General features: G+C 63.6%; 51 protein-coding genes (1 of these 51 only partly in view). 25 read left to right on the top strand and 26 right to left on the bottom strand.

Going from position 1 to position 57,105, the window contains the following annotated elements:
* Together LB532_RS12550 and LB532_RS12555 are read left to right on the top strand one after the other, a co-directional pair.
* Window positions 1-731, top strand: a 731-nt coding sequence (locus tag LB532_RS12550) for a porin (RefSeq protein ID WP_140638800.1), incomplete at its 5' end; no start/stop codon positions are given.
* A 216-nt stretch (window positions 732-947) separates the two neighbouring features.
* The gene (locus tag LB532_RS12555; protein WP_140638799.1) at window positions 948-2,060 is read left to right on the top strand and encodes a pyridoxal phosphate-dependent aminotransferase; all 1,113 of its coding nucleotides are present in this window, start codon (window positions 948-950) and stop codon (window positions 2,058-2,060) included.
* Between the two features lie 36 nt (window positions 2,061-2,096).
* Here the strand turns inward: LB532_RS12555 and LB532_RS12560 are convergent, their stop codons facing one another.
* Complete coding sequence (locus LB532_RS12560) at window positions 2,097-3,101, bottom strand: bifunctional helix-turn-helix transcriptional regulator/GNAT family N-acetyltransferase (RefSeq protein ID WP_224556842.1); 1,005 nt, start codon at window positions 3,099-3,101, stop codon at window positions 2,097-2,099.
* A gap of 163 nt (window positions 3,102-3,264) precedes the next feature.
* Between LB532_RS12560 and LB532_RS12565 the strand changes: the two genes are divergently transcribed.
* From LB532_RS12565 to LB532_RS12590, 6 genes are all read left to right on the top strand, one after another.
* The gene (locus tag LB532_RS12565; protein WP_140638797.1) at window positions 3,265-3,549 is read left to right on the top strand and encodes an acylphosphatase; all 285 of its coding nucleotides are present in this window, start codon (window positions 3,265-3,267) and stop codon (window positions 3,547-3,549) included.
* A 69-nt stretch (window positions 3,550-3,618) separates the two neighbouring features.
* Window positions 3,619-4,269, top strand: coding sequence for a TetR/AcrR family transcriptional regulator (locus tag LB532_RS12570; protein ID WP_140638796.1), 651 nt, complete (start codon window positions 3,619-3,621; stop codon window positions 4,267-4,269).
* Between the two features lie 66 nt (window positions 4,270-4,335).
* Complete coding sequence (locus LB532_RS12575) at window positions 4,336-5,499, top strand: isovaleryl-CoA dehydrogenase (RefSeq protein ID WP_140638795.1); 1,164 nt, start codon at window positions 4,336-4,338, stop codon at window positions 5,497-5,499.
* A 1-nt stretch (window position 5,500) separates the two neighbouring features.
* On the top strand, window positions 5,501-7,108 hold the full coding sequence (locus tag LB532_RS12580) for a carboxyl transferase domain-containing protein (protein WP_140638794.1): 1,608 nt from the start codon (window positions 5,501-5,503) through the stop codon (window positions 7,106-7,108).
* Between the two features lies 1 nt (window position 7,109).
* The gene (locus LB532_RS12585) at window positions 7,110-7,673 is read left to right on the top strand and encodes an O-acetyl-ADP-ribose deacetylase (protein ID WP_140638793.1); all 564 of its coding nucleotides are present in this window, start codon (window positions 7,110-7,112) and stop codon (window positions 7,671-7,673) included.
* On the top strand, window positions 7,655-9,616 hold the full coding sequence (locus tag LB532_RS12590; RefSeq protein WP_140638792.1) for an acetyl/propionyl/methylcrotonyl-CoA carboxylase subunit alpha: 1,962 nt from the start codon (window positions 7,655-7,657) through the stop codon (window positions 9,614-9,616). The genes LB532_RS12585 and LB532_RS12590 overlap by 19 nt, the downstream gene beginning before the upstream one ends.
* A 152-nt stretch (window positions 9,617-9,768) precedes the next feature.
* Here LB532_RS12590 and LB532_RS12595 read toward each other — a convergent pair whose 3' ends face one another.
* Complete coding sequence (locus tag LB532_RS12595) at window positions 9,769-10,890, bottom strand: branched-chain amino acid ABC transporter substrate-binding protein (RefSeq protein ID WP_140553885.1); 1,122 nt, start codon at window positions 10,888-10,890, stop codon at window positions 9,769-9,771.
* 398 nt (window positions 10,891-11,288) lie between these two features.
* On the bottom strand, window positions 11,289-11,555 hold the full coding sequence (locus LB532_RS12600; protein ID WP_010915070.1) for a sel1 repeat family protein: 267 nt from the start codon (window positions 11,553-11,555) through the stop codon (window positions 11,289-11,291).
* A 446-nt stretch (window positions 11,556-12,001) separates the two neighbouring features.
* On the opposite strand from LB532_RS12600, the gene LB532_RS12605 reads away from it, so the two are divergent.
* From LB532_RS12605 to LB532_RS12625, 5 genes are all read left to right on the top strand, one after another.
* Window positions 12,002-12,343: a DUF2147 domain-containing protein gene (locus LB532_RS12605; protein ID WP_224556844.1), complete on the top strand. Its 342-nt coding sequence runs from the start codon at window positions 12,002-12,004 to the stop codon at window positions 12,341-12,343.
* Between the two features lie 208 nt (window positions 12,344-12,551).
* Window positions 12,552-12,710, top strand: a complete 159-nt coding sequence (locus tag LB532_RS12610) for a hypothetical protein (protein WP_181165140.1) — start codon at window positions 12,552-12,554, stop codon at window positions 12,708-12,710.
* 54 nt (window positions 12,711-12,764) lie between these two features.
* Window positions 12,765-12,959, top strand: coding sequence for a hypothetical protein (locus tag LB532_RS12615; protein WP_140638791.1), 195 nt, complete (start codon window positions 12,765-12,767; stop codon window positions 12,957-12,959).
* Between the two features lie 101 nt (window positions 12,960-13,060).
* Window positions 13,061-14,521 carry an AMP nucleosidase gene (locus LB532_RS12620; RefSeq protein WP_224556845.1) on the top strand — a complete coding sequence of 487 codons (1,461 nt, stop codon included), beginning with the start codon at window positions 13,061-13,063 and terminating at the stop codon, window positions 14,519-14,521.
* Window positions 14,522-14,699: 178 nt separating this feature from the next.
* Window positions 14,700-15,710 (top strand): endonuclease/exonuclease/phosphatase family protein, encoded by a 1,011-nt coding sequence (locus LB532_RS12625; RefSeq protein ID WP_224556847.1) that lies wholly within the window; start codon window positions 14,700-14,702, stop codon window positions 15,708-15,710.
* A gap of 13 nt (window positions 15,711-15,723) precedes the next feature.
* Here the strand turns inward: LB532_RS12625 and LB532_RS12630 are convergent, their stop codons facing one another.
* Both LB532_RS12630 and LB532_RS12635 read right to left on the bottom strand, forming a co-directional pair.
* Window positions 15,724-16,317, bottom strand: coding sequence for a DUF922 domain-containing protein (locus LB532_RS12630; RefSeq protein WP_140638788.1), 594 nt, complete (start codon window positions 16,315-16,317; stop codon window positions 15,724-15,726).
* A 139-nt stretch (window positions 16,318-16,456) separates the two neighbouring features.
* Window positions 16,457-18,136, bottom strand: coding sequence for an electron transfer flavoprotein-ubiquinone oxidoreductase (locus LB532_RS12635; protein ID WP_140638787.1), 1,680 nt, complete (start codon window positions 18,134-18,136; stop codon window positions 16,457-16,459).
* Between the two features lie 221 nt (window positions 18,137-18,357).
* Between LB532_RS12635 and LB532_RS12640 the strand changes: the two genes are divergently transcribed.
* The 3 genes from LB532_RS12640 to LB532_RS12650 all read left to right on the top strand — a co-directional run bounded on the left by LB532_RS12640 (window position 18,358) and on the right by LB532_RS12650 (window position 20,839).
* A complete protein-coding gene (locus tag LB532_RS12640) occupies window positions 18,358-19,002 on the top strand; it encodes a hypothetical protein (RefSeq protein WP_224556850.1) in 645 nt (214 codons plus the stop codon).
* Between the two features lie 109 nt (window positions 19,003-19,111).
* On the top strand, window positions 19,112-19,987 hold the full coding sequence (locus tag LB532_RS12645; protein WP_140638786.1) for a uracil-DNA glycosylase family protein: 876 nt from the start codon (window positions 19,112-19,114) through the stop codon (window positions 19,985-19,987).
* 48 nt (window positions 19,988-20,035) lie between these two features.
* Window positions 20,036-20,839: a helix-turn-helix domain-containing protein gene (locus LB532_RS12650; RefSeq protein ID WP_140638785.1), complete on the top strand. Its 804-nt coding sequence runs from the start codon at window positions 20,036-20,038 to the stop codon at window positions 20,837-20,839.
* A 9-nt stretch (window positions 20,840-20,848) separates the two neighbouring features.
* On the opposite strand, the gene LB532_RS12655 is transcribed toward LB532_RS12650, so the two are convergent.
* A complete protein-coding gene (locus tag LB532_RS12655; protein ID WP_263487350.1) occupies window positions 20,849-21,751 on the bottom strand; it encodes a DMT family transporter in 903 nt (300 codons plus the stop codon).
* Between the two features lie 281 nt (window positions 21,752-22,032).
* Between LB532_RS12655 and pepN the strand changes: the two genes are divergently transcribed.
* Entirely contained in the window at window positions 22,033-24,678 is a 2,646-nt protein-coding gene (pepN, locus tag LB532_RS12660) for an aminopeptidase N (RefSeq protein ID WP_140638783.1), read from the top strand.
* A 101-nt stretch (window positions 24,679-24,779) separates the two neighbouring features.
* Here the strand turns inward: pepN and LB532_RS12665 are convergent, their stop codons facing one another.
* Window positions 24,780-25,139 carry a hypothetical protein gene (locus tag LB532_RS12665; protein WP_224556853.1) on the bottom strand — a complete coding sequence of 120 codons (360 nt, stop codon included), beginning with the start codon at window positions 25,137-25,139 and terminating at the stop codon, window positions 24,780-24,782.
* A 299-nt stretch (window positions 25,140-25,438) separates the two neighbouring features.
* Between LB532_RS12665 and LB532_RS12670 the strand changes: the two genes are divergently transcribed.
* Window positions 25,439-27,763: a PAS domain-containing sensor histidine kinase gene (locus LB532_RS12670; protein ID WP_140638782.1), complete on the top strand. Its 2,325-nt coding sequence runs from the start codon at window positions 25,439-25,441 to the stop codon at window positions 27,761-27,763.
* A 44-nt stretch (window positions 27,764-27,807) separates the two neighbouring features.
* Here the strand turns inward: LB532_RS12670 and LB532_RS12675 are convergent, their stop codons facing one another.
* The 14 genes from LB532_RS12675 to LB532_RS12740 form a co-directional block, all read right to left on the bottom strand.
* Window positions 27,808-28,287, bottom strand: a complete 480-nt coding sequence (locus LB532_RS12675) for an EF-hand domain-containing protein (protein ID WP_140638781.1) — start codon at window positions 28,285-28,287, stop codon at window positions 27,808-27,810.
* Window positions 28,288-28,338: 51 nt separating this feature from the next.
* Window positions 28,339-31,299 carry a bifunctional [glutamine synthetase] adenylyltransferase/[glutamine synthetase]-adenylyl-L-tyrosine phosphorylase gene (locus LB532_RS12680; RefSeq protein ID WP_140638780.1) on the bottom strand — a complete coding sequence of 987 codons (2,961 nt, stop codon included), beginning with the start codon at window positions 31,297-31,299 and terminating at the stop codon, window positions 28,339-28,341.
* Window positions 31,299-32,774 (bottom strand): sensor histidine kinase, encoded by a 1,476-nt coding sequence (locus tag LB532_RS12685; RefSeq protein ID WP_140638779.1) that lies wholly within the window; start codon window positions 32,772-32,774, stop codon window positions 31,299-31,301. The genes LB532_RS12680 and LB532_RS12685 overlap by 1 nt, the downstream gene beginning before the upstream one ends.
* Window positions 32,775-32,782: 8 nt before the next feature.
* Window positions 32,783-33,457 carry a response regulator transcription factor gene (locus tag LB532_RS12690; protein WP_181165141.1) on the bottom strand — a complete coding sequence of 225 codons (675 nt, stop codon included), beginning with the start codon at window positions 33,455-33,457 and terminating at the stop codon, window positions 32,783-32,785.
* A gap of 342 nt (window positions 33,458-33,799) precedes the next feature.
* Window positions 33,800-35,341 carry a Do family serine endopeptidase gene (locus LB532_RS12695; protein ID WP_140638778.1) on the bottom strand — a complete coding sequence of 514 codons (1,542 nt, stop codon included), beginning with the start codon at window positions 35,339-35,341 and terminating at the stop codon, window positions 33,800-33,802.
* A 135-nt stretch (window positions 35,342-35,476) separates the two neighbouring features.
* Window positions 35,477-35,944 carry a cytochrome c-type biogenesis protein gene (locus LB532_RS12700; RefSeq protein WP_140638777.1) on the bottom strand — a complete coding sequence of 156 codons (468 nt, stop codon included), beginning with the start codon at window positions 35,942-35,944 and terminating at the stop codon, window positions 35,477-35,479.
* Complete coding sequence (locus LB532_RS12705) at window positions 35,941-37,932, bottom strand: heme lyase CcmF/NrfE family subunit (RefSeq protein ID WP_140638776.1); 1,992 nt, start codon at window positions 37,930-37,932, stop codon at window positions 35,941-35,943. The genes LB532_RS12700 and LB532_RS12705 overlap by 4 nt, the downstream gene beginning before the upstream one ends.
* Before the next feature lie 29 nt (window positions 37,933-37,961).
* The gene (gene ccmE / locus LB532_RS12710) at window positions 37,962-38,405 is read right to left on the bottom strand and encodes a cytochrome c maturation protein CcmE (RefSeq protein WP_140494692.1); all 444 of its coding nucleotides are present in this window, start codon (window positions 38,403-38,405) and stop codon (window positions 37,962-37,964) included.
* Window positions 38,406-38,418: 13 nt separating this feature from the next.
* A complete protein-coding gene (gene ccmI, locus LB532_RS12715) occupies window positions 38,419-39,573 on the bottom strand; it encodes a c-type cytochrome biogenesis protein CcmI (protein WP_140638775.1) in 1,155 nt (384 codons plus the stop codon).
* A gap of 127 nt (window positions 39,574-39,700) precedes the next feature.
* Window positions 39,701-40,138 carry a hypothetical protein gene (locus LB532_RS12720; protein WP_140638774.1) on the bottom strand — a complete coding sequence of 146 codons (438 nt, stop codon included), beginning with the start codon at window positions 40,136-40,138 and terminating at the stop codon, window positions 39,701-39,703.
* A 187-nt stretch (window positions 40,139-40,325) separates the two neighbouring features.
* Complete coding sequence (locus tag LB532_RS12725; RefSeq protein WP_281407115.1) at window positions 40,326-41,714, bottom strand: ATP-binding protein; 1,389 nt, start codon at window positions 41,712-41,714, stop codon at window positions 40,326-40,328.
* Window positions 41,715-41,742: 28 nt separating this feature from the next.
* The gene (locus LB532_RS12730) at window positions 41,743-42,408 is read right to left on the bottom strand and encodes a response regulator transcription factor (RefSeq protein ID WP_140638772.1); all 666 of its coding nucleotides are present in this window, start codon (window positions 42,406-42,408) and stop codon (window positions 41,743-41,745) included.
* A 71-nt stretch (window positions 42,409-42,479) separates the two neighbouring features.
* Window positions 42,480-42,770 carry a hypothetical protein gene (locus LB532_RS12735; RefSeq protein ID WP_140638771.1) on the bottom strand — a complete coding sequence of 97 codons (291 nt, stop codon included), beginning with the start codon at window positions 42,768-42,770 and terminating at the stop codon, window positions 42,480-42,482.
* A gap of 174 nt (window positions 42,771-42,944) precedes the next feature.
* Window positions 42,945-43,352 (bottom strand): DUF3168 domain-containing protein, encoded by a 408-nt coding sequence (locus LB532_RS12740; protein ID WP_140553928.1) that lies wholly within the window; start codon window positions 43,350-43,352, stop codon window positions 42,945-42,947.
* A gap of 261 nt (window positions 43,353-43,613) precedes the next feature.
* Between LB532_RS12740 and LB532_RS12745 the strand changes: the two genes are divergently transcribed.
* Window positions 43,614-44,402: a 2-keto-4-pentenoate hydratase gene (locus tag LB532_RS12745; RefSeq protein ID WP_224556856.1), complete on the top strand. Its 789-nt coding sequence runs from the start codon at window positions 43,614-43,616 to the stop codon at window positions 44,400-44,402.
* A gap of 45 nt (window positions 44,403-44,447) precedes the next feature.
* Here the strand turns inward: LB532_RS12745 and LB532_RS12750 are convergent, their stop codons facing one another.
* The 5 genes from LB532_RS12750 to LB532_RS12770 all read right to left on the bottom strand — a co-directional run bounded on the left by LB532_RS12750 (window position 44,448) and on the right by LB532_RS12770 (window position 49,439).
* Window positions 44,448-45,254, bottom strand: a complete 807-nt coding sequence (locus tag LB532_RS12750; protein ID WP_140638769.1) for an ABC transporter permease — start codon at window positions 45,252-45,254, stop codon at window positions 44,448-44,450.
* Window positions 45,255-45,257: 3 nt separating this feature from the next.
* Window positions 45,258-46,091, bottom strand: coding sequence for an ABC transporter permease (locus LB532_RS12755; protein ID WP_140638768.1), 834 nt, complete (start codon window positions 46,089-46,091; stop codon window positions 45,258-45,260).
* Between the two features lie 16 nt (window positions 46,092-46,107).
* Window positions 46,108-47,220, bottom strand: a complete 1,113-nt coding sequence (locus tag LB532_RS12760) for an ABC transporter substrate-binding protein (protein ID WP_140638767.1) — start codon at window positions 47,218-47,220, stop codon at window positions 46,108-46,110.
* A gap of 69 nt (window positions 47,221-47,289) precedes the next feature.
* The gene (locus LB532_RS12765; RefSeq protein WP_140638766.1) at window positions 47,290-48,384 is read right to left on the bottom strand and encodes an ABC transporter ATP-binding protein; all 1,095 of its coding nucleotides are present in this window, start codon (window positions 48,382-48,384) and stop codon (window positions 47,290-47,292) included.
* 158 nt (window positions 48,385-48,542) lie between these two features.
* A complete protein-coding gene (locus LB532_RS12770) occupies window positions 48,543-49,439 on the bottom strand; it encodes a LysR substrate-binding domain-containing protein (RefSeq protein ID WP_140553936.1) in 897 nt (298 codons plus the stop codon).
* 75 nt (window positions 49,440-49,514) lie between these two features.
* Here LB532_RS12770 and LB532_RS12775 point away from each other — a divergent pair, with 75 nt between their 5' ends.
* The 6 genes from LB532_RS12775 to LB532_RS12800 all read left to right on the top strand — a co-directional run.
* Window positions 49,515-51,104, top strand: coding sequence for an amidohydrolase (locus LB532_RS12775; protein WP_140638765.1), 1,590 nt, complete (start codon window positions 49,515-49,517; stop codon window positions 51,102-51,104).
* A 28-nt stretch (window positions 51,105-51,132) separates the two neighbouring features.
* Window positions 51,133-52,065: a dimethylarginine dimethylaminohydrolase family protein gene (locus tag LB532_RS12780; RefSeq protein ID WP_140638764.1), complete on the top strand. Its 933-nt coding sequence runs from the start codon at window positions 51,133-51,135 to the stop codon at window positions 52,063-52,065.
* Between the two features lie 205 nt (window positions 52,066-52,270).
* Complete coding sequence (locus LB532_RS12785) at window positions 52,271-54,424, top strand: transglycosylase domain-containing protein (RefSeq protein ID WP_140638763.1); 2,154 nt, start codon at window positions 52,271-52,273, stop codon at window positions 54,422-54,424.
* Window positions 54,425-54,557: 133 nt separating this feature from the next.
* Window positions 54,558-55,142, top strand: a complete 585-nt coding sequence (locus tag LB532_RS12790) for a DUF1214 domain-containing protein (RefSeq protein WP_140638762.1) — start codon at window positions 54,558-54,560, stop codon at window positions 55,140-55,142.
* Complete coding sequence (locus tag LB532_RS12795) at window positions 55,135-55,704, top strand: DUF1254 domain-containing protein (protein ID WP_140638761.1); 570 nt, start codon at window positions 55,135-55,137, stop codon at window positions 55,702-55,704. Before LB532_RS12790 ends, LB532_RS12795 begins: the two co-directional genes overlap by 8 nt.
* A 422-nt stretch (window positions 55,705-56,126) precedes the next feature.
* On the top strand, window positions 56,127-57,105 hold the 5' portion of the coding sequence (locus LB532_RS12800) for a hypothetical protein (protein WP_140638759.1). 53 nt of this gene lie beyond the right edge of the window; the window shows 979 of its 1,032 coding nt (coding positions 1-979); the start codon lies at window positions 56,127-56,129; its stop codon lies off the right edge, out of view.

The raw sequence follows: 57,105 nt of genomic DNA on the forward strand, positions 1-57,105 counted from the left end.
ACGTCTCGCTGAACTTCGCCTGGATCCAGCTCGGTGGTCTCCGCGTTGGTAAGGACGAATCGGCCTTCGATACGTTCGTCGGCTACGCCGGCAACGTCATCCAGGATACGCTCGTTCCTTACGGCGATTTCGACACCAACGTCGTCCAGTACTACTTCGATGCCGGCAACGGCTTCTCGGCCGTGGTTTCGCTCGAAGAAGGCACCGGCACCGACACGATCGACAGCTATGTTCCGCATGTCGTCGGCGGCGTGAAATATACGCAGGGTTGGGGCGCCATCACCGGCGTCGTCGCTTATGACAGCAACTACGAAGAAGTCGCCGGCAAGGTTCGCTTGGACGTCAATGTCAGCGACGCACTGTCGCTGTTCATCATGGGCGGTTACGGCACCGATGACAACCTCAACGACGACGCCGGCAATTTTGTCGAAGCCCATGGTCGCGGCTTCTACAAGGCCTGGGGCGGCAACTGGGCAGTCTGGGGCGGCGGCACCTACAAGTTCAACGAGAAGACCTCGTTCAACCTTCAGGTGTCTGCTGACGACTGGAAGAACGTCGGCGTTGCGGCGAACGTTGCTTATGACGTCGTTCCCGGCTTCACCGTCACGGCCGAAGTCGACTACCTCCATGCCGGCCGGTTTGACGATGCTGGATTCATCAACCCGTCGTTTACGCCTGCCGACAAGAAGAACAGCGTCGGCGGCATGCTCCGCTTCCAGCGCTCGTTCTAATAGCCATCGCTTCGTGAATATCGAAACCCGGCGGGCAACCGCCGGGTTTTTTTCATTGGGGGTTTCGACTGCGCGATTCCGCAGCGGACGATGATTGCTCTGGGATGCATCAGGTGTTTGGATCAGGCGGGCGGCAACGATTGCTCATTGCGCGCAACTTGCACCCGCCCGTTGAGCGCGCTAGCAAGAAGCCCCTTCCCTACGCGAGCCTACGCCATGCTTCTGCGCCCTCCGCTTACGCCGCTCATTGCCGCACTTCCGTCGACCGTGCCGTTTGTCGGCCCCGAAGCGCAGGAGCGCGAGCGCGGGCGTGCATTCCGCGCCCGCATCGGCGCCAATGAGAGCAGCTTCGGGCCGTCGCCGCGCGTCATCGCCCGGATGGCCGAGATCGCGCGCGACATGTGGATGTATTGCGATCCCGACAATCACGACCTGAAGGTGGCCGCGGCCGCGCATCATGATCTGAAGGTCGAGAATGTCGTCGTTGGCGAAGGCATCGATGGCCTGCTCGGGCTGGTGGCGCGCATGTATGTGGCGCCTGGCGATGCGGTGGTCACCTCGCTCGGCGCCTATCCCACCTTCAACTTCCACATTGCCGGCGTCGGCGGGCGGCTTGTCACCGTGCCCTATGCGAACGACCACGAGGATTTGGAAGGGCTGCTGGCTGCGGCCGCCAGGGAGAAAGCGCCGCTGGTCTATCTGTCCAATCCGGACAACCCCATGGGGAGCTGGTGGGAAGCGGCCGAACTGACGCGCTTCATCGAAGCGCTGCCGGAAACCACCATGCTCGTGCTCGACGAAGCCTATGGAGAATTGGGGCCAGCCTCCGCACTGCCGCCCATCGACGTCTCGCGGCCGAACGTCATCCGCATGCGCACCTTTTCAAAAGCTTACGGACTTGCCGGCATACGCTGCGGCTATGCGGTCGCCGAGGCCCAGGTGATCAGCGATTTCGAGAAGATCCGCAACCATTACGGCGTCAGCCGCATGGCGCAGGTCGCGGGCGTCGAGGCGCTCGCCGACCAGGATTATCTGGATTCAGTGGTGGCGCGAGTGTCGGCAGGGCGCCGGCGCATCGCGCAGATAGCCGAACAGAACGGGCTGACGCCGCTGCCGTCGGCGACCAATTTCGTTACCATCGATTGCGGCCGCGACGGCGCTTTCGCGCTGAAGATCCTGCAAGGCCTGTTGTCGCGCGACGTCTTCATCCGCAAGCCGATGGCGCCGGGGCTCGATCGTTGCATCCGCGTCAGCGTCGGACTGGACCACGAGCTCGACATTTTTGCCGAAGAACTGCCCGGCGCACTGGCCGCCGCCCGTGGAAACTGAACGAGCGTTGCCATCGCGGCGACACCTGCCGGCCCGTCAAAGATCCAGCTCCCAGTTCTGGCCGGTCAGTTCCTTGCCGAAACTGTGATGGCGCTCCTGTGAAACCAGTCTGAACCCGGCGCGCTCATAAATCGCGCGGGCGGCGACCAGAATGTCATTCGTCCACAGAACGAGCTTGATGTAGCCGCAGGCGCGCGCCTGGTTCACGCATTCCGCGACCAGCCGTTTGCCGATGCCCAAACCGCGCGCCGCCGCCTCGACATGCAGCAGCCGCAGTTTCGCAACCTCGTCGTCCTGGTGAACCAGAAACACCGCGCCAAGCGGGAGGCCGGCGCGTTCGGCGATCCAGCAGAAATCGCGCCCTGGCTTGAAATTGCGGATGAAGTCGGCCCCAATTTCGGCAACCAAGGCTTCGAACTCGATGTTCCAGCCATATTCTTCGGCGTAGAGCTGGGCCTGACGCTGCACCACCCAGCCAATGTCGCCGACGCGATGCGGACGCAACGTCACCGCCGGGGCGGCCGCCTGGCCTTCAGCCGCCGGATCGCCCAGCAGCCCCGCTGCCTTGCGCAAGGCGTCGCTGAGTTCGGCCAAGCTGTGGTCAGGCAGGTTCTCGATAAGCCGTGAGGTATCGCGGTCCGCCGCGGCCTGCAGACCGGCAAGGGCGTCCCGCCCCCTTGCCGTCAGGGACAGGATACGCCTTCGCCGGTCGACCGGATCGGTCCGGGTCTCGGTCAAGCCTTCGCTAGCGAATTTTCGCAGGATCCGCGTCAGATAGGCCGCGTCGAGACGCAGTTGTTTGGCGATGTCGGAAGCGGCTGGGCCAACATCGATGTCGAATGCTTCCGAAAGGAAGCCTCGCTCGCCGGCGATTTCCGCCGCCGCCGGGCGATCCCGGAGGCCAAGCTCGAATAGGACACGCGCCTCGGTGAGCGTGAACGGGCTCTGCGTCAAGGTCTCGTCGAGAAGGCCGACGGTGCGGGTGTAGAAACGGTTGAAGTGCCTGATATCGGCCACCAAAGCACTGCGTTGGTCCAGCATATGCATTCAGCCCTTGATTATGATGGCTACAGTGTGAGAAATTTAGTGGACTGAGTCAACTAAATTCAATTTCGACGCGGCCCTCCTTCCTCGTTCGACCGGCCCTGTTGCATTCCCCCCCCGCCTGCGCCAGATTCCAGCAGACAAGCCTCAGGAGAGACCCATGGCTGACGATCGCAAGGCAGTGCGTGTGCGGGCCCGCGGCAAGGTGCAAGGCGTCGGCTACAGGATCTGGGTCCGGAGCCAGGCTGCCAGCCTTGGGCTTGCAGGCTGGGTGCGCAATGAAGCGGACGGCTCGGTGACCGCCGAGATTGCCGGCAGAGGCGAGGCCGTCTCGACCATGATCGAACGACTTTGGAAAGGACCGCCGGGAGCATCGGTTTCCGGCATTGACGTTGAAGATGCGGCGTCCGGCAATCTCCTAACCGGCTTCCGGATCGACGCGTGACGCCGGTTTCGGCATAGCCCTTGAATTAATTGAACGTTCGTTTTATTAGTTAACGTCGAGGAGGCTCATTTGGCGCGCACGACAGGATCCGATGGCGGGAAGACCGAGGCGGCAGCCCGCGAGGCTGCGGTCAACCTGATCGCGCGGCTCGGCTATGAGGCGATGTCGATGCGCCAGCTGGCGGCCGAAGTCGGCGTGCAGGCGGCCGCGCTCTATCGCTATTTCCCGACCAAGGAGGATTTGCTGTTCACGCTGATGCGCGAGCATATGGAGGAGTTGATCGCAGCCTGGAACGCCGCACGGCCAGCCGACGCCGATCCGGCAAGCCGGCTTTCGGCCTTTGTCGCGAACCACATCGCCTTCCACATCGCCCGCCGCCATGCGACGCATGTTTCGAACATGGAGCTGCGCAGCCTGTCGCCCGAAAGACTGACGCAGATACTGCGGATGCGCACGGCCTATGAGAAGGAACTGCGCGCCATTCTGCGTGACGGCGCCGAGGCAGGCGTGTTCGTCGTCGAAGACACCGGCCTCACCGCCATGGCGCTGATCCAGATGATGACCGGCGTCATCGTCTGGTTCCGGCCGGGCGAGCGGCTGTCGATCGCAGAAGTCACGGCGACATATCTTTCGATGACAATGCGGCTCGTCGGCGCGAGGACCGACGCCTACAGCGCCGCGCGTCCGTTTGGACGCGCAAAGGATGCTGTAGCACTTTGATTTTCGCGCATGACCTTTCCGAAAATCCAAGGCGATTTTCGGGGGTCATGCGGCAGGAGGAACCGGATGTACACGAACACGCTCAGCTTCGGGCATGACGAGGATATCGAGGCATTGCGCGAGCTGGTGCGGCGCTTCGCCCAGGACAGGATCGCGCCGATCGCGGCGGAAATCGACCGCTCGAACGAATTCCCGGCGCATCTGTGGGCGGAACTCGGCAATCTCGGCCTCCTCGGCATCACCGCCGATCCGGAGTTCGGCGGCAGCGGCATGGGCTATCTCGCCCACGTGATCGCGGTCGAGGAGATCTCAAGGGCATCGGCCTCGGTCGGCCTGTCCTACGGCGCTCATTCCAATCTCTGCGTCAACCAGATCAACCGCTGGGCAACGCCGGCGCAGAAGGAGAAATTCCTGCCGCCGCTTTGCTCGGGCGAGCGCGTCGGCGCGCTGGCCATGTCGGAGCCCGGCGCCGGCTCCGACGTCGTCTCGCTCAAGCTGCGCGCCGAAAAGCGCAACGACCGGTACGTGCTCAACGGCACCAAGATGTGGATCACCAACGGCCCGGACGCCGAGACGCTGGTGGTCTATGCCAAGACCGATCCGGAGCGCCATGCCCGCGGTATCACCGCCTTCATCGTCGAAAAGGCCTTTGCCGGATTTTCGGTTGCGCAAAAGCTCGACAAGCTCGGTATGCGCGGCTCCAACACCGGCGAACTGGTTTTCGATAATGTAGAGGTGCCGTTCGACAACGTGCTGCACGAGGAAGGGCGTGGCGTCGAGGTGCTGATGTCCGGTCTCGACTACGAGCGCACGGTGCTGGCCGGTGGCCCGATCGGCCTGATGGCTGCCTGTCTCGACGTCGCGGTCCCCTATGTGCATGAGCGCAAGCAGTTCGGCCAGGCGATCGGGGGATTCCAGCTTGTGCAAGGCAAGCTCGCCGACATGTACACGACGATGACCGCCGCGCGCGCCTATGTCTACGCGGTCGCCTCCGCCTGCGACCGCGGCCAGACCAGCCGCAAGGACGCCGCAGGCTGCGTTCTGTTTGCCGCCGAAAAAGCAACGCAGATGACGCTTGACGCACTCCAGCTTCTGGGTGGCAACGGATACATCAACGACTATCCGACCGGCCGGCTGCTGCGCGACGCCAAGCTCTATGAAATCGGTGCCGGCACCAGCGAAATCCGGCGATGGCTGATCGGCCGCGAGATCATGGCAGAGGGGGTATAGCATGGCCGTCCTGCAGACCCAGATCTCGCCCTCTTCCGATACCTTCCATGCCAATGCCGAACGCATGCGGGCGCTGGTAGCCGATATTGCGGAAAAGGCCGCGAGCGTCGAGCGCGGCGGCTCGGAAGAGGCGCGCGAGCGACACGTCGCGCGCGGCAAGCTGCTGCCGCGCGAGCGGCTGGCGCAATTGCTCGACACCGGCTCGCCCTTCCTAGAGATCGGCCAGTTCGCCGCATGGTCGATGTATGGCGAGGACATTCCGTCCGCCGGCATCATCGCCGGTATCGGCCGCGTCGAAGGCACGGAAGTGATGGTCGTCGTCAATGACGCCACGGTGAAGGGCGGCACCTATTACCCGCTGACGGTGAAGAAGCATCTGCGCGCGCAGGAGATCGCGCTGCAGAACAATCTGCCTTGCGTCTACCTGGTCGACAGCGGCGGCGCCAACCTGCCCAACCAGGACGAGGTGTTTCCCGACCGCGAGCATTTCGGGCGCATATTCTACAACCAGGCAAACCTGTCGGCGTCAGGCATCCCGCAGATCGCCTGCGTCATGGGTTCGTGCACGGCGGGCGGCGCCTATGTGCCGGCAATGTCGGACGAGACGATCATGGTGCGCAACCAGGCGACCATCTTCCTGGGCGGTCCCCCGCTGGTGAAGGCCGCCACCGGCGAGGATGTCAGCGCCGAGGATCTCGGCGGCGCCGACGTCCACACACGGCTCTCCGGCGTCGCCGACCACTACGCGCTCGACGACGAACATGCGCTGGCCATCTGCCGGCGCATCATCAAGAACCTCAATCGGAACAAGACCGTAAGCGTTGCTGTCCAGAAAACGATTCAGCCGCTTCATCCGGCAGATGAGATCTACGGCATCGTGCCGACGGATCTGCGCCAGCCCTATGACGTGCGCGAGGTGATCGCACGCCTCGTCGACGGTTCGGAGTTCGATGAGTTCAAGCAGAATTACGGCACCACGCTCGTCACCGGCTTTGCCCATCTCCACGGCATGCCGGTCGGCATCATCGCCAACAATGGCGTGCTGTTTTCCGAAAGCGCGCTGAAGGGCGCGCATTTCATCGAGCTGTGCTGCCAGCGCAAGATTCCGCTGGTGTTCCTGCAGAACATCACCGGCTTCATGGTGGGGCGCAAATATGAGGCAGGCGGCATCGCCAAGGACGGCGCCAAGCTGGTGATGGCAGTCGCCACCGCCCGCGTGCCCAAGGTCACCGTGATCATCGGCGGCTCGTTCGGCGCCGGCAATTACGGCATGTGCGGGCGCGCCTACTCGCCCCGTTTCCTGTGGATGTGGCCGAACGCCCGCATTTCGGTAATGGGCGGCGAGCAGGCGGCGACGGTGCTGGCCATGGTCAAGCGCGAGGGTATCGAGCGCAAGGGCGGCGAATGGAGCGCCGAGGAAGAAGCGAAGTTCAGGAAGCCGATCCTGATGAAATACGAGCATGAAGGCCACCCGCTCTATTCCTCCGCAAGGTTATGGGACGACGGCATCATCGATCCGGCCAAGACGCGCGAGGTGCTGGCGCTCAGCCTCTCGGCCGCGCTCAACGCGGAGATCGAGGAAACGCGCTTCGGCGTGTTCAGGATGTGAGATGGGCAAGGTGCAGGACAGGATCCGCATTCACGTCGGCGACATCACCAGGCTGGATGTCGACGCCATCGTCAACGCGGCCAATTCCTCGCTGCTCGGCGGCGGCGGGGTCGACGGCGCCATTCACCGGGCGGCGGGGCCGGAACTCCTCGCCGAATGCCGCACGCTCAACGGCTGCAAGACCGGCGATGCAAAGCTGACCAGGGGCTATCGGCTGCCGGCGCGCTACGTCGTCCATACGGTCGGTCCGGTCTGGCAGGGCGGCGGCAAGGGCGAGGCGGAGTTGCTCGCCTCCTGCTATCGGCGTTCGCTCGAAATCGCCGCCGAGAAGGAATGCCGCTCGGTCGCCTTTCCGGCGATCTCGACGGGCATCTACCGCTATCCGAGGGATGAGGCGGCAGCAATTGCAGTCGGTGCCGTAAACAGCTTCTTGAGCGGAAATACGACGCCGCAGACCGTCATCTTCTGCTGCTTCGACGAACAAATGGCCGAACTCTACCGTGAGGCCGTTGCTTCCTCGAGGCGAACGCAGTCTACGGAGGTTTCATGTTCACAAAGATCCTGATCGCCAACCGAGGCGAGATCGCATGCCGGGTGATCCGCACGGCGCGCAGGATGGGGGTGCGCACGGTTGCCGTCTATTCCGATGCCGATGCGAAATCCCTGCATGTCGAGATGGCCGACGAGATAGTGCATATCGGTGCTTCGCCCGTCAGCGACAGTTATTTGCGCGGCGACAGGATCGTCGCGGCTGCCTTGGCGACAGGCTCGCAGGCCGTTCATCCCGGCTATGGCTTCCTGTCGGAAAATCCTGATTTCGTCGACCAGGTGGCGGCCGCGGGGCTCACCTTCATCGGCCCGTCGGCGGCCTCTATCCGCGCCATGGGGCTGAAGGATGCCGCCAAACGGCTGATGGAAAAGGCCGGCGTGCCCGTCGTGCCGGGCTACCATGGCGAGGCACAGGAGATCGTGGTCCTGGCCTCCAAGGCACGCGAAATCGGCTACCCCGTACTGATCAAGGCGCGCGCCGGCGGCGGCGGCAAGGGAATGCGCCGGGTCGAGCACCCCGATGAATTCTCCGAAGCGCTGTCCAGCGCACGACGCGAGGCGAAATCCGCTTTTGGCGACGACCGTGTACTGGTGGAAAAATATATCGACAAACCGCGCCACATCGAGGTGCAGGTTTTCGGCGACAATTTCGGCAATGCCGTCCATCTGTTCGAACGCGACTGCTCGGCGCAGCGACGCCATCAGAAAGTTATCGAGGAAGCCCCCGCCCCCGGCATGACGGAGGCGTTGCGCAAGGCAATGACCGAGGCGGCGGTGAAGGCCGCCAAGGCGATCAGCTACTGCGGCGCCGGCACCATCGAATTCATCGTCGATGCCTCGCAAAGCCTGAAGCCTGACCGCTTCTGGTTCATGGAGATGAACACGAGGCTGCAGGTCGAGCATCCCGTCACCGAGATGGTCACCGGCACTGATCTGGTAGAATGGCAGTTGCGGGTCGCCTCCGGCGAGAAGCTGCCGAAAACGCAAGGCGAGATAAAGCTAGCCGGCCACGCCTTCGAGGCGCGCCTCTATGCCGAGGATGCCGCAAGGGAGTTTCTGCCTGCGACCGGCACGCTGCATCATCTGAAATTTCCCGACACGGTTTCCCAAGGGGCCGCCATGCGTGTCGAAACCGGGGTGCGGGCCGGCGACGCCATTTCTCCCTATTATGATCCGATGATCGCCAAGCTGGTGGTGCATGACAGGGACAGGCCGGCTGCGCTGGAGGCACTCGGCGCGGCGCTTGCGCGAACCGAAGTCGCCGGTTCGATCGTCAATACTGCCTTCCTCGCCGCACTGGTGACCGATCCGGACTTTTCGGCGGGCGATGTCGATACCGGCCTGATAGGCCGGCATCAGCAGGCGCTGACCGAGATTGGGCCGCCGAGCGGCGAAACGGTCGCAGCCGCGGCCATTGCGGCCTCCGGGGCGGGCGCGCTGCCCCAATCGGACGATCCATGGTCGTCGCTTGCCGGCTACACGCATTTCCATGGCATGGCGCGACGGATCCGGCTGAAGTTTGGCGATGAGGATATTCTGGCGAAGGTCTCGGTACGGCCAGACCGACGTTCCGAGGTGACACTCCATGCACCCTACGACAGCGCCAATTCGCATGACCTTCGCGCCGTTCCTCGCCTCGCCCGCTGGCCAGGCCACATCACGATATTCGAAGGCGCGGTCGGCTATACCTTCGCGGTACCGGACCCGTTGGCCAGAAGCGATGATGCGGCGGCGGCCTCTGGCAGCTTGCGCGCGCCGATGCCGGGACTGGTCAAGCTGGTGCGGGCGACAAAGGGCGATACGGTGATGAAGGGGCAACGGCTGCTTGTTCTCGAGGCGATGAAGATGGAGCATACCATCGCCGCGCCGCATGATGGCGTGATCGCCGAGATCGCCATCGAAGGCGCGCAGGTCACCGACGGCACCGTGCTGGTGCGGTTCGAGGATATGCAAGGCTGACAGCCTCGCTGCCGGATGCCAAGCGTCCCTGTCCTGCCGGACAGTGAGAGGCGCCGTAGAATGTCGACCGGCGCTATATGTCCATGGCAAGACACACAGGCAGAAATGAAATGGCCGGGACGAGCCCGGCCATTCCATCATATGGGCAGCGATTACGGCTGGATCGGCGCGTATTTGCCGTCGTGCCACTGGTTGATGTCGTAGCTGGCGTTCTTGAGGTCGCCCTTCTCGTCGAAGGTGACATTGCCGACAACCGTGCTGATCGGCTGCCCGTTCTTCAGCGCCTCGGCGACCTTGGCCGGATCATCGCTGCCGGCACGCTTGATGCCTTCCGCAAAGGCCTGGATCGTGGCGTAGGAGAACAGCGTGAAGCCTTCCGGCACGAAGCCGCCGGCTTTGATCTTCTCGACGGCTGCCTTGGCTTCCGGCTTTGCCTGAGGATCCGATGGGAAGACGAACATGGTGCCTTCGCCGGCCGGGCCGGCGACCTGCCAGAACTCCGGCGAGGCTATCGAATCGGGCATGATCAGCTGGAACTTGATGCCCTGTTCCGCCGACTGGCGCAGGATCAGGCCAGCCTCCGGGTGATAACCGCCAAAATAGACAACGTCGGCCTTGAGGTCCTTGAGCTTGGTTACCAGCGCCGAATAGTCCTTTTCGCCGGCGTTGATGCCTTCATAGTCCACTTCCTTCAGGCCGCCGGCATTCATCGTCGCCTTGACCGCATCGGCAACGCCCTGACCGTAGGCACTCTTGTCATGCAGGATGACGACGTTCTTGCCGGCATATTTCTTCGCGATCCACGGGCCTATGAAGGCGCCCTGCGCATCGTCACGCGTGTAGAGGCGCATGATCGTCGGCCAGCCGGCCTTCGCTGCGGCGTCGGTCAGCACCGGGTTCGAGGAGGCCGGGCTCATCATCAGGGCACCGGCTTCGGCATAGACGGCGGAAGCCGGAATGCTCGAACCCGAGCAAGCGTGGCCGTCGATGAACTTGACGCCGTTGGCGACGATACGGTTGGCGACCGAAACCGCCTGCTTCGGGTCGCACTGGTCATCCTCGATATCGAGCTTGATCTGGCGACCGTCGACACCGCCGGCGGCATTGATCGCGTCGGCGGCAGCCTGCGCGCCCTGCTTGAACTGATCGCCGATGGTGGCGAGCTGTCCGGTCATCGGACCGACCACCGAAAAGGTGATGTCGTCGGCAAAGGCGACCGGCGTGCTCATCATCAGGCCGAAAATGGCCGCGTTCAAAATACTCAATTTTTTCATTGTGGTATGACTCCTCCACTCACGCGCGGCCGCCCCGGCCACGCTTCTTCCAGAGAGGCCGGACAATTTCATCCTTCGTGTGGCCTGTCTAGGCGCATTGACGCCGCTCGATTGGGCCTGCGAAGCATCGCTGGAGCAAAAAGGCAAAAGCCGCGCCGGCCTTGTTCCGGCCGGTCGCGGCTTTGCCTGTCGAGCTGTTTCTCAAGCGCCCCGCACTCGAACCCAACTCGCCTTCCCTGTCTTCCTGCTGGCCTTGATCTTTCCGAAAGCCGGATCATGGCCGCCGCGCCGCTGGCCCTGTCGGGCGTGCCGCGTTCTTGGTTTTGTCGCGTGGCCGTCTTACCGCGGCCTTGTCCTTGCCCGGCGGACCGGAAGGCCGCCCTGCCTTGTCTCTAAATTCAGTGCATCGTCATCCATTCGCGGGCTTCGCGCAGCGCCTTGGCGATCTCGACCTTCGACATTGCAGCCGACAGTTCCGAGCGCAATTCCGCAGCGCGGGCCGAACCCTTGATCGCGGCGATGTTGAACCATTTGTGGGCGGCCACGACATCGGTCTCGCAATCGCGGCCCGTCGCATACATCATCCCCAGTTCGAAAAGAATGTCGGCCTGGGCAGTTGCCCCCATGGCGCCGAAGCCTGCTTCAAGCATTTCAAAACGTGCCATTTTTCAACCCTCTCTTCCGGCCCTGTCTGGCTCCCGAGAGCTGCCTCCGTTTGTCTGTCCGGGCTGCTCTTTCGATGCTTTCGAGAATGCCGCTCAGGCTTGAATCCGTCGTTAAATGGCGTGCTTAATTTGAGGAAAACAAAGCTAAAACAATAGGTAAACGTGGAAATTCGTTAAGGATACAAAGCCAGCGATTCAGCCGGATAGCGCCAAATTTGACGAAAATTTTCGCGAGCGGAATCAACACTCCGCTAACCACGCGAAACAAACGCCGCGCATACATGCATTCATTTCCCTGCCGACATTGCTTCCGTCGACGCTTCTGAATTGCCAAAGCTTCCGCTGCGGCACCGCTTTTGTTTTGCAGGGAGCTGGATTAGCTTACGTTTGCGTAAGCGGCAGACCGGCGAGGCGGAGCCTCCTGCCGGGTATCCAAGGGAGGAAAGATGTTTCGAAAAGCAAGCCTGGCCCTGGCGGCCACTTTGATCCTGACCGGTGTGGCCTGGGCCGATCCGATCGAGGGAAACTGGAAGACGCAGGCCGGCGATACCGCGGCCATCGGGGGCTCGGGTTCATTTTCCATCACGCTGAAGTCTGGCAAATATGCCGGCAAGACCATCGGTTCGCTCAAGGCGTCCGACGACAACAAATACACCGGCAGCATAACCGACCTGGCAAACGACAAGACCTACTCCGGCAAGGCGACGCTGTCGGGCACCTCGCTGAAAATGAGCGGTTGCGTGCTCGGCGGGCTGATCTGCAAGAGTCAGACCTGGCACAAGCTCTGATCGACCCCATCCTTGCGAAATGAAAACGGGGCCTGCAGGCCCCGTTTTCGTTTCATGATCCTGGCATGCTGTGCCGGCGGCCATGCTCCTCATGGCCAGCGCCGCCTCAAAACCCCGTCAACCAATTTGAACGGCAGATGAACGCCGGCATCAGAGCCGGTTCAGTCGTGCCCGAGCATTCTCCTGCGTGTTGAAGGAGACACGACCAATGCTCGCCCGCCGCTTCACCATTGTCTGCCTGCTGGTGAGCCTGTTTGGAATGTTCTTCGCCATCCTCGTCGCCGAAGCGGGCCGTTCGGCCCGTTCCTGGGACGAGGCCAGTTCCAGAACCTGCCGCCTCGCCTGCCCGACCACCCTTCGCCCCTGAGACAGAAACCAAAGACCTGACCAAACACAAGACCCCGAAAGAAAAGCAAAGACCATGAACCGCATCGCCGCAAACCTCTTCAAGACCGTTCGGCTTCTGCCGCGGGCGGCGCTCATCCTGGTGCTTCTTGCCGCGCCGGTCCTGGCTGTGCCGATGATGCGTGCCGATGCCGGTTCCACGATCGAGGCGCCAGCCATGAAGAAATCCGGCGTCGGTTTCGTGCTGCTGGTCAGCCTGCAGCGCGGATAAATTGCGCCTTCGATCGGGACACCCCTCCCAACTGCGATTCCAAATCTCTATATTGGGCCATGGAAAAGCGAATCTATCCCCAGGCCATCGAATCTGTCGTCATGCCCGAGCCTTTTGGCCGGCAAAGCTTCGACACCGCTGAAAAAGCAGTCGCGGCACTGCAAGCACTCTACGAGCGAAACACCAAGTTCCTGCGCGACTCCTTCGCGGCACTCGCCGCCGGCGGCGACAACAGCAAGCGCTACCGCGCCTTCTACCCGGAGATCGGTGTCACGACCAATTCGTTCACCCAAATCGATTCACGCCAGGCCTATGGCCACATGCCGACGCCGGGGCATTTTTCCACCACCATCACCCAGCCGAGCCTGTTCGAAAGCTATCTGGTCGAGCAACTGCGTCTGATCATGCGCAACCATGGGGTCGCGGTCACGGTTTCGGAATCGACAACGCCGATCCCGCTGCACTTCGCCTTTCTCGAAGGCACCCATGTCGACGGAACGGCCGCCGAGCGCATCCAGCGGCCGATCCGCGACCTGTTCGACGTGCCGGATCTCGACGGCACCGACGACCAGATCGCCAACGGCACGTTCGAAGTGGCGTTCGGCGAACCAAGGCCGCTGGCGCCGTTCACCGCGCAGCGGATCGACTATTCGCTCCACCGCCTGTCGCACTATACCGCCACCACGCCGCAGCATTTCCAGAATTTCGTGCTGTTCACCAACTATCAGTTCTATATCGACGAGTTCGTGGCGCGGGCCCGCGACCTGATGGAAAATGGCGGCGGCGGATATGCCGAATTCATCGAACCGGGCAACGTCGTCACCAAAGCCGGGCAGAGCGCCCCGAGCGAAGGGGTAGCGCCGCAGCGCCTGCCGCAGATGCCGGCCTACCACCTGAAGAAGCCGAATCATGGCGGCATCACCATGGTCAATATCGGTGTCGGACCCTCCAACGCCAAGACGATCACCGACCACATCGCGGTGCTGAGGCCGCATGCCTGGGTGATGCTCGGCCACTGCGCGGGCCTGCGCAATACGCAGGCGCTGGGCGACTATGTGCTGGCGCATGCCTATGTGCGCGAGGATCACGTGCTGGACGACGACCTGCCGGTCTGGGTGCCGATTCCGCCGTTGGCCGAAATCCAGGTGGCGTTGCAGGAAGCGGTGGCCGAAGTGACCGGCCTGTCGGGGTACGATCTCAAGCGCATCATGCGCACCGGCACTGTAGCCACCATTGACAACCGCAACTGGGAACTGCGCGACCAGCGCGGACCGGTGCAGCGGCTTTCGCAGTCGAGGGCGATCGCGCTTGACATGGAATCGGCAACGATCGCGGCCAATGGCTTCCGCTTCCGCGTGCCTTACGGCACGCTCTTGTGTGTCTCCGACAAGCCGCTGCATGGCGAACTGAAGCTGCCCGGCATGGCGACCGAATTCTACAAGCGGCAGGTGGCGCAGCACCTGACCATCGGCATCAGGGCGATGGAAAAGCTTTCGGAAATGCCGATGGAGCGGCTGCATTCGCGCAAGCTCAGAAGTTTTTCGGAAACGGCCTTCCAGTAGCCGATCTGCGCGCCGCCAGAGCCATTCGCCGTCTTGCCGGCGATTCGCCATCTTGCCGGCAACTCGCTATCTTGCCAGCAATTCGCTATCTTGATTGAGCCGCATTTTTGCCGATAACCGATCGAGGACCATCGCTGGCAACTCATGCAGATCTGATCCGATGAAACGCAGTCGAGACATGGCGGCTTCACTGGTATTCATCGTGATGATGACGCTCTCGGCCGCGCTGGTGGCCGGCTTCTTCGGCGCCTTGCACCCGGCGCTCGATTCCTTTTCGCATTTCCGCATCCACCTCTCCGTGCTGATGGCGCTTTTCGCGGTGCCGCTGCTGGCGACATCGTTTCGCCTGCAAGCGGCCGCGGCCCTGGTTTTTGCCATGGCCGCCCTTGCTACCGTTTCGACCGCCTTGCCCCGGCCGTGGCCGGTTCAGGCGGTCGCCAAATCCACCGACCAGATCGTCTACAGCCTGCTGCAGATGAATTTGCGCTACGACAACCCGACGCCGAAGAAAGTGCTGTCACTGATCGGCCGGACCAATCCCGACGTCATCACCCTCGATGAGGTGTCGGCGATGTGGGCGACGGAGCTTGGCTACATCGCCAGTGCCTATCCATACCGGATCCTCTGTCCCTATCCCAACGGCGTATTCGGCGTCGCGCTGCTCTCGCGGCGACCCTTTATCGCCGGCACCGCGCCACATTGCGAGCGCCGGGGCGCAATGGCCATTGCGACCATCGATTTCGGCGGCAGGAGCGCCGACGTCGCCGCCATCCATCTCAGTTGGCCGTGGCCCCGGGAACAGTATTGGCAGATCGGCGAACTCTCGGAGCAGCTCTCATCGCTCGGCCAAACCGCCATCATGGCCGGCGATTGCAACGCGGTGCCATGGAGTGCCGGGGTGCGGCGCGTCGCCGCTCTCGGCGGACTGACCGTCATGCCGTCGGCCGGGTCGACCTGGATTCACCGGAAGCTGCCCGACTTCCTGCGCCGCTATGCAGGCCTCCCGATCGACCAGGCGTTCAGCAAGGGCGGCGTGACCATTCTGTCGTCAACGCGACTGGAAGATACCGGCTCCGACCATCTTCCCGTACTCGTGGAGTTCTCGCTTCGCCCCGACGACAGGCAGCCCCATGACGAGCATGAGAGCGCGCTCGCGGCGAACGACCTTCAAAACAATCCGCGCGGTTGATGCTTCGACATTCTCAGGGCTTGGTCAACGCTTCGACAAGGTGCTCGACAGGCCCGCCGCCGCGATGCTCGCGCGCATCGAAAGCGTTCTGCCTGGCTTCGTATTCGACATAGATGGCCTTGATCCGGCGCCGCGCCTCGATATGCGTGCCGGTGCAGAACCAGTTGTCCGGGCTCCGCAGGCCGGCAAGCGCGGTCTCGGTGGCCCGCATCATCCGCCTCGCGATACCGCCATGCGTCTGCTCGTGCTTGCGAACGCCGATCATGAAACGGTCCCAACGCTTGCGCAGGACTGGGCTTGCCGACGAGAGCCGCGGGAAAGTGTAGGTTAGGTTGAGCGTCCCGTTGGCCTGCCGCAGATGGCAGGCACCATCCTTCCGGACGATATCGAGATCCCAATGCACGGCGTAACCGGTTTCGGCGATGGCACGCGCCATATAGCCGTGCTTGGGCCCCAGCCGATCCATCGCCTCGACAAGGGCGGCTCCGGTATTTCCAGCGACATCATAGGTGCGGATGTGAACGGTGAGCTTTGTGCCCGCCGACGCGGCTGATGCGCAAAGCAGCATGAAGGCCATGGTGAGCATCGTCGGGCTGGTCAGGCGCATGTCCGCCTCCTTTGTCGGAGCCGAGCAGACCACACTCGGCGGAAGGCTTCAACGGGCTTGATCGAGGGAGGCGGTCGACGGCGACAGACAAATCCGCCGCCACTCGCATGTTCTTCGTGATGGCTTAGCCCGGCACGGCTCACATGTCCTGATAGACCGGTCCTTCGCCACCTTGCGGCGGCACCCAGTCGATATTTTGGTTCGGATCCTTGATGTCGCAGGTCTTGCAGTGGACGCAGTTCTGCGCGTTGATGACGAAGCGCACGTCCTTGGCCGCCGGATCGGCAGCGGCATTGCCGTCCTTGTCGACCCATTCGTAGACGCCTGCAGGGCAGTAGCGCGTCGAAGGTCCGGCAAAGACGTCATGCTCGGAACGCTTCTGCAGCTCCATGTCCGCCACCAGCAGATGCACCGGCTCGTTTTCCTCGTGGTTGGTGTTGGACAGGAACACTGAGGACAAGCGGTCGAAGGTCAGCACGCCATCGGCCTTGGGATAGTCTATTTTCTTGTGCTTCGCGGCGGGCTCTAGAGTGGCGTAGTCGGCCTTGCCATGCTTCAGCGTGCCGAAGGGCGAGAAGCCGAACAAAGTGTTCAGCCACATGTCCAGGCCGCCGATGGCGACGCCGGCGATGGTGCCGAAGCGCGACCACAGCGGCTTGACGTTGCGCACCTTCTTCAGATCCTTGCCGATGTCTGTCGCCCGCCACGCGGCTTCGTAGGCGGAGAGCTCGTCATTGGCGCGGCCGGCGGCGATTGCCTCGGCGACATGCTCGGCCGCCAGCATCCCCGACAGCACGGCATTGTGCGAGCCCTTGATGCGCGGGACGTTTACGAGGCCGGCGGCGCAGCCCATCAACGCGCCACCCGGGAAGCACAGTTTCGGCACCGACTGCCAGCCGCCTTCAGTAATCGCGCGCGCGCCATAGCCCAACCGCCTGGCGCCCTCGAAAGTACCGCTGATCGCCGGGTGGGTCTTGAAGCGCTGGAACTCCTCGAACGGCGACAGCCAAGGGTTCTTGTAATTGAGGTGGACGACGAAGCCCACCGCCACCTGATTGTCGTCCAGATGATAGAGGAAAGAGCCGCCGCCGGTCTTGAGATCGAGCGGCCAGCCGAAGGAGTGCTGGACGAGACCCGGCCTGTGCTTCTCCGGCTTCACCTGCCACAGTTCCTTGAGGCCGATGCCGTATTTGCCCGGCTCGCGGCCCTCGGAAAGCCTGAACCTGGCGATCAACTGCTTGGCGAGCGAACCGCGCGCGCCTTCTCCGATCAGCACATATTTGCCCATCAGCGCCATGCCCGGCGCGAAAGCCGGGCCGTGTGTGCCATCCTTTTCGACGCCCATGTCGCCGGTGACAACACCGGTGACGGCGCCTTCCTCGTTATAGAGCAGGCCGGCCGCGGCGAACCCCGGATAGATTTCCACGCCGAGCGCCTCGGCCTTGGCCGCCAGCCAGCGGCAGACATTGCCAAGCGAGACGATGTAGTTGCCGTGATTGTTCATCAGCGGCGGCATCATCATGTTGGGCAGGCGGAAAGAGCCGGCGGGGCCAAGCACCAGGAAATGGTCCGCCGTGACCGGCGTTTTGAATGGATGATCTTGTTCGTCGCGCCAGCCCGGCAGCAACCGGTCGATGCCGATCGGATCGACGACGGCGCCTGACAAGATGTGGGCGCCAACCTCACCGCCCTTTTCCAGCACGACCACGGAAAGCTCGGGATTGACTTGCTTCAGGCGGATGGCGGCGGCGAGGCCGGCCGGGCCCGCACCGACGATCACCACGTCGAATTCCATGCTTTCGCGTTCGATATCGCTCATCAACCCCTCCGCACTGGCTTGTCGCTATTGCGCGTATCTTGCTGGCTCCTGCGCTGCATAGCGCATCAAGTCGCGACAGGAAACCGGCGCGTCTGTGACAACGTGGATTTGGCCAAAAAGTCGCGCATCGTGCCGAAGGACACCCGTTTTGCGCCGGCCTGCCCGCAACGCGTACGTTTTTTAATTGTTCGACGGCTTGCTTATCGGCCATACTTCGCACCATGCGCATTCCTGGGCCAGCCGGCTTCTCATCAACGCGCTTCCCATCGACGCCCGGCAGGGCCTGCCGGGCGTTCCTTTCGGCCCTCCCCCTGCTGGCGCCGGTCCATGCCTTTGCCGACGAGGTGAAGGTCTGGGCCACCGGTGCCTACTCCTTCTCCGACGAGCTTGGCGGGTTCGAAATCACCGGCGCTTCCGGCACCGGCACCAAGGACGATCCGCTCGTCATCACCGAAGAGCTGAATTCGGCGACGCCGGTGACGTTGACCATCCGTGCAACCAAGCCGATCCAGGCGTTCGGCAAGGCGGGCGAGTTCGCCAACGGCATCATGTATTTGCGCTTGGACGTGCTCAACAACAGCGGCCAGGCCTGGATCGAATTCCAGTTCGAGCTTCAGGAGGTCCTGAATCAGCCGAGCGTCTTCGGCGACGGGCTTTCGTTCGACCAGCGCAACAAGACGCCTGACAACATATGGTCGAGCAATTTTGCCGATTTCGACCGCGATTTTGAACTGTATGACCGTCTGCTGTTCAAGAACGGCAAGGTCGACCCCCTAAAGACCGCCAGGTTCGAATTCCTGATCACCGACTATACGCCGCGCTGGACCTTTTATCTGGTGCAGGACCCGCGAATACCGACGGGTTAGGTTGCGGTGAGCGTATGACGCCGCCACAGACAGGCCGTCATTGCCCGGTTGTGCCAATGTCCGCAATCACCAACTTGCAATATGCGACCAGTCGAACGATGGTGGCGCCATGACTGCCGCTTCCCCAAACAGCCGACCTGATATCGCCGAGCTGCTCGCCTTCTATGCCAGCGCGGGCGTCGACGAGGCGTTGGATGACGCGCCGGTGAACCGCTTCGCGGAAGCCGCGCCCAAGCCGGCGGAGCGGATGCCGGCTGCCGCGCCCAGCGATAGCAGAGCACCGGAGCGACCCGCGGCCCAACCGCGTCTCGATGCGAGCGCCGTGCCTAACGCTCCGCCGGCGCGCCCGCCCATTTCGGCGGTACCCGACGAGGCGCAGGCGGCGCTGGCGCGTGAATTGGCCTCGGCTGCCTCGACGCTGGACGAGCTTCGCCAGCACATGTCGACTTTTGATGGCTGCAACCTGAAGTTCACCGCCAAAAACCTGGTCTTTGCCGACGGCAACCCGGATGCATCGGTGATGCTGGTCGGCGAGGCGCCCGGCCGCGACGAGGATATAGAAGGCCTGCCCTTCGTCGGCCGCTCCGGCCGGCTGCTCGACCGCATGTTGGCCGCGATCGGGCTAGATCGGACATCCGTCTATATCGCCAATGTCATCCCTTGGCGGCCGCCGGGAAACCGGACGCCGACGCCGCACGAAACCGAGATCTGCCGGCCGTTCATCGAAAGGCAGATCGAGCTGGTCAAGCCGAAGGTGCTGGTCAATCTCGGCGGGCCCTCGGCCAAGACCCTTCTCAATACGAGCGAAGGCATCTTGCGGCTGCGCGGCAACTGGCGCGCGCACACGACAGCGTCCGGCGTCGTTATTCCGGCGATGCCGACGCTGCACCCGGCCTATCTATTGAGGACGCCGGCGCACAAGAAGCTGGCCTGGCGGGATTTTCTCGAGGTGAAGGCGAAGCTAAGAGCGCTCACCTCTCCATGACCTCGCGGGTAATTGAAATGCGCCTGCCGTCGCCCTAACCATGCCCTCATGATATCTCCTCAAACCTCCGCCGGGCGCCTCATCCGTGAATGGCGCACGCGACGCCGGATGAGCCAGCTCGACCTCGCCACGGAAGCCGAGATCTCGCAGCGGCATCTGAGCTTCGTCGAGAGCGGGCGGGCCGCTCCCTCGCGCGACATGGTGCTGCACCTGGCCGAGCAGCTTTCGATCCCGCTTCGCCAGCGCAACCAGCTCTTGCTGGCGGCGGGCTTTGCGCCGAGCTTCACCGAAAGGCCGCTGACCGACATTTCGCTGGCACCGGCCATGGCGGCGGTTGAGACGGTGCTTCGAGGGCACGAGCCGTTCCCGGCGCTCGCGGTGGACCGGCACTGGAACCTCGTTTCGGCAAACACTGCCATTGGGCCGTTTCTGGCCGACGTTTCCGAGCCCTCGCTGCTCAAGCCGCCAGTCAACGTGCTGCGGCTCAGCCTGCACCCTGGAGGTGTCGCCCCGCGCATCGTCAATCTCGCGGAGTGGCGGGCGCACCTGCTGGAACGCCTGAAGCACCAGAACGACGCGTCAGGCGATCCGGTGCTGATCGAACTGGAGCGTGAGTTGCGCGGTTATCCCTCCGGCCTGAAGAGTGGGCGGCCGGCGCCGGTCGAGCCGAGCGGCATCGTGCATCCGCTGCGGCTCGCCCATGGGGATCAGGTGCTGTCGTTCATCAGCACCATCACCGTGTTCGGCACGCCGCTGGACGTGACGCTGTCGGAACTGGCGATCGAGTCCTTCTTTCCGGCCGACGAGCAGACGCGGACGGCGCTGGTAAGATTGGCCAAAGAGCGGGGCTAACGGTGCTGATCACCCCTGCGGTGGGGCAGCCTTGCGCGTGCGGGTGCGTTCCAGGCCGAGTTGACGTTCGCGCCAGATGATGAAGATGCCGGCGGCAACGACGATCAGGCCGCCGGTCAGCGTGTTCAGCGTGGCGACATCGCCGAAGACGAGGTAGCCGACCACGACGCCGAGGATCATCGAGGTGTATTCGAACGGGGCCACCACCGATGCCTCGGCATGGCGATAGGCCGAGGTCATCAGGATCTGGCCGAGGCCGCCGCAGAAGCCGGCGGCGACGAGAAGGGCCGCCTGCCCCGGCGTCAGCGCCTGCCACCCAAACGGCAGCGACAGCAGCGCCATGACGCTCGCGGTCACCGAAAACCAAAGCACGATCGTGGCGGTGCGCTCGCTTTGCACGAGATTGCGCACGAGCAGCATGGCGACGGCCGAAATCGCCGCCGCTATCAGTGCGGCGATGACGCCGAGCACCTCCTGGTCGTCGAGCGCCTCGCCGGAACTCAGGAGCGTCAGCTCCGGCCAGGAGATGATCAGCACACCGACGAGACCGACGGCGACCGCGCTCCAGCGATAGACACGAATGGCTTCGCCGAGGAAAATCGAGCTGAACACCACCACCAACAGCGGCTGGGCGTAATTCAGCGTGATTGCTTCCGGCAGCGGCAACCGCGTCAGCGCGAAGAAGCCGAGCCCCATGGCGCAGACGCCGACGACGCCGCGCGCGATGTGGTTGAACGGACGGCTTGTACTGAAAGCCGTGCCGAGATTTCCCTTGAAAGCCAGAAAGGCAATGATCGGAAAGATAGCGAAGAAGGAGCGGAAGAAGACGATCTGTCCCGCCGGCACAGTACCCGCCGCCTTGATGCAGGTCGACATGCCGACGAAGACCGCCACCGAGACGATCTTCAGCATAATGCCAGTGAGCGTGTTGTGCCCTACGGTATTGTCACTGTTGCCGGGGCCTGCTGTCACGCTCCCGCCGCTTCCCGCATGGTTGCCCAGGTGCGGGCCGGTGTTGCCGGTCTCTCGATATGCCTGACGTCGTAGACGGCGGCCATGACTGCCTCGCGATGCTGGAAAGGTGGGTCTGAATAGACCTTGTCGCAGTTTTGTCGAGGCGCCGGTTCGTGTAAAGAGCGCGGACTTCAATTTTTGAACGGGCAGGACAGGCCCGGAAAGACAGGAACCACGGAATGCGCACCGACACTGGCCAGGTCTTCAAACTCGAAGACTATCGCCCCAGCGACTATCTCATTCCGGAAACGAGCCTTGAATTCCGTCTTTCGCCAGGGGCGACGATCGTCACGGCAATTTTGACCGTCGAGCGCCGCGATGGCGTCGCGGCCTCTGCGCCGCTTGTGCTGGACGGCGACGGGCTGACGCTCAGGCGCGTCGAGATCGACGGCAGGAAAGCCAAGCCGACGGATTTTGCCGTGACGCCCGACCGACTGACCATCGTCACCCCCCCGGCCGCGGGTCGCTTTCGGCTGTCGATCGAGACCGAGCTGGTGCCATCGGGCAATGAAGCGCTGATGGGCCTCTACCGCTCAAGCAACGTCTATTGCACGCAATGCGAAGCAGAGGGCTTCCGCCGCATCACCTACTTCCTCGACCGCCCCGACATCCTTTCCGTCTACACCGTGCGGATCGAAGCCTGCCGCGACGAGGCGCCGCTGCTTCTGTCCAACGGAAACCCGGTCGACAAGGGCGATCTCGGCGATGGCTGGCACTATGCCATTTGGCACGACCCCTTCCCCAAGCCATCCTATCTGTTCGCGCTGGTCGCCGGCAATCTCGGCCGGGTCGCCGACAGTTTCGTCACCATGTCCGGCCGCACGGTCGAGCTCGGCATCTATGTCGAGCCGGGCAAGGAGAAGCTCGCCGGCTACGCCATGGATGCCTTGAAGCGATCGATGCAATGGGACGAGGAGGCATTCGGCCGCGAATACGACCTCGATGTCTTCAACATCGTCGCCGTGTCCGACTTCAACATGGGCGCGATGGAGAACAAGGGCCTCAATGTCTTCAACGACAAATACGTGCTGGCCGACCGGGAGACCGCGACGGACGCCGATTTCGCCAATATCGAGGCGATCATCGCGCATGAGTATTTCCACAATTGGACAGGTAACAGAATCACTTGCCGCGACTGGTTCCAGCTTTGCCTGAAGGAAGGGCTGACCGTTTATCGCGACCACGAATTCTCCGCCGACCAACGTTCGCGTGCGGTCAAGCGCATCGCCGAGGTGCGCACGCTGCGCGCGCATCAATTCCCCGAGGACCAGGGGCCGCTGGCGCATCCGGTCAGGCCGCGCCGCTATCGCGAGATCAACAATTTCTACACGGCGACCGTCTACGAAAAAGGCTCGGAGGTGGTGCGCATGATCCGTACCATCCTCGGGCCTGATAGCTTCCGCGCCGGCATGGATCTCTATTTCGAGCGGCACGACGGCACGGCGGCGACGATCGAGGATTTCCTGACAGTGTTCGAGGAGGTGTCCGGCCGCGACTTGTCGCAATTCGCGCTCTGGTACCATCAGGCCGGCACCCCTAACCTGGCGGTGAGCTCGACCTATAACCGGGCGGAGCGGGAATTCACGCTGGAAATCGAGCAATCGGTGCCCCCGACCCCGTCGGAAAGCCGCAAACGGCTGATGCACATACCGCTCGCCTTCGGTCTGATCGGCGCCGGTGGCGAGCCGGTCGCCTATGACGCGGTCGACGGCGCCAGCGTCGAGGACGGCATCATCCACATCCGCAAGCGCCGGCATCTGGTGCGCTTCTCAGGCGTCGCCGAGCGTCCGGCGGTTTCGCTGAACCGCGGCTTCTCGGCGCCGATAACGCTTGCCGTCGAGCAGAACACCGATGACCAATTCTTCCTTGCCGGCCACGATAGCGACAGCTTCTCGCGCTGGCAGACCTTCAACACGCTGCTTACGGATGCATTGATCTTGGCCTTCCGCCAAATTCTCGGCGGCGCTGAGCCTGGCTTCACCGCGCGACTGACCGAGCTTGCCGGCAGGATCGCGAGCGACGAGACGCTGGAGCCGGCCTACCGGGCGCTGGCGCTTTCGCTTCCGGGCGAGACCGACATAGCGCGCGACATCGGCAAGAACATCGAACCCAACGCCATCTTCGCTGCGCGCGAGGCGCTGGCGCTGGCAATCGCCAAGGCGAACCGGGACGTGTTCGCAGGCCTCTACGAGCGGCTTGCCGACGAACGGCCGTTCAGCCCGGATGCGGCTTCCGCCGGTCGGCGGGCGCTGCGCAACATCCTGCTCGATTATCTCTCGCTGCTGCCAGGTGGCGCCGAACTTGCGGCGGAGCACTTCCGGTCGGCCACCAACATGACTGACCGCGCGGCCGCGCTGACCGTGCTCGCGCATCGCCACCATGGTTCGCCGGAGGCAAACACGGCACTGGCGGCTTTCGAAGAGACATATGCGTCCGACCCGCTTGTGATGGACAAATGGTTCCAGATTCAGGCCAGCGTACCCGGTCCGCAGGCGGTGGAGACGGTTCGCGCCCTGACCGCGCATCCGGCCTTCTCGATGGCCAATCCGAACCGGGTGCGCTCGTTGGTCGGCACATTCTCGAGTGCCAACCAGACCGGCTTCCACCGCGCCGACGGCGAAGGCTACCGATTCTTCACGCAGACGGTGCTCGAAGTCGAAAAACGCAATCCGCAGGTGGCGGCAAGATTGGCAACGGCGCTCCGGTCGTGGCGATCGCTCGAACCTGGCCGGCAGGCCAAGGCCAGGGAAGCGCTGCTTTCGATCGCCAATGCCGAAAACCTGTCCGCGGATTTAAGCGATATTGTCGAGCGTACGCTGGCGTGAGCCAGACCCAAGCGGCCACCATGGTGGTCGGCGGCAATGCCAAAGCAACGCCACCGGCCTGTCGGGGTGTGCCTCTGCTGCTCGAACGGATTCCCGCCTCCCTACGCGGATATCAACATGGCGATGCGATGCACGCCGACCTCGGCGCTCGTATTCGTCGCCTCATCGGTCTTGCCTTTGGCGCAAGTGTACATGTCGCCTTCCTTGAGCTTGAACTCCTTGTCGGCCTTCTTGATCGTGAATTCGCCCGCAGTGATGGTGCATACCATATCGTTGTCCATAACCATCGCCGGAGCATGTGTGCCGGGCTGAAACACGACATCGACGATTGAGATGCTTTTGTAGGCAGGAATGTCTGAGTTTCCCGTACCGACCTCCACCACTCTGATGCCGGGCGCAATTTCCTTGCCCTCCTTCGGGCCGTATGTCTTCGTTTTTGCCGACGCCGCCAGGGCGAACAAAGGCGTTACCGCTGCCGCTGACACGCCGAGAGCAATTGCAGATCTGCGATTCATGCTTTCCTCCCAATGTGCAATCCGCACGGAATATGCGTGATCTCTAATATTACTCCCTTTCAACGGTGATCGCCATCGCATGCCGCTGCTCGGTTGGCGGAAAAGCCACTATTTTAGTCGATTTTTAATCTTTTTTCGCCGGACCACTGGACAAGGCGAATCACCTTTGATTCTTTAATGACGATTCGGAAGTGCGGCGTTTGCCGGATCATCAGACAGCATAGGCAAATCGGGGAGTGCCATTTATGGCGAAGGCGGACGCGTGGGGCGCGCCCGGAGGGATAGCTTTTGCGCGTCGCGAGACGCCGCGAAGCGACGGCCTTGCCGGGAATGCGCGACTCATCGCCGAACCGGCCTACAAGCGGCTTCTGGCCGCCGAGCCATTGCTGCGCCGATCGATACCGGCTCTCATCGTCATCTTCCTGATCGCGATCGCGGCGCTGCGCGTCCTGTCGCTGATGAACGAACGCGACGATATCGAGCGCAACGCCAAGGCGATCCTGATGCTGGCGTCCAGTCAACTGGCGAGTTCGCTGGCCACCATGTCCGACACCGCGCCGGGCGCTATCCAGGACCTGTTGGAAACGACCAGCCGTCAGGGCGCAATGAGCCGCGGCCACGTTCTTGTCATCACCGACAGCGCCTTCAAGATCACCGCGGTGACGCCGCGCTCGATGTCCTGGCAAGGCCGTTCGCTGGATAGCCTCGCCCAGGGCGGCCAGCCTCTGTTCATGTTCGGCGACCGCGCCGGAGTGATGGAGGTCGATATTGGCGGGCAGGACTGGTATGCCGCGGTCAGCCTGGCGAACGGTCGCAAAGGCGCGGCAGCGGCGCTGGTGCCCCAGGACGCGGTTTTCGACGCCTGGCGCAAGACAGTCTCGCTGAATGTGACGCTGTTCGTACTGACGGCCGGCGTGCTGATCATCATCCTCTATGCCTATTTCGGCCAGGCGGCGCGCGCGCAGGCTGCCGACCGCATCTACCTCGAAGCGCATCAACGCATCGACATGGCGCTGGTACGCGGCCGCTGCGGCTTGTGGGACTGGGACATGGTGCGCGGCAAGATGTATTGGTCGCGCTCGATGTACGACATGCTGGGCTACGAGCCATGCGACACGATGCTGTCCTTCGGCGAGGTCGACGAGATCATCCATCCCGATGATGGCGACCTGTTCCAACTCGCCAACAAGATCGTCGCGCGCGAGATCGATCATATCGATCAGGTGTTCCGGATGCGGCATGCCGACGGGCAGTGGGTATGGATGCGCGCAAGGGCGCAGGTCATGGATCCGGAAGCGCCCGAAATCCAGTTGATCGGCATCGCCGTCGACGTCACCGAGCAGCGCCACCTGGCGCTTCGTTCCGAGGCAGCCGATCTGCGCCTGAGAACGGCGATCGAGAACATCAACGAATCCTTCGTGCTGTGGGATGCCGCCGAGCGGCTGATCATGTGCAATTCCAAATACCAGAAGGACAATGGCCTTTCGGACCGTGACGTGATGCCAGGCGCCGTGCGCGCCACGCTGGAAGAGCGCATGCTCGCTTTCGCTTCCGATCGGCGGCTTGCCAACAGCAATGGACCGCAGGGCGGCGCGACGTTCGAACGGCAGCTGGCCGACGGCCGCTGGTTGCAGGTCAACGAACTCAGAACCCGCGACGGCGGCATTGTCTCGGTCGGATCCGACATCACCCAGATCAAGCTGCATCAAGAAAAGCTGGTCGACAGCGAGCGCCGGCTGATGGCGACCATACACGATCTCAGCCTCGCCCGCCGGGCCGAAGAGGAGCGCGCGCGCGAACTGGTCGAGCTCAACCGCAAATACATGAAGGAAACCGAGCGCGCCGAAGCGGCGAACCGGGCCAAGTCCGAATTCCTGGCCAACATGTCGCATGAACTGCGCACGCCCTTGAACGCCATCATCGGCTTCTCCGAGCTGATGGAACAGGGGCTGTTCGGCCCGCTGGGATCGGAGCGCTACGAGGAGTACGCCACCGACATCAACAGCAGTGGCAAATATCTCCTGGGCGTCATCAACGACATTCTCGACATGTCGAAAATCGAGGCCGGCCAATTCTCGCTCGACCGCGAAGAGATCGATCTCGGCCCGCTGATCAGCGAGACGGTCAGGGTCGTCTCGCTGCAGGCCGCACAGAAGGCGATCACCGTGGAGACCCGCATCGCCGACGCGCTGACGCTGTTCGCCGACCGCCGCGCGATCAAGCAGATCGTCATCAACCTTTTGTCCAACGCAGTGAAATTCACCGGCCAGGGCGGCCACATATCGGTCAGGGCCCGCAATACCTCAGGGGCGCTGGTGCTGACGATCGAGGATAATGGCTGCGGCATACCGAAGGAGGCGCTCGGCAAGCTCGGACGGCCCTTCGAACAGGTGCAGAACCAGTTCTCCAAGAGCCATGCCGGGTCCGGCCTCGGCCTTGCCATCTCGCGCTCTCTGGCCGAACTGCAAGGCGGTGCCCTGAAAATCCGCTCAACCGAAGGTGTCGGCACGATCGTGTCGGTGCGCATTCCGGTGAAGAAGGCGACGCCCGTGGTCAAGGTCGCAGCTTGAGCAACAGGCTCCGGCGATGTCGCCGAAGCCCGTGCCGGAAGGCGTTATTGCATGCTGCCGTCGTCGCCTTCGTCATCCCACTGACGGTGTAGGCCAAAGCCGCCGCCCTTTGGCAGTTCGCCCTTGTTGATCTTTCCGTCGTTGTTCTTGTCGAGCAGGGCAAAGAGCTTCTTGTCGCGACTGGCGATGTCCTCCGTCGTCAGCGTACCGTCGCCCTTGGTGTCGTAACGCGCGATGATGCGCCTGGCCATGCGCTCGAAGCGGGCCTTTTCCAGCGCCGCGGCGAGCTGCTCCACCGTGAGCTTGCCACCACTGTCGGCAACCAGCTTCTTCAACCGCGAATCCATGACGCTTGAGAACTGGTCGAAGCTGATGGTGCCGTCATTGTCCTTGATCGCCTTGTTGAGGCGCATCATTGTGCGCTCACGCCTGTTTGCGCTGTCGCTGTTCTCGGCATAGGCCGCAGTGCCGACGGCTCCTGCCAACGCGATGAAGGCGAATGCGAGCTTGGTTGTCTTTCTCATGGTCTTCTCCTGTTGCATCGTCACCCCCGATGCGATCCGCACGGCCGTTGATCACGGCCGCCCGGCACGAAGCAGAAGGTCGAAATCCTTCCTGACCTTCCGCGACGTCTCCTTGAGATGTGCTTCAAGCACACCGAAATCCGGCAAGTCGGTGACCGCCAGAAGCAGATCCGAAAGCCCCGGCGGCACATCGTCCCGCTCGAACTGGCCGGTGAGGCAAAGCCTGATCATTTGGGTCAGCGCCAAATAGAGCCGGTAGGCCTCGCCAAGCTCCTCCCTGACATCGGCGGCTGCGAATTGTGGCGCAAGGCGCGACAATACCTCTGCGGTTGCCGTGACCCTGCGGCCGGACTCGACATTGCCCGTGACGACGGCTACCTGGGCGATGAATTCGAGATCGATCAGGCCGCCGGCAATGAGTTTGATGTCCCAGAGGTCGCGCGGCGGCTTTTCCTTCTCGATCATGGCGCGCATGTCGGACGCTTCGGCTTTCACCTTTGCTGCGTCGCGCGATTGCCCGAGCACCGCCGCGACGTCGGCTTCGACCTCGGCACAGAGCCTGGCATCTCCGGCAATGGCGCGCGCCCGCGACAGCGCCATGTGCTCCCAGGTCCAGGCCGCCTGGCGCTGGTATTTCTTGAAGGCGTCGACGTGGGTGGCCACCGGCCCCTTGTTGCCCGACGGCCGCAGCCGCAGGTCGAGTTCATAGAGTACGCCTTCCGCGGTCGGCGCGGAGACGGCCGAGATCAGGCGCTGTGTCATCCGGGTGTAGTAATGCGAGGGGGCCAGCGGCTTTTCACCGTCGGATTCCTCGGCGTCCGCATCGTGGTCGTAGAGCAGGATAAGGTCGACATCCGATCCCGCCGTCAATTCACGGCTGCCGAGCTTTCCCATGCCGAGCAGCGAAACCACGCCGCCGGCGATTGTGCCATGGCGCGCCTCGAATTCGGCCATAACCGCGCGCAACGCGGCCTCAATGGTGAGATCGGCCAGGTCAGAAAAGGCGTGGCCTGCACGGGCCGGATCGATCGAGCCGGCGAGCAGCCGCACACCGATCAGGAATTTCTGCTCGGAGGCAAAGATGCGCAAACGATCGAGAACGTCCTCATAGGCGCGGTCGCCTTCGAGGAAAGCGGTAAGCCGTGCCGATAGATAGCCACGATCCGGCAATTCGGTGAGAAGAGCGGGATCGAGCAGGCCATCGAACACATGTGGCCGGCGCGTGATGATCGCGGCCAGCCGGGGTGCTGCGCCCATGATCGTCGCCATAAGCTTCAGCAGCGCCGGATTGGACTGGAGCAGCGAGAAGAGCTGGATGCCTGCAGGCAGGCCGGCGAGGAACTCGTCGAAACGGATCAACGCCTCATCGGCCCGACGCGTCTGGCCGAAAGCCTTGAGCAGCGCCGGCGTCAGTTCCGTCAGTCGCTCGCGCGCCTCAGCCGACTGGGTGACGCGGTAGCGGCCGAAATGCCAGCCACGGATCACGCGGCAGATGTCGCTCGTTCGCTGGAAGCCGAGGCCGTGCAAGGTCTGCAGCGTATCGGGGTCGTCGACGTCGCCGGTGAAGACCAGATTGCCGATGCCTGCCGAGAGCTCCGGCGCCGTTTCGAACAGCGCCGCGTAGTGACGTTCGACCTGCTGCAGCGAGGCGCGAAAGCCCAGGGAAAAAGCAGCCGCATCGGCAAAGCCCAGCATACGGGCGATTCGCTCCAGCCCTTCATCATCCTCCGGCAGGGTGTGCGTCTGCTCGTCGGCCACCATCTGGATGGCATGCTCGACCCGGCGCAGGAACCAATATTGCCGGGCCAGTGCGTCGCGTGCCTCGCTGGTGATCCAGCCGCGCGCGGCCAGCTGGTCGAGCATCGGCACGGTCTCGCGGCCGCGCAGTTCCGGGAAGCGGCCGCCGGCGATGAGCTGCTGCGTCTGGACGAAGAACTCGATCTCGCGGATGCCGCCGCGCCCGAGCTTGACGTTGTGGCCCTTGACCGCGATTTCGCCATGCCCCTTGTGGGCGTGGATCTGGCGTTTGATCGAATGGACGTCGGCGATCGCGGCATAGTCCATGTATTTGCGCCAGATGTAGGGTTGGAGCTCCTTGAGGAAAGCGGTGCCGGCGTCCAGATCGCCGGCCACAGGACGCGCCTTGATCATGGCGGCGCGTTCCCAGTTCTGGCCGCGCGCCTCGTAGTAGCGCAGCGCCGCCTCGATCGGGATCGCCAGCGGGGTCGAACCGGGATCGGGACGCAGCCTGAGGTCGGTGCGGAAGACATAGCCATGTTCGGTGCGATCCTGCAGGATGCGCACCAGACGGCGCGTCAGCCGCGAAAACAGCTCCGTCGCATCGAGCGGATCGACGACGGCCGACGCTTCCGGGTCGAAGAAGACCACAAGGTCGATATCGGAGGAAAAATTGAGCTCATGCGCGCCAAGCTTGCCCATGCCGAGCAGGATCCAGCCCGACCGGTTCGAGGGATTGGCGGGATCCGGCAACTTCAGCTTGCCGTGGCCATGCGCGTCGCGCAGCAGGAAATCGACGGCGGCGCGCGTGCACGCATCGGCAAGGTCGCTCAACCGCCGCACCGTAAGCGAGGTCTCGGCCTCGGCGGCCAGATCGGCCAGCGCTATCAGGAAGTGCGCATCGGCCTTCCATTGCCGCAGTTCCATCATCAATCTGGATTCGGATATCGTCTCGGAGAACGATGCCCGGTCGATCGCCACGAGGATCGCCTTCAGCCGGGCCTCGACCGGCTGATCGAAAAGCCCATCCAATATTTGCGGTCGGCGACGCGCCATGTCACGCAAGAACGGCGACAGGTCGAAGACGGTGGCCAGGAAGTCCTGCGCCTCACCCGTTCCAGCCAGGAATTTCGCCAGCCGCGTCAACCCCTCTTCGCGTGCCAAGGTGGCGATCTCGGCCAGCTCCTGCCGGGCCCGGCTGTCATCCAGAGGAGCAAGCCTTGCCACCGGCTTCAACAGCCAGTCCCTCGCCATCCGCTTTGCAGCCGCCGTCATCAATGATCCTCCCGCGCGGGAAAACTCATGACCACGGATAATCCGGGATTACCAGGCAAGAGATCAAGCCGGCCATAGTGGAATGTCATGACCGCCTTTGCGAGGCTGAGGCCAAGCCCGGAACCTGGCTGGGAACGGCTCTTCTCGAGCCGCACGAACCGTTCCGTCGCCCGGGCGCGATCGGCATCGTCCGGGATGCCCTGGCCGTTGTCGGCGACGGCGAGCCTGATCTCGCCATGCGTGCGTTCGAGCGTCACGCGGACCGCCGGCTTGGAGGTGGAATCGGTCGAGTACTTGATCGCATTGTCGACGATGTTGGACAGCGCCTGGCCGATCAGTTCGCGGTTGCCGTCGACAAGGAATGCGCCATCGACCGCGGCTTCGAGCGAAACGCCAGCCTCTTCCGCCACCGGCTCGTAGAGTTCGACGACATCGCGCACGGCTGCGGCCAGATCGACGCGGCTGGTGCTTTCGGAGGAATAACCCGCCTCCAGCCGGGAGATCATCAGGATGGCGTTGAAGGTCTTTATGAGCTGGTCGGACTCGGCGATGGTGCCTTCCAGCGCCTGGCGGTAGTCCGACGTCTTGTGCTTGCCCGAAAGCGTCGCCTCGGCGCGGTTGCGCAGCCGGGTCAGCGGCGTCTTCAGATCATGCGCGATGTTGTCGGAAACCTGTTTCAGCCCCTCGTTGAGCATGGCGATCCTGGCCAGCATGGCGTTGAGGTTCTCGGAAAGCCGGTCGAATTCGTCACCGGCGCCGGTCACCGGCAGCCGGCCCGAAAGATCGCCGCCCATGATGCGGCGGCTGGCTTCCGAAACGCCATCGATGCGCTTCAGTGCGGCGCGGCCGACGAAGAACCAGATCAACAGCCCGCCCAGCCCCATCATGCCGAGCGCCAGCATCAGGGAGCGGCGGATGACGGCGCGGAACCGCTCAGGTTCGCCGAGATCGCGGCCGACCAGCATGATCATCTGGTTCGGCAGGCGCAGCACCAGGGCGATCGCATTGTGGCCCTTCTCGCCTTCGGATCGGACCGCCGTATCGCCGGCCTGCGGCGTGGCCTGATCGGAAGGTGTGCTGCGCTGCCGGTCGAGTTCGCCTTCGCCGAAACGACGGTAGGAGAACGGCTCGGTCGTCCAGCCTTCGGTCTCGATGACCCCCGGCTCCAGGCTCTGGACATTGCCGGTCAGGATCTGGCCGTTGGCGTCGGCGATCAAATAGAGATTGGCGCCGGGCTGGCGCGAGCGCTGCTCCACCACGCGAACCAGGACCGGCAGGCCGCCGCGCTGGTAGGCGCGGGCAAGGCCGAGCACCTCGTCGTTGATGGTCTCCTGCGTCTGCGCGGTCAGCATGCGCGCCGAAAGCGAGGTCATGTAGAGGACAAGCAGCACGGCGCAGAGCGCGAAGAGCAGGAGATAGAGCGCCGAGAGCCGCGCAGCCGTCGTCTTCATGATGGCAGGCACGGAAAGGGCCATGCCGCCGCCTAACCGGCCCTAAGCATGTAGCCGGCGCCGCGAATCGTATGCAGGATGGGCTTGTCGAAGCCTTTTTCGATCTTGCCGCGCAGTCGCGAGACATGGACGTCGATGACGTTGGTCTGCGGATCGAAATGATAATCCCAGACATTTTCGAGCAGCATGGTGCGCGTCACCACCTGGCCGGCATGGCGCATCAGATATTCAAGCAGGCGGAACTCGCGTGGCTGCAGCGTGATCTCGCGTCCGGCGCGCCTGACCGAATGCGAAAGCCGGTCAAGTTCGAGATCGCCGACGCGGTAGACGGTTTCGGCTTCCTTGGCGCTGGCCCGGCGGTTCAGCACCTCGACGCGGGCGAGCAGCTCGGAAAAGGCATAGGGCTTGGTCAGATAATCGTCGCCGCCGGCGCGCAGGCCGGTGACCCGGTCGTCGACCTCGCCCAGCGCCGACAGGATCAGCACCGGCGTGGCGTTGCCCCTGGAGCGCAGGCCGGCGATGACCGACAGGCCGTCGCGGCGCGGCATCATCCGGTCGATGACCATCACGTCGTAGTCGCCGGCATCGGCGAGCGCGAAGCCGGTCTCGCCGTCACCTGCGACATGCGCGGTGTGCCCGGCCTCGGTAAAGGCTTTCTGTAGATAATCCGCAGCCTCGCGATCGTCTTCTATGACGAGAATCTTCATAGGACCGTTATACGCGATTTCGCTGGAAGATTGAGTAGCCGGCATCTGCATTTTAGCCTTCGCCAAAGCGCATCGCGATCAAGATGATCCAGGCCGCGCGCGATAAAGTCTTGGTTCTCTGGTGTTACTGTCCCAGCATGCTGCCGGCATGCCGTTGCCACCAAAGCACTCCGCTTGTTCGCTCAGCCTGAGCGCATGGTCCGCGGGCGGAGTGCGGCAGCGGGCGATGGGAAGCCCGCTGCCGCCGGAGGGGAGCACGATGACTGACTAACGTGCTCGGCTCCATACTTCCCGTGCGGCGGCTCGGGGGTGTTTGAAACCGCCGCACTGGAAAAGTCGTTGTCAGCCCTTGGCGACGGGCAGCGCCACAAAGCGGTTGTTGTCGTCGCGGTTGATCTGCATCAGGACGGCCTTGCGCCCGGATTTCACCGCTTCGTCCATGGCCTTGGTGACGTCGTCGGTGCCGTTGACTTCCATCGAATTGACCGCGGTGATGATGTCGCCCGGCTGGATGCCACGGTCGGCGGCGTCGCTGTCGGGATCGACATCGGTCACCACCAAACCCTTGCCGTTTTCGGATTTGGTGACGGTCAGACCGAGATCGGCAAGCGTATCGGCCTTGGCCGGAGCCGCCGGCTTGTCGTCGGCCGAGGCCTGCTTGTCGCTTGAAGGCAGCTTGCCGAGCTCGACCTTGACGCTCTGGCTCTTGCCGTCGCGCCAGACCGTGACGTCAACCGACTTGCCCGGCGAATAGGCGCCAATCAGGCGGGCGAGCTCCTTCGGCGAAGCAACATCCTTGCCGTCGACCTGGGTGATCACGTCACCGGCGGTGATGCCGCTCTTCTTGCCGGGGCCGTCGTCCTGAGCGCTGGATACCAGTGCGCCGTTGTTCGACTTCAGGCCGAGCGATTCGGCGATGTCTGATGTGACCGGCTGGATCTCGACGCCGAGCCAGCCGCGCTGCACGGCACCGCTCTTCATCAGATCCTCGACGACCTGCTTGGCGGTCGAGGCAGGAATGTCGAAGGCGATACCGACGCTGCCGCCGGAAGGCGAGAAGATAGCGGTGTTGATGCCGACCACCTGGCCGCTGAGGTTGAAGGTCGGGCCGCCAGAATTGCCGCGGTTGACCGAGGCGTCGATCTGGATGAAGTCGTCATAGGGACCGGCGCCGATGTCACGGCCGCGCGCCGAGACGATGCCGGCGGTGACGGTGCCGCCGAGACCGAACGGGTTGCCGACGGCCACGACCCAATCGCCGACCCGAACCTTGGAGTCATCGGCGAAGTCGACATAGGTAAACTTGCCACCACCCTCGACCTTGAGCACCGCGAGGTCGGTGCGCGGGTCGGTACCGACCAGCTTGGCGTCGAGTTCCTTGCCGTCATTGGTCACCACGGTGAAGGCGGTGCCCTCTTCGACCACATGGTTGTTGGTGACGAGATAGCCATCCTCGGAGATGAAGAAGCCCGACCCTTGAGCCACCGGGCGCGGCTCGCCGTGGCCGCGGTCACGATGCCCGAACCGGCGGGGACCGTCGTCGTTCTGGCCCTGATCGCCAAAGCCGCGGAATTCCTTGAAGAATCGGCGCAGCTGCGGATTGTTGGGCAAATTGTCGAAGCCGTCCTGGTCGTCGGAACCGTCATCGGCCGTGGGCTGGACCTTGGCCTTGACCTTGACGCTGACCACGGCGGGCGAAACGCGCTCGACGACATCGGCGAAGCTGGGGACCTGCGGCGCCTCGACGCGCACGGCATCGGCCAGAACGGGGCTGGTTCCGCTGGTCAATGCGCCAACGCCGATCGCGCCGGCAACGGCGACGGAAGCGACGGCAGCCAGGAGACGCTTGCGGGTGCGGGAATATGAATTGGGGGCAATATTCATGGGGTCTCGTATCCTCTTTTCGAAGGGACGCGCCTTGTCGGCATCCTGACGAAGAGAATTAGAGCGGCGTACATTACGACGCCATTTCCGACGCATGAAACTTTGGTAATGTTGGCGAACGATCGCCGCGTGCACTCAATCGCGGCGCAGGATCGCCTCCAGTGCCGCCCGTTCGTCGGCGGAGAGGGATTTTGTCGCCAGTGACCGGCGCGATCTCGCGCTGAGAACGACAAACAGGCCACCGGCCAAAAGCAGGATCACCGGCGTGCCCCAAAGCAGAGCGTTGCGCAGGTCGAAGCGCGGCTTCAGCAGCACGAACTCGCCGTAGCGCGAAACCACATAGTCCATCACCTGCTTGTCGGTATCGCCAGCGACCAGGCGCTGGCGCACCAGAACGCGCAGGTCACGGGCAAGATCGGCATCGGATTCGTCGATCGACTGGTTCTGGCAGACCATGCAGCGCAGCCCTTCCGACAGCGCTCGCGCCCTCGCTTCCAGCGTCGGATCGGCAAGCATCTCGTCGGGCTTCACCGCCAACGCCGTGCCGGCAAAGGACAGCGCCAGCACCATCACGAGCGACGCGATGGACAACTTCGCCTTCATGGCAGGCCCGCGGGGCTCATGGCGCCGGCCTGCTTGCGGCGGCGCGAGGGTGCGCCGACGCGCAGGCGCCTGTCCATCAGCGACATGGCCGCACCGACCATCATGACCAGGCCGCCGCCCCAGATTAGCGTTACCAGCGGTTTCCACCACAGGCGCACCACGACCGATCCGTCATTGCCCTCGTCGCCGAGCGAAATGTAAAGCTGTGAAAGGCCCATCGTCCTGATGCCTGACTCCGTCGTTGTCGTCTGGCGTACCGGATAGAAGCGCTTGGCCGAGCTGATTTCGCCAACGGGACTGCCGCCGACACCGATCAGCTCGAAGCGACCGCGATCCTCGCTGTAATTCGGTCCCTGCGCGGGATGGAGCCCGACGAAACGCAGAGTATGGCCGGACAATTCGACGGTTTGCCCGGCATGCATCGACAGGATTTTCTCGGTGCCGAAGCAAAGCGTGCCGACAATGCCAAGCGTGGTCAGGCCAAGACCGAGGTGGGCAAGCGCTGTGCCGAAGACCGAACGCGGCAGGCCGAGCAGGCGCCTGACCATGACTTTCGCTGCCACATTGCCGAACCCCGCCTTGACGGCGAGGTCGGTGAGAGCGCCGAGGATCAGCCAGACGGCAAGACCCACGCCAACGGCTGCGAATACCGAAGCGCCGTCGATGAACAGGGCGGTGACCAGCGTTGCCAGAAGCGCCGCCGCGAAGGCCGCCATCAGGCGCTGCGCGACGGCGAACACGTCGCCGCGCTTCCAGGCCAGCAGCGGCCCGAACGGAACCATGGCCAGCAACGGTAACATGAGCGGTCCGAAGGTGAGGTCGAAGAACGGCGCGCCGACCGAAATCTTGTCGGCCGAAAGGGCCTCGACCGCCAGCGGATAGAGCGTACCGACGAGTACGGTGGCGGTGGCCGTGGTCAGGAACAAATTGTTCAGCACCAGCGCGCCTTCGCGCGAAACCGGATGAAAGAGGCCGCCGGCCGTCAGCCTCGAGGCACGCACCGCAAACAGCGCCAATGATCCACCGATGAACAGCGTCAGTATGCACAGGATGAAGATACCGCGCGTCGGATCGGTGGCGAAGGCATGCACCGAGGTCAGGACGCCCGAACGCACCAGGAAGGTGCCGAGCAACGACAGTGAAAAGGTCAGGATGGCGAGCAGCAGCGTCCAGATCTTCAGGGCCGAACGCTTTTCCATGACGATGGCCGAATGGAGCAGCGCGGTGCCCGCGAGCCAGGGCATGAAGGAGGCGTTCTCGACCGGATCCCAGAACCAGAAGCCGCCCCAGCCGAGCTCGTAATAGGCCCAGTACGAGCCCATGGCGATGCCGCCGGTCAGGAACATCCAGGCGACCAGGGTCCATGGCCGCACCCAACGTGCCCAGGACGCATCAATGCGTCCATCGATGAGGGCGGCTACCGAGAACGAAAAACAGATCGAAAAGCCGACATAGCCGAGATAGAGCAGTGGCGGGTGAACGGCGAGGCCGAGATCCTGCAGGATGGGATTGAGATCGCGCCCTTCGATGGGCGCCGGTGAAAGCCTCGCGAAGGGATTGGACGTTGCTAGTATAAACAGGAAGAATGTCGCGCCGATCGCACCCTGCACGGCAAGCACGTTGGCACGTAGCGTCGCCGGCAGGTTGGAGCCGAAGGCGGCGACCAGCGCACCGAAAAAGGTCAGGATCAGCACCCAGAGCAGCATCGAGCCTTCGTGATTGCCCCAGGTTCCAGTGATCTTATAGATCATGGGCTGCAGCGAATGGGAATTTTCCCAGACGCTGGCGACCGAGAAATCGGAACTCGCATAGGCGCCGACCAGTGCGGCGAAGGACAGCGCCGTCAGCGCAAAGCCGGTGATCGCGACTGGAGCGCCGACCGCCATCAGGCGCTGATTGTTGGTGCGGGCGCCAAACAGCGGCACCACCGTCTGCACCAGGGCCAGCGCGAAGGCCAGGACCAGCGCGAAATGTCCGGTCTCAACCATGATCGCCAACCCGGCTATATCGAGCCTGCCTATTCACTCTTGCTCTCCTGCCAAACGCCCTTGGCCTTCAGCCCATCGGCCACTTCCTTGGGCATGTAGCGCTCGTCGTGCTTGGCCAGAACGCTGTCGGCCACAAAGACGCCATCAGGGCCGAACGTGCCCTCGGTGATGACCCCCTGCTCCTCGCGAAATAGGTCAGGCAGGATGCCTGTATAGGTGACCTTGACCGATTTATGGGTGTCGGTCACCGAAAACGCCACTGTCGCCCCCTGCCCGCGCTGGATCGTGCCTTTTTCCACCAGGCCGCCCAGCCTGATGCGCTGGCCCGGCTGCACCGTCGCCGTGGCCAGATCGGCGGGCATGTAGAAATAGGACGCCTTCTGGCCGAGCGCATAGAATGTCAGACCGGTGGCGGCGCCGAGGAAGGCCAGGCCGCCCGCGATCACCGACAATCGTTTCTGTTTGCGTGTCATTGTCCGGTCAGCCCTATTGCGTCGCCGTCAGGCCGAGCGAAGCGGCAAAAGCGGTGAATTTCCTGGCTTCGTCACTGTCGGCTCCAAAGACGGCAATAGCGCGGCTCAGCGCCTCGCGCGCCTGGTCGGCCTTGCCCAGCACGATGTAGGAACGAACGAGCCGCATCCATCCGTCCGGGTCGCGCGGATTCTGCCGCAGCTTCTCGTCGAGCCCGGCGACCATGGTGTTGATCATGGCTTCCCTGTCCTGCGGCGACATCGATGAAGCGGCATCGATATCGCCCGCGGTCGGTCCGTTTGCCGGCTCGCTCGAAGCGACGCGTGCATTGCCGGCGCCGGAACCACCGGACTTGGCCAGCGCCTGCTCGATCGCGCCGCGCCATGGCGAATCCTTCGGCAGCGTGCCCAGCATCGCCTGCCAGGCCGCGGCCGCCTCCTTGCTGCGGCCCTCCTGTGCCAAGGCCATAGCCAGGTAGAAGCCGGCCTTGGCATTGGCCGGGTCAAGTTTCAGGGCCGCCTCGAAGGCCTCCTGGGCATCCGCCGAAACGATGCCGCCGGCCTCGCTGGCGATCGCCTCGCCGAGACCGGCCCGGCGAACAGCGCTGTCGCCGTCGAGGCGAATGGCGTTGCGATAGGCGGCGACCGCGTCGGAAAAGCGCTGCATGCGTAGATAAACCGGCGCCAACACGTCCCATCCCCTGCCGTCGGACGGATTGGCGGCAAGGTGGGCTTCGGCGCGAGCCACAAGTTCGTCGACCGAGCTGTCGGCCGGACTCTTGGCCAGGCGCTCGCTGAGCGGCTGCGAGGGCAGATCGGGCGAGCCGATATTGATGTACAAGCCCCAACTGACCAACGGCACCGCCAGCACGGCCGCGGTGGCGACAAGCCGCGTCGCGACGGATGTGCGTCCGACGGATGCGCTGCCGGCCTGGTCCGCATTGTCGAGGCGAAGGATGCGCCGGGCGATCTCGGCGCGCGCCTCATCGGCTTCGGCAGGCTTGATCAGGCCACGCGCGGCATCGCGGTCGAGTTCGGACAGTTGATCGCGATAAACTTCCAGATCGTGCTCGCCGTTCGAAGACGCGCTTCTGGCGCCACCGGCCAGCGGCAGCAGCACCGCCAGGCTAGCGCCCAGCGTTAGGATTGCGGCTATGACCCAGAACAGCATGGTTCTTCCAATAACGGCAGAGCCTTGCCCTGCCAACACAAGCATACTGCGACGCTTTGACGGCGGGCGCGCTGCATATCCTTCATCGACATCAACCGGCCGGGTCCGAAATGGACCGGCTAGGCCGTCAGGTGAGCGGCGTCCAACTGCCATCGGCGTTGCGGCAAGCCGTTCCACGCGCCGTGACGCCTGCCCCGCCGGTAAAGACGGTCTGCGTGTACTGGCGGCAGTCTTGTGAGCCGACGCGGTAGGGCTGAGCCGGAACCACTTCGCCATAGCGGGACGCCTGGGTGCCCTTCCACGTCACCTTCTGGCCGCTCGTGGTGTATTCGAGCGCCTTGTATTCCGCCTCGAGCGCGCTGCGCTTCTCGGCGTCGCTAAGCCCGCTGCCGATCGACCCGCCAATGAGGCCGCCGCCCATCGCCGAAATGATCGTCGTGGCGACTTTGCCGCTGCTGGGTGGCGTGGAGGCCGGCGTCGCAGCGATGGTGGGAGCCTTGCCGCCCAAGGTGGTGCAGCCGGAAACGGCCATTAATGCGGAAACAAGTGCGACGCGAATCTTCATGCCAACAACCGGTTTTCTTGAGCTGGAGCCTGTCATGGATGAGCCGGGGGCCGCGTCATCGGAGAAGTCCGCGGGCCTATAATGTTGATATTTGTCGGAAATTTGGCCGTTGGGCCCGCTACGGAGCCGATCGGTGCGCCGCCGTGACATGTTCCGTCCGTCAATGTCGATCGGGCCGGGAAAGGCATCACTGAAGGCTCCGCAATCGCACTACCGCCTTCAATCCGCCCATGCCGGATCGTTCGAGCAGCAGTACGCCTCCATACTCGTTGACGAGGTCGGCGACAATGGCCAAGCCGAGACCCGTGCCCGGCTTGGTCTCGTCCAGGCGTCGTCCGCGTTTCAACGCTTCGCGCGCTTTTTCCTCGGGTATGCCCGGCCCGTCGTCTTCGATGGCGATCTCGAATATGTTGTCGTCCTTGTCACCCACGGGAACGACGGAGACCGAAACCGCGCTCTTCGCCCATTTCATCGCGTTTTCGAGCAGATTGCCGAGCAACTCCTCGAGGTCCTCGCGCTCGCCGGCAAAGACGATCTCGATCGGCGGCAGCGACAACGACAAGCTGGTCTGCGGATTGAGCTTCTGCAAAACCCTGACCATGCGCTGCACCAACGGCGCTATCGGCGTGCGGTAGACGACGCTGTCGCGCTGCGCCGCGACGCGGGCGCGCTGGAGATAGTGATCGACCTGCTTCTGCATGGAAGCGGCCTGTTCGGCGATCAGTTGCCCCTTGGCGCCGCCAAGCGCCCGCCCCTCGTTGAGCAGCACCGCCAGCGGCGTCTTCAGGGAATGGGCGAGATTGCCCACCTGAGTCCGCGAGCGCTCGACGATACGCCGGTTGTTCTCGATCAAGGCATTGGTTTCGTTGGCAAGCGGTTCAATCTCGGCTGGAAACTGGCCGTCAAGCCTTTGCGCGGTGCCTTCGCGCACCATGGCGAGCGCGTTCCTGACCCTTCGCAGCGGTTGCAGGCCGAGCAGGATGGCGATGGCGTTGATGGCGATCATGCCGACGCCGAACAGGGAAAGGTAGGTCAGGAGGCGGCGCTGGAAGGTGGCGATCTCCTGTTCCAGTTCGGTCTTGTTGCCCATGACGCGAAAGCGGGCGGCGCGATTCTTGGCATCGAGAACGAATTCGCTCTCGAACACGACCAACTCCTCGCCATCGATGCCTTGCGCCGCGTAGCTGCGCTGGAAATTGGCGTTGAAGGGAACGTCCGCCACGTCGGGCGACGGGATCGTCCTGGTCATCGATGATGAGTGGAGATTGCCGTGCACGCCTTCCGAGGCGGGTTCGACGGACCAGTACCAGCCCGAATTCGGTTCCGAGAAGCGAAGATCGCCGAGATCCGGAGCGCCGGTGAGCGCGCCGGTATCGGAAATGCCGATGGAGCCGATCAGGTTGAACAGATGCGCAGAAAGCAGGCTGTCGAAACCGCGCTCGCTGGCTTGTCGGTAGAGCGTGGTAATGAGGGTGAAAATGACGATGAGGGTCAGGATCGCCCAGACCGTGGAAAAGGCGATGACGCGGAACGTCAGCGAGCGCGGCCACAAGCGCAGCGAGAGCCGCTTACTCACGGTTGGGTTGGTAGGGAGCGGTTCCGCCTTACGCCTCCGGCTCACGCATGCGATAACCCATGCCGCGCACGGTTTCGATCATGTCGATGCCCATTTTCTTACGGAGCCGTCCGACAAACACCTCGATCGTGTTGGAATCGCGGTCGAAATCCTGGTCGTAGAGATGCTCCACCAGTTCGGTCCGCGAGACGACCTCGCCCATGTGATGCATCAGGTAGGCAAGCAGGCGGAACTCATGCGATGTCAGCTTCAACGGCACGCTGGCGACATCGGCCTTCGAGGCCTTGGTGTCGAGGCGCAGCGGCCCGCAGGTCAGTTCGGACGAGGCGTGGCCGGCGGCGCGGCGGATCAGCGCCCTGACCCGCGCCAGGACCTCCTCGATGTGGAACGGCTTGGTGACATAGTCGTCCGCGCCGGCGTCGATGCCGGAGACCTTGTCGCTCCAGCGGTCGCGAGCGGTCAGGATCAGCACCGGCATCTTGCGGCCGCCGCGCCGCCAGCGCTCGACCACGCTGATGCCGTCCATCTGCGGCAGGCCGATGTCGAGCACGACCGCGTCATAGGGCTCGGTGTCGCCGAGGAAATGGCCCTCCTCGCCGTCATAGGCCCGATCGACGACATAGCCGGCGTCGACCAGCGCATCCGATATCTGCCGGTTGAGATCCTTGTCATCCTCGACGACCAGTACGCGCATGCGGGGACCACTGCCTGTTGACCGATGGCTTCCAGCTATAGGCCGATTCCGCCGGTCTGGGAAACGATGGGTCAGTTCTGCGGGACGACAATCTCGGAGCGGCGCGGACGCTGCCCATCCTTGCCGGGGACAAGCACGACGATGACGCAGACCGGCTGCCCACCTCGCGTCGACTGCGAAGCCTTGGCAAGGGTCCCGCCATTCTGCTCGGCCACCTGCTGGCCGATCGCGTAGCAGTCGGCCGCCGCCACGACGATCGGTTCATCCTGCGCGGCTGCCGGCGCTGCGCTTGCCGGCGCCGCAATCAGCCCGGCGCAGAGCGCCAGGGTCGCGGTTCGGAAATGGGAGCGAAGCGTTCTCATGGCCAGCGTTGTAACGCATCGGCGCTGAACGTGAAATGAACGGTGATCGCCGCTGAAACCATGCTCGCCACACCCCTGCAACGCGAGACAAACAATTGAGATTTCATCGCCCAACTCGATGAAACCCATGAAGTTCCAGTCTAGACTCCGTTTCGTTCATATTGAAAGCGCGCGTCAGGCGTTTTCCTGGGTCAGCGCCCGAAAACGCAGCAGGCCGTGATGGACAAGCAGTTCCTCGTCGTAGCGTGCCTCGCTGAATTCCAGCGACAGGCGTGTCTGGCCGCGAGCGCCGACCTCCAGCACCGCATCGGCAAGGCGGGCCTCGATGGCATCCATGATGGCGCGCGTTTCGGCGTCGCCATGGGCTTTGGACCAAACATGCAGCGTAATTAGTTGATCGTCGCTGTTCTCGGCGCCAGTGTCCCAGTCAAAGGCGCAGGTCTGGCCGCATGTCACATAGGGAAAGGCGGCGTTGTCGGTTGGTTGTTGCCGCAACCCGGCACCGCCCAGCAGTGCCGACAGGGACGGATCGCTTTTCAGCCTCAGAAACAGTCCCTGCTGCAAATCGCCGGGCGCCGTCATCGTTTTTCTCCCTCGCCCGTTGCGCTACCGACCCTTGCATGCCAGAAGCTCTTCCGCGTTCTAGACGCTTTGCCATATATAGCGATTTACCGTACGGACACGATTGCCGATTCGTCGTCACGATGATGAATGTCGATGATTTCGAAAATACGACTTCCTGACAATCTCGTCAGCGACGACGCATAGCGGATACCCATTGCGCACCGCAAGCATCAGCAACGCCCGGCAGCGGCCCATTTTCCTAGATTTCAGGAGCTGATCATGCTCGATCCAGAAAAGGCCAGGGCCGCGTCGCGCCTCCTGGTAGGCCATTGGGACCAGGGCACTCGTCTCGACGCCATACCCGAGGAATTGCGGCCGAAGACGCGGGCCGAAGGCTACGCCATCCAGTCGCATGTGATGGATCGCTCAGTGGGTCCGCTCTTCGGCTGGAAGATCGAGGCAACCAGCCTGGCCGGCCAGCGGCATATCAATGTCGATGGCCCGATGGCCGGGCGCCTCCTCGCCGAGAAGGCAGTCGAGGTCGGTGGCTCCGTTTCCCTGGCGACTAGCAAGATGCGTGTCGCCGAGATCGAATTCGCCTTCCGGTTCGGCCGTCAGTTGCCGCCTCGCCCCGCGCCTTACGAAATCGCTGATGTGATGGACGCCGTGGCGAGTTTGCATCCGGCGATCGAAATACCGGACTCCCGCTATGAGGATTTCTGCGCTGTCGGCGCGCCGCAGCTTATCGCCGACAATGCCTGTGCCAATCTGTTCGTCATCGGCGGGGCGGTGGAAGATGATTGGCGCGACGTAGATCTCGCGAAGCACCCGGTGGCCGCTTCTGTCCCTGGAAAGTCGCAGCATATCGGATCAGGAGCAGCCGTGTTGGGCGATCCGCGTATTGCGCTGACATGGATCGTCAACGAATTGTCGGGGCTGGGTATAGCGCTCCAGCCGGGGCAAGTGGTGATTACAGGCACTTGCGTGACGCCGATCAGCGTAGAGGCTGGCGACGAAGTCATCGGCGATCTTGGCAGGTTCGGACGGGTCTCGGTGTGCTTCTGCTAGCAGTTTTACCTCGGTGATAATCCCCTGAGGCAGACAGGCCACCGATCATTGTCCTCCGCGCAGCCGCACTACGACGCTGCGCACTGCAAGCACCAGCACGGTGATGACGATCAGAATCACCGAGAGAGCCGCGATCGCCGGGTCGATATTGTCGCGTAGGCCCATCCACATCAGCCTGGGCAGCGTGATGGCGTTGACCGAGGTGATGAACAGCGTCACGCCGATCTCCTCCCAGGAGAGAACGAAGGACAGCAGTGCCGCGGTGACGATGCCGAATTTGATGTTGGGCATGATGACGCGCGTGGCGCGCTCCCACACGCTGGCGCCAAGGCCACGCGCGGCGAGGTCGATACGACGGTCGAGCTGGCTGAGGGAGACCAGGATCAGCACCGTGGCGAAGGGCACCGTCATCACCGAATGCGCCATGGCCACACCCAGCCAGGTGTCGTAGCCGAAAAAGGAACTGACGCCGGAGATCGAGGTGAGCAGGAAATAGAGCGTCACCGCCGAGACCACCGGCGGCACCACCATCGGCAACAGCACGAAGCCGACCAGAGCCGCGGTGAAGCGCGGCTGGAACATCCACACACCAAGGCTGAAGCACAGTGCCAGCACCGTCGAGATGACACTGCTGACGATGCCGATCCTGATCGAAAGCAGGATGGACTGGAGCCAGCGCGGATCCTCGACCAGCGAGCGGTAGTGGCGCAGCGACAACTCGCCCGTCGGCATCGCCAGCATGCGGCTCGGCGTCAGCGAGACCGGGATCACGGCCAGCAGCGGCAGAAGCAGGAACAGCGCCACCAGGACGGCGAGGGCCAGCGAAACGGGACCGGGGCGATAGGTCGGCATAGGCTACACCAATTGCTTCGGTCTGACGTAGCGGAAAAGCAGCGCCATCAGAACGCCGACGAACAGCACCAGCACCACGCTGATCGCAGCACCCAGCCCCCAGTCCGGGCTCTGGAAGATGCGGAGATAGATCAATTCGGCGATCATGACGCTGCGGCCGCCGCCAAGGATCGCAGGCGTGACGAAGAAGCCGAGGGAGAAGACGAAGACGATCAGCGCGGAGCCGATGATGCCGGAGCGGGTCATCGGCACGAACACCGTCCAGAAGGTGCGCATGCGGCTGGAGCCCAGCCCGCGCGCGGCCAGCAGCACACGCTCATCAAGGCTGCGCATGGAAGACGCCAGCGGAAAAACAGCGAAAGGAATGAGAAAGTGCGTCATGCCGACGATGACGCCGAATTCGTTGCGCACCAGCGTCAGCGGTTCGCTAATGAAACCGATCGACTGCAGCCAGGTGTTGATCAGGCCGCGGTTGGAGAGAAGCGCCACCCAGCCGAAGGCGCGCGTCAGCACTGATATCCAGAACGGCACCAGGATGCAGAATTCGGCCAGCACCCGCTGCGCCGGACTGCCGCGCACCCACACGACGGTGATGGCATAGGCAGCGGCAACCGACACAACGGTGACGATCGCCGCGATGCGCAGCGTGCGGACGAACACCGACTGCACCAGCGGGTCGGTCATCAGCGCGCCGTACTGGCCAAGCCCGGGCGTCGGCAGCGTGAAGCTCCACTTCACCACGCCGAGGAAAGGCCAGGCATAGGCGAGGCCAAGGAACAGGAGCAGCGGCGCCATCAATAGCGCCGCGCCCATCCTGTCGGAGAGAACGCCTCTCATATCAGCCCCGCGCCGGTCAGGCGGAGATGATCTTGGTGTACTCGTCCAGCGCCGCGCCGTAATTCTTGGCGTACCAATCCATGTCGAGCGGGATCTGCTTCTTCATATTCTCGGGATCGACCGGATTGATGCGCTTCTTATCGGCCGGGACCAGCGCATCGGCGGCGGGGTTGGCCGGACCCTGGCCGAGCTTGTCGAACATGACGAGCTGCTTTTGCGGGTCCTGCGCGCTGGCGATGAACTTCATCGCCGCGTCCTTGCCGCCGGGGTTGTTCTTCAGCACGGCCAATGCGCCGGGCGAGATCAGGCCCTGGTCCCAGATGAATTTGATCTGACCTCCCGAATCCTGCTCGATCAGCGAGGCGCGCGTCGACCAGACGATGGCCATCGAGGCTTCTCCGTTGAGCAACACGCTCTGGCTTTCCGCGCCGCCGCCCCAATAGGCGACGACGTTCTCCTTGAACGCGGCGATCTTGTCATGCGCGCGCTTGAGGTCGAGCGGATAGAGCGAGGCCGGCGCGATGCCGTCGGCGAGAAGAGCCGCCTCCCAGCTCGACACGCCCCATTTGTAGAGGGAGCGCTTGCCGGGGAATTTCTTCACGTCGAAGAAATCGGCCATGCCGGTCGGGGCATTGCTGCCGTATTTCTGCGAATCGTAGGCGATCACATAGGAGAAGAAATAGGTCGAGGCGGCGTAATCCCAGCCGAAGCCCGGCCGCATCTTCTTCTTGTCGACTATTGTGTAGTCGATCGGCTCGAGCATGCCTTGCGCGCCAAGCGTGATGGCCGAGAACGGGTCGACGTCGACAAGATCCCAGGTCGGCGCACCGCTTTTGAATTGTGCCGCGATGGCCCCTTCGGTCGGGCCGGAGCCATCCATCTTCACGGTGATGCCGGTGTCCTTGGTGAAAGCCTGGCCATAAGCCGCGTCATAGGCCGTGATGGCGTCGCCGCCCCAGTTGACCAGCACCAGTTCCTTCGCCGCGGCGAAGGACTTGGTCGAACGCAGCAGCAGCGGCGTGCCGGCAAGCACGAGGGCTGCAAGTTGCGTGAATTGCCGGCGCGAGATCTCGCCGCGCCTTGTCCTTTCGGAGAGCGTTTCGAGGGCCTGTTTCTTGGTATCGTTCATGTTAGTTCCCCTTTGTTTTCGTTGATCAAATCCGGAATCCGGTGCGGCGAATTCAGGCCGCGCCGGTGCTCATAGTCCTCCGTCCGGAAGGAGGAAGCCCTTTTCCGCCGGCCAGGTCAGCCAGACGGAATTGCCCTTGCTGAGTGCCGCGGCCGCGACCTCGTTCGGCACCGAGACGGTCACTTTCGCACCTTGGCGTGTCGTAAGGTCGAGTTTGGTCGCCGCGCCCAGATAGGTCGACCCGATCGCGGTGGCGGCAATGCCGTTCTCGTCTGCCGCCGCCTCGCGCGCTATCGACATATGTTCTGGCCGGATCGCCAGGATGGCGTCGCCGTCCACCGCTTCGGCGTTGCCGCGCAGCTTGATTGCCCGGTCTTCGCAGAGCGCGGTCGCGCCATGATCGGCGGCGCGCACGCCCTTCAGCGGCAGCATGTTGATCTCGCCCAGGAACTCGGCGACGAAGCGGTTGGCCGGGCGGTCATAGACCTCGTCAGGCGCTCCGACCTGCAACAATTTGCCATGGTTGAAGATGGCGACGCGCGACGAGAGCGCCAGTGCCTCGCTCTGGTCGTGGGTGACGAAGACGAAGGTGGTGCCGGTCTCCTGGTGCAGGCGCTTCATCTCGGCCTGCATCTGGCCGCGCAGGCTCTTGTCCAGCGCCGAGAACGGCTCGTCGAGCAAAAGCACGCCCGGCTCGAACACCAGCGCGCGGGCCAGCGCCACGCGTTGTTGCTGGCCGCCGGAGAGCTGCGCCGGCAGCTTCTTCTCGTGGCCGAGCAAACCGACGCGCTCGATCATCTCGCCGACGCTACGCTTGATCTCGGCGGCCGATTTCTTGCGCACCTTGAGGGGAAAGGCGATGTTTTGCTCGACGCTCATATGCGGGAAGAGCGCATAGCCCTGGAACACCATGCCGGCAGCGCGCTGCTCGGCCGGCCGGTCGGTAATGTCGACGCCGTCGCTGAACAGGCGGCCCTCGCTGGGCTGCAGGAAGCCGGCCAGGATCATCAGGAAGGTGGTCTTGCCGGAGCCGGAGGGGCCGAGCAGCGTCAAAAACTCGCCGCGACCGATATTGAGCGTCAGATTGTCCAGCGCACGGAACGAGCCGAAGCTCTTGCCGATCCCGTTCGCCTTGATCTCTGCGGCCCGGCCGGGTTGCTGCATCCTGCCTCTTCCTTGGTGGCTGGGGAAATCGTAGGCAGCGCGAAGGCTCACCGCAACCGAATAGTTTTCGCCTGATCGGCAAATTTGATTCATCTATGGCGAATGCCGGCAACGCTGGAGCCGCGAAATTCACCTCTCCTGGGGGAGATCAGTTGATCTCAATATGTCCGCAGCCTGTTCTCCGATAGCTTCGATCTCAACCATCCCCCAAACGCCTCCAGCACAGGGTGACCCGCCTTGGCGTGCTCGGAAACCAGGAAATAGGAACGCGGCGACGGGATCGAGGTCTCGAACGGCTTGACCAGCCGGCCCTCACTTAGCGCCCGGCGGCTGGTCAGCTCGTCCCCCATGGCGATGCCCTGGCCGGCGATCGCCGCCGAGAAAACGAGGTTCATGTCGGAAAAGAAAATGCCGCCCTCGGTGTCGGGGTTCTCGACCTTGGCCAGCGCCAGCCAGCGCGCCCAGTCCTCCGTATCGCCAAGATGCAGCAGGTTGGCGCGCAGGACGTCGGCCGGCTTGGAAAAGCCGCCCACTTTGTTGAGCAGCGTCGGGCTGCAGAGCGGCGTGAACGAGATCTCGCACAGCAGTTCCACCACGCGGTTCGGCCAGTTGCCGACGCCAAAGGCGATGAAGGCGTCGGCGTCCGGATTGCTGACGTCGTCGAGCCGCCGGGGCGTCAGTATGCTCAGCGCCACATCCGGATACATCTGCCGGAACTCGCCGATATGGGTGCACAAGAACAGCGAGGCGAAGCCTGGCGTGCACGAGACGGCGAAGGAGCCGCCGACGCCGGTGCCGGCGTTTTGCGCCACCGCGTCGCCGAGCACGGTCAGCGCCTTGCGCACGTCCGCGGCATAGCGCTGGCCGCGTGGCGTCAGCGCCACGCCCTTGCCGATGCGCTCCAGCAGATCGAAGCCGAGGTCGCGTTCGAGCAAGCGCAATTGATGGCTGACCGCACTGCGGGTGAGGTGGAGTTCGTCGGCGGCGCGCCAGACGCTGCCATGACGGGCGAAACTGTCGAGGGCGCGCAGCGCCTGCGTCGATGGAATTCTCAAGAGGTGAACCGAATTTGCACGAACCGGGAAAACATATCACTTTTTGGCAAGCCGCTTCACTGCTTTCTTTGGCGTATGGAGAAACCGGTAACAACATCGGCGCAAGAAACCGCTCTTGCCTGCCTCGACGGCATCCAGCCGCTGCTGTCGGCCTGGACGCGCACCATCTTCGAGTTCGGCGAGACCGCCTGGCGTGAGTACCAGTCGGCCGCCTGGTATGTCGATCGGCTGAAGCGCGAGGGGTTTGCGGTCGAGGAAGGCTCCGCGGGCATGCCGACGGCCTTCTGCGCCCACTGGACCAATGGAGACGGTCCGACCATCGGCATGTATGCCGAATATGACGCCGTGCCCGGCAACTGCCAGGACGCCGCCACGGTGAAGCGGCCCCGCCCAGGGCTCGGCTCCGAAGCCGGCGGCCATACCGATCCACATTCGGGCCTGGGCATGGCCAGCCTGGGCGGTCTGCTCGCCACCAAGGCCGCCATGCAGCGCCACGGCATTGCCGGCACGCTGCGCTTTACCGGCGAGCCGGCGGAGAAGGTGCGCGGCTCGAAACCGATCCATGCAGCCAAAGGTTACTATGACGGCCTTGCCGGCATGATTTCCTTCCATCCCTTTTACATGCTGCCGCTCTGCAACACGGCGCGCTGGGATACCCATTGCGGCGCGGCCTACGCGATGATCTATCGCTTCATCTGCGATGAGCCCGAGAACTGGGCACGCGCCGCGGGCGACGGCGCCCCGATCCCGCAGGCACATTCGGCGGTTCGCGCGCCCGGCGCCAACGACGCGCTGATGACGATGTACATGGCCTGCAAGGCGCTGCGCGATTCCATGCTGCCGCACCAGGGCGGCTGGTCGATCAGCGAGGCGATCCTGACGGCGGGCCAGGCCACCGCCGACAATCTGCCGGCGGGCCTTGCCGAGATCCAGTACATGATCCGTGTTCCGACCATCGCCATGGCCGAGCAGGTCACCGCCGTGCTCGACCGAAACGCCTCGGCCGCCGCCGCGATCAGCGGCTGCCGGTACGAACGGCACTGGGTTTCGAAGTCGCGGCCGGGGCTGGCCAATCATGCGATGGCCGGGATCGCCTATGAGGCGTTGGCGAGCGTCGGCCCACCCCGCTGGAATGAGGCGGCGAAGAAGATAGCCCGCGAGATCCAGGCCAATGCCGGTGGGGTGGCGAGCGAAAACCCGTTCATCGACGAGCTGGAACGGTTGATTGCGCCGCAGGAGGCAGAGGCGATCCTGCGCCGCGACCTGCCGCCGTCGCAGGCGAACTCGACCTCGGACGACTACACCGACATGAGCTGGCACGCGCCGACGGCGCGTTTCTATGTCGCCCGCCCTGCCCTGCGTTCGGCAAACGGCCATGTTTTTCCAGCTTGGGCGATGAACGCGCTGGGTGGCATCCCCGCGACCATCGACCCGATGGTCATCTGCGCGGCGAAGACCGTCGCGCTATCCGCCCTTCGCCTGCTGGAAGACAAGTGCGCGCGCGACATGGCGATGGACGAATTCGTCACCCGAACCGGCGGCGGCATTGGCGGTTCGACCTGGGTCGCGCCGCTCTGCGACTACGATCCGCCCATCAACTTCCGCTGGCCGGAATATGTCACCACGCCGCGCGGCCGCGACTGGTGGATACCAAGCAAGCAATGACCGCAAACGCCCATACGAGGAGAACCGCATGACCGTTCATGACCGCATCATCGCCGAGCCGTTTTCGCTGCAGCGCCGCAACCCGGCCGGCGGCACCAAGCCGCTGACATCGTGGGGTTTCGCCAACGAGACCGACGTCTTGACCGACGTGCTGCTCGGCTCGCCCAATTTCCTGCGCCATCTCTCGACCAGCTCGCTGTCGCGGAAACACCTGCGCGAGGCACCCTGCAACGTGCAGATCGCGCAGGCGCAACACAAGGATCTTGTCGCGGCCTATGAGCATTTCGGCGTCAACATCCACTGGCACGAGCCTACGCCGGAGCTGCCGATGCAGGTCTACTCCCGCGATTCCAGCGTAATGACGCCCTACGGCGCCATCATCACCGCAATGGCCAATTGGTGGCGGCGCGGCGAGAATTACGCTGCCATCCGCACCTATGAGAAACTCGGCATTCCGATCTACGACATGGTCACCGCAGGCACCTTCGAGGGCGGCGATTTCAACGTCATCGAGAACGGCGTGGTGTTGATCGGCTGCGGCGGCGCCCGCACGCAGGAAGAAGGCGCCCGGCAGGTGCAGGCCTGGTTCGAAAAAGAAGGTTGGGAAACACGCATCGCCTTCATCGACGAGTATTATGTCCATATCGACCTGATGGTGGTGCCGATCGCAGAAAAGCTCACCGCCGTCTGCCTCGCCTGCACCGAGCCGGGGATCGTCGACTGGCTGAAGGGCAAAGGGCACGAGATCATCGACGTGCCGTTCCAGGACACGATGGCGCTCGGCTGCAACTTCATGTCGCTGGGCAAGGACAGGGTGATCGCGCCGACATCCAGCCAGACGCTGATCGGTCAACTCAAGGCGCGCGGCTTCGAAGTGGCGGCCGTCGACATGAGCGAGATCTCCAAGACCGGCGGCGGCATCCACTGCATGGCGCAGGCGCTGAAGCGCGAGGCGGCCTGAGCCCGGAACCGCAACTCCCATCTTCGCCCGCCTGATCAGCGTCAGGCGGGTGAATGGCGGTTTGTGACCGCCCCCATCAACAAACCCTGCAGGTGTGTCCTCGCCACCCTTGTGGGCGTCCGCAAATGGATGAATAGTCAGGGCGGCGTCGCCCTGAAACTGCCCGCTTGGTTTTCAGCCGTGCCATAGCCGTCCGGGTTTTTGAATGGTCAGTCCTGAACCACGCAAGAGAAGAGGTGCGATCGCCGCCCGGCTGCTGGCGCTCGACGCATGGATTGATTCCTCTCTCTACGAGATCGGGTTCAAGGCGCGCCAGTTCTGGGAGGGCGCGACGATTTTCTCCCGGCGCTTTCGCGTCGACGGCTGGCGCCGTGGCATCGTCGAGCTGTTGAGCGAAAGTTTCACGCTTGGCGCCGGTGGCATCGTCGTCATGCTGGCGCTGGCTATCCCCGCCTTCCAGGACACGGCCGGCGACTGGCGCGCCCAGGGCGACTTCGCCGTTACCTTCCTCGACCGTTATGGCAACGAGATCGGCCAGCGCGGCATCATCCAGCGCGATTCCGTGCCGGTCGACGAAATGCCGGACCACGTCATCAAGGCGGTGCTTGCCACCGAGGACCGGCGCTTCTTCGACCATTACGGCATCGACGTTCTCGGCCTGTCGCGCGCAATCTTCGAAAATGTGCGGGCAAACTCCGTCGTCCAGGGCGGCTCCAGCATCACGCAGCAGCTGGCCAAGAACCTGTTCCTGACCAATGAGCGCACCTTCGAGCGCAAGATCAAGGAAGCCTTCCTTTCGCTGTGGCTCGAAGCCAATCTGTCCAAGAAGGAAATTTTGCAGCTCTATCTCGACCGCGCCTATATGGGCGGCGGCACGTTCGGCATCGAGGCGGCGGCGGACTTCTATTTCGGCAAGAGCGTCAAGGACCTCAATCTCGCCGAGGCGGCGATGCTTGCAGGCCTGTTCAAGGCGCCGACCAAATACGCGCCGCACATCAACCTGCCGGCGGCGCGCGCGCGCGCCAATGTGGTGCTGTCCAATCTCGTCGATTCCGGCTTCATGACCGAGGGCCAGGTGCTGCAGGCAAGGCTGCATCCGGCCGATGTCGTCGACCGCGGCGAACAGAAGAGCCCCGATTATTTCCTCGACTGGGCCTTCGACGAGGTCAAGAAGATCGCCAAGCCCGGGCAGCACTCGCTGGTGGCGCACACCACCTTCGACGCCAACATCCAGAAGGCTGCGGAAGAGTCGGTGGAGTTCCACCTGCGCCAGTTCGGCAAGGAGTACAATGTCACCGAAGGCGCAGTGGTGGTCATCGAGACCAACGGCGCGGTGCGCGCGATCGTCGGCGGCCGCGACTATGGCGCCAGCCAATTCAACCGCGCCACCAAGGCGCTGCGCCAGACCGGCTCCTCCTTCAAGCCCTACGTCTATGCAACGGCGATGGAGCACGGCTTTACGCCGAATTCGATCGTATCGGGCGGGCCGATCAGTTGGGGCAACTGGTCGCCGCACAATTACGGCGGCGAGTCGGCGGGCAAAGTCCCGCTCATCGTGGCCATGGCCAAGTCGATCAACACCGTGCCCGTGCGTCTTGCCAAGGACTATCTCGGCATCGGGCCGATCAAGGCGATGGCGGAATCGTTCGGCGTGGAATCGCCGCTCGAGGCGCACAAGACCATGGTGCTCGGCACCTCGGGCATGACCGTGATGGACCAGGCGACGGGCTACAGCGTGTTCGCGCAGAACGGCTTTGTCGGCTCCAGGCATGGGATCACGCAGCTCGTCACCCGCACCGGCGAGGTGGTCTACGATTTCGCCAAGGATGCGCCGCCGCCGCATCGGGTGCTGTCCGAGCAGGCGCTGAAATCGATGAACACCATGCTTGTGGCGGTACCGGCGATGGGTACCGCCAGGCGCGCGCAGATTCCCAACATCGTCGTCGCCGGCAAGACCGGCACGACGCAATCCTACCGCGATGCCTGGTTCGTCGGCTTCACCGGCAACTACACGGCGGCCGTCTGGCTGGGCAACGACGATTTCACCCCGACCAAGAACATGACGGGCGGCTCGCTGCCGGCGATGGTGTGGCAGCGGCTCATGGTCTATGCGCATCAGAACATCGACCTCAAGCCTATCCCCGGCATCGACAAGCCCTTCGTCGACGAGGAGATCGCGGCCAAGGCCGCGGAAGCGCAGAAGAAGAGCGAGGAACAGGCAGCGGCCGATGCCGCTGCGGAACGGCCGCCGGTGCTGTCCAGCCGGACGACACAGACGCTCAGGGACATGACCCACCTGTTCGAAACGGCGCGCAGGCTCGGCGCATCGGCTCCGCCCGAAACGCTCTCCGCGCTGTGATCGCGGCGTCTTTTCCCTTCTGTCTTCTGGAAGAACGAAAAGCCGCACCTTCCGAATCCGCGTCCTGCGGCTTGCCACACGACCCCGCGCCGCGATATCCCCGAGCGGCAATTCTTCATACGCCCGGCCTTTCATGCTCAAGAACGCCTTCCTGACGCTGCTTTCGCTTGCCATAGCCATCGGCGGCGGCGGCGCCAGCGTCTGGTATGCGCTGAAAATGCAGGACGGCGTCGGGGCGATCAGGATCGGCCAGTGGACCGCCTTTCCCGATATCGGCACACCCGCGGCCGACCCCTATTCCAAGGCCCGCGTGGCGCGCGAGGGCGTGCTCGCGCTCGGCCGCGCCGAAGGGCTGTCCTTTGTCGCCGAGGACGACGCAGCTGGCGGAGAGCTCAGGCGCGAATGTACCTACACGATCGAAGGCGGATTTCCGACCGCCCGATTCTGGACCCTCTACGCCGCCGACCAATCGCTCAGCGTGGTCGAGACCGGCAAATCGCGGCTTGCCGCGCTTCAATCCTATGGCGTGCTGCGCCAATCCGACAATTCGGTGCTCATTTCCGTCGGCCATCACCCGATGCCCGGCAATTGGCTGCTGACCGACGGTTCCGGCAGGATGTATTTCGTTTTGACATTCTACGACACGCCGATCGCCAGCAGCACCGGCCTGTCGGATGTGTCGCTGCCCAAGATCACCAAGGTCGGCTGCGATGCGTAGTGTCTACGCCGCGACGCGCAGACTTGTGCATGCCGTCCTGCTCGGCCTCGTCGGCGCCGGCATCGTGCATATCGTCGTGCTGCTTCTGGTGCCTGAATTCTCGGAACGCGATGCCTGGTCGCGGCTGTCATTGGCGTCGGATCTCTACCGGATGACCCGGCTCGATGCCGAGGCGGGTGGCGCACCGGTGGTGAAATCCGTCGACCCGCTGTTTTATGCGACGGCTTGCCGGTTCGACCTGGATGAGGGCATGGTGAGGATCAGGGCGCCGGGCAATGTGCCCTTCTGGTCGGTGTCGGTCTATGACCGCAACGGCCACAACATCTATTCATTCAACGACCACACGGCGACCGGGGGCAAGCTGGATGCCGTGGTGCTGACGCCGGCCCAGATGATCGACATGCGCAGGGACCTTCCCGAGGAGCTTCAGGGAGCGATCTTCGTCGAAGCGCCGATCGACGAGGGCATATTCGTCATCCGCAGCTTCGTGCCGGACGACAGCTGGAAGTCGATCGTCTCGCGCTTTCTCGAGCAGAGTTCGTGCGAGCTGCAGGACTTTTAGACCGCGGCCCGGACAATCCGCATCAGTTCAGTGATGCGGCACTGGCGTGCGTGGCGATCCCGGCTTGTCAGGGCCGGCAGGCCGTGCTTCCCCCGCGGTGGACCGCTCATAGCGGATGCCGGGAAAGATGATCACCGCCGCCGGTATTTCGGTGGTTTGCTTTGCTCGATTGGTCGGTGCCGTTCTCGGCACGAAAGACAGTACCATGCCCATGGTTCGCGTATTCCTCTCGGTTGCCCCGGAGCACAACGCAACGCCTCCAATGTCATTAAGGCCGGCAGAGGGTTAACGGAGCGCTAACGGATCCCGGCTAAATTGATCTTTGTTCTAAGGTCAGGACATCCTGACCGAGGCAATCGCGAAACCGACATGGTTCCGGTCGAGCATGGTCAAGCGTGTATAGAGTATCGAGCGTATCCCTCGTGTCATCTTCGGACTTCAGGCAAATCGCGGCAGGGACGGAATCGGGAAAGGCCGAAAGGCTGTTCCGCGCAGCGGTGTCTGCGTTCTGCTCGCTTACGCGGCCGTCCCGCCGGGAGATCGGCCAGCTCGAAGATCTGACGCTGCCGCTGTTCGACAACGTGTCCGTCGAATCGCGCCGCTACGTGGCGGCGGCCCTCTCTGAATGCGAATATGCTCCGGCCGGGCTGGTGCGGCGTCTGTGCGAGGAGCCGGTAGACATCGCCGCCCCCTTGCTCATCCGCTCGCGCGCAGTCAGTGACATCGACCTCATTGCGCTGATCGGCCGGCACGGGCTGCCGCATGCGCGCGCGATCGCGCGCCGCAAGAACCTTAATCCGACCATCGCCGATCTGATCAGGGCGCTGGAAAGACCGACGCTGGTGCGGGTGCGCGATCCGGAAGCGGAAGCCTCCCCGGCACAAACCGCTCCCTTGGAGGCGCCGGCCGCCGACAGCACGGCGAAGCAGCAGACGCCGGGCGTTGGTGCCGAAAATGCCCGGCGCAGGCTGCGCTCCATGATGCGGACCGGCGAGGAGGCGCAGGCGGCGCAGGTCGATCCGTTCACCGGAGCCGACACCTACGCCAGATTGCGGGAGACGGCGCTGACCGGAAACGCCGCCTTCTTCCAGACCGCGCTCGCCGATGCGCTCGATATCGATTTCTCAACTGCCAGGTCGCTGACGGCGAACCAGAATTACATGCCACTGCTGGCGGCGCTGCGCTCGCTCGACCTCAGCGAGGACCGGGCATTCCTGATCACGGTTGCCGTCTACTCACGCGAGTTTCCGCATCCGCAGGCGATCCGCACCTTCCTCGATCGCTACCGGCTCCTGCACCACGACGCGGCGCTGGACAAGGTGCGGGGATGGAAGGCCGAGACCCCGTCCGATGTGGTTCGCGGCGCCGCCCCCACCAACAGCGCCAGCCGCAAGGCGTCGA

It is taken from the genome of Mesorhizobium sp. ESP-6-2 (assembly GCF_020164675.1).
Lineage (GTDB): Bacteria > Pseudomonadota > Alphaproteobacteria > Rhizobiales > Rhizobiaceae > Mesorhizobium.

Bases quoted from the DNA above. Each gene is read 5' to 3' on its own strand.
- LB532_RS12610 (WP_181165140.1), top strand. From the start codon at position 12,552: ATGCTCGCCCGCCGCTTCACCATTGTCTGCCTGCTGGTGAGCCTGTTT.
- LB532_RS12775 (WP_140638765.1), top strand. From the start codon at position 49,515: ATGGAGAAACCGGTAACAACATCGGCGCAAGAAACCGCTCTTGCCTGC.
- LB532_RS12560 (WP_224556842.1), bottom strand. From the start codon at position 3,101: ATGCTGGACCAACGCAGTGCTTTGGTGGCCGATATCAGGCACTTCAAC.
- LB532_RS12625 (WP_224556847.1), top strand. From the start codon at position 14,700: ATGGCGGCTTCACTGGTATTCATCGTGATGATGACGCTCTCGGCCGCG.
- LB532_RS12565 (WP_140638797.1), top strand. From the start codon at position 3,265: ATGGCTGACGATCGCAAGGCAGTGCGTGTGCGGGCCCGCGGCAAGGTG.
- LB532_RS12750 (WP_140638769.1), bottom strand. From the start codon at position 45,254: ATGCCGACCTATCGCCCCGGTCCCGTTTCGCTGGCCCTCGCCGTCCTG.
- pepN (WP_140638783.1), top strand. From the start codon at position 22,033: ATGCGCACCGACACTGGCCAGGTCTTCAAACTCGAAGACTATCGCCCC.
- LB532_RS12575 (WP_140638795.1), top strand. From the start codon at position 4,336: ATGTACACGAACACGCTCAGCTTCGGGCATGACGAGGATATCGAGGCA.
- LB532_RS12685 (WP_140638779.1), bottom strand. From the start codon at position 32,774: ATGGCCCTTTCCGTGCCTGCCATCATGAAGACGACGGCTGCGCGGCTC.
- LB532_RS12640 (WP_224556850.1), top strand. From the start codon at position 18,358: ATGCGCATTCCTGGGCCAGCCGGCTTCTCATCAACGCGCTTCCCATCG.
- LB532_RS12590 (WP_140638792.1), top strand. From the start codon at position 7,655: ATGTTCACAAAGATCCTGATCGCCAACCGAGGCGAGATCGCATGCCGG.
- LB532_RS12790 (WP_140638762.1), top strand. From the start codon at position 54,558: ATGCTCAAGAACGCCTTCCTGACGCTGCTTTCGCTTGCCATAGCCATC.
- LB532_RS12580 (WP_140638794.1), top strand. From the start codon at position 5,501: ATGGCCGTCCTGCAGACCCAGATCTCGCCCTCTTCCGATACCTTCCAT.
- LB532_RS12765 (WP_140638766.1), bottom strand. From the start codon at position 48,384: ATGCAGCAACCCGGCCGGGCCGCAGAGATCAAGGCGAACGGGATCGGC.
- LB532_RS12705 (WP_140638776.1), bottom strand. From the start codon at position 37,932: ATGGTTGAGACCGGACATTTCGCGCTGGTCCTGGCCTTCGCGCTGGCC.
- LB532_RS12760 (WP_140638767.1), bottom strand. From the start codon at position 47,220: ATGAACGATACCAAGAAACAGGCCCTCGAAACGCTCTCCGAAAGGACA.
- LB532_RS12755 (WP_140638768.1), bottom strand. From the start codon at position 46,091: ATGAGAGGCGTTCTCTCCGACAGGATGGGCGCGGCGCTATTGATGGCG.
- LB532_RS12620 (WP_224556845.1), top strand. From the start codon at position 13,061: ATGCCCGAGCCTTTTGGCCGGCAAAGCTTCGACACCGCTGAAAAAGCA.
- LB532_RS12785 (WP_140638763.1), top strand. From the start codon at position 52,271: ATGGTCAGTCCTGAACCACGCAAGAGAAGAGGTGCGATCGCCGCCCGG.
- LB532_RS12740 (WP_140553928.1), bottom strand. From the start codon at position 43,352: ATGACGGCGCCCGGCGATTTGCAGCAGGGACTGTTTCTGAGGCTGAAA.
- LB532_RS12615 (WP_140638791.1), top strand. From the start codon at position 12,765: ATGAACCGCATCGCCGCAAACCTCTTCAAGACCGTTCGGCTTCTGCCG.
- LB532_RS12795 (WP_140638761.1), top strand. From the start codon at position 55,135: ATGCGTAGTGTCTACGCCGCGACGCGCAGACTTGTGCATGCCGTCCTG.
- LB532_RS12680 (WP_140638780.1), bottom strand. From the start codon at position 31,299: ATGACGGCGGCTGCAAAGCGGATGGCGAGGGACTGGCTGTTGAAGCCG.
- LB532_RS12675 (WP_140638781.1), bottom strand. From the start codon at position 28,287: ATGAGAAAGACAACCAAGCTCGCATTCGCCTTCATCGCGTTGGCAGGA.
- LB532_RS12695 (WP_140638778.1), bottom strand. From the start codon at position 35,341: ATGAATATTGCCCCCAATTCATATTCCCGCACCCGCAAGCGTCTCCTG.
- ccmE (WP_140494692.1), bottom strand. From the start codon at position 38,405: ATGACACGCAAACAGAAACGATTGTCGGTGATCGCGGGCGGCCTGGCC.
- LB532_RS12730 (WP_140638772.1), bottom strand. From the start codon at position 42,408: ATGCGCGTACTGGTCGTCGAGGATGACAAGGATCTCAACCGGCAGATA.
- LB532_RS12655 (WP_263487350.1), bottom strand. From the start codon at position 21,751: ATGCTGAAGATCGTCTCGGTGGCGGTCTTCGTCGGCATGTCGACCTGC.
- LB532_RS12595 (WP_140553885.1), bottom strand. From the start codon at position 10,890: ATGAAAAAATTGAGTATTTTGAACGCGGCCATTTTCGGCCTGATGATG.
- LB532_RS12780 (WP_140638764.1), top strand. From the start codon at position 51,133: ATGACCGTTCATGACCGCATCATCGCCGAGCCGTTTTCGCTGCAGCGC.
- LB532_RS12700 (WP_140638777.1), bottom strand. From the start codon at position 35,944: ATGAAGGCGAAGTTGTCCATCGCGTCGCTCGTGATGGTGCTGGCGCTG.
- LB532_RS12745 (WP_224556856.1), top strand. From the start codon at position 43,614: ATGCTCGATCCAGAAAAGGCCAGGGCCGCGTCGCGCCTCCTGGTAGGC.
- LB532_RS12735 (WP_140638771.1), bottom strand. From the start codon at position 42,770: ATGAGAACGCTTCGCTCCCATTTCCGAACCGCGACCCTGGCGCTCTGC.
- LB532_RS12690 (WP_181165141.1), bottom strand. From the start codon at position 33,457: ATGAAGATTCTCGTCATAGAAGACGATCGCGAGGCTGCGGATTATCTA.
- LB532_RS12645 (WP_140638786.1), top strand. From the start codon at position 19,112: ATGACTGCCGCTTCCCCAAACAGCCGACCTGATATCGCCGAGCTGCTC.
- LB532_RS12555 (WP_140638799.1), top strand. From the start codon at position 948: ATGCTTCTGCGCCCTCCGCTTACGCCGCTCATTGCCGCACTTCCGTCG.
- ccmI (WP_140638775.1), bottom strand. From the start codon at position 39,573: ATGCTGTTCTGGGTCATAGCCGCAATCCTAACGCTGGGCGCTAGCCTG.
- LB532_RS12635 (WP_140638787.1), bottom strand. From the start codon at position 18,136: ATGAGCGATATCGAACGCGAAAGCATGGAATTCGACGTGGTGATCGTC.
- LB532_RS12605 (WP_224556844.1), top strand. From the start codon at position 12,002: ATGTTTCGAAAAGCAAGCCTGGCCCTGGCGGCCACTTTGATCCTGACC.
- LB532_RS12670 (WP_140638782.1), top strand. From the start codon at position 25,439: ATGGCGAAGGCGGACGCGTGGGGCGCGCCCGGAGGGATAGCTTTTGCG.
- LB532_RS12720 (WP_140638774.1), bottom strand. From the start codon at position 40,138: ATGAAGATTCGCGTCGCACTTGTTTCCGCATTAATGGCCGTTTCCGGC.
- LB532_RS12650 (WP_140638785.1), top strand. From the start codon at position 20,036: ATGATATCTCCTCAAACCTCCGCCGGGCGCCTCATCCGTGAATGGCGC.
- LB532_RS12630 (WP_140638788.1), bottom strand. From the start codon at position 16,317: ATGCGCCTGACCAGCCCGACGATGCTCACCATGGCCTTCATGCTGCTT.
- LB532_RS12600 (WP_010915070.1), bottom strand. From the start codon at position 11,555: ATGGCACGTTTTGAAATGCTTGAAGCAGGCTTCGGCGCCATGGGGGCA.
- LB532_RS12585 (WP_140638793.1), top strand. From the start codon at position 7,110: ATGGGCAAGGTGCAGGACAGGATCCGCATTCACGTCGGCGACATCACC.